Genomic DNA, 56,931 nt, shown 5'->3' on the forward strand with positions numbered 1-56,931 from the left:
CCAGCGCCACGGTCATGCGCGAAATCCCCATGAGCCAGATCGTGCCCGGCGATATTGTGCGCCTGTCGGCGGGGGACATGATCCCGGCAGACCTGCGCTTGATAGAGTCCCGCGACTTGTTCGTCAGCCAGGCCGCCCTGACAGGTGAAGCCCTGCCTGTTGAAAAGTACGATGTCTTTAGCGCCGTCAGCAGCAAGAGTGCCTCTGCTTCCAGTTCCCAGGCTGGTGTGCTGGAACAGAACAATATGTGCTTTATGGGCACCAACGTGGTCAGCGGTACGGCCACGGCAGTGGTTGTGGCCACCGGTGCCAAGACCTATTTCGGCTCGCTGGCCAAAGCCATTGTCGGCTCGCGCGCCGAAACTTCTTTTGACCGGGGCGTAAACAGCGTCAGCTGGCTGCTGATTCGCTTCATGCTGGTCATGGTGCCCATCGTGCTGCTGATCAACGGTTTCTCCAAAGGCGACTGGACCGAAGCCTTCCTGTTCGCACTGGCCGTTGCCGTGGGCCTAACCCCTGAAATGCTGCCCATGATTGTGTCCTCCAACCTGGCCAAGGGCGCGGTGGCCATGGCCAAGAACAAGGTGGTGGTCAAACGTCTGAACGCGATCCAGAACTTTGGTGCCATGGACGTGCTGTGTACAGACAAGACCGGCACCCTGACACAAGATCGCATCATTCTGGAACACCATCTGGGTCTGGATGATCGCAACAGCCCCCGCATTCTGGAACTGGCTCTGCTCAACAGCCTGCACCAAAGCGGCGTGAAGAACCTGATGGATCAGGCGGTACTGCGCTTTGCAGAAAAGACACCCTCTGCCCTGCAAGCCATCGGCTCCTACCGCAAGATCGACGAACTGCCTTTTGATTTCGTGCGTCGTCGCCTATCAGTTGTCGTGCAAAATCCGCAAGGCGAGCAGCTCATGGTCTGCAAGGGGGCGGTGGAGGAAATGCTCAGCATTGCCACCCACGTACAAGACGGTGACCAGCGCTTGCCACTGGATACCGAGCAACGTGCCCGTTTGCTGAAAATGGCCTACCGCTATAACTCGGACGGCTTCCGTGTCTTGCTGATTGCCACTCGCAGTATTTCCATCGAGCAGGCCAAGAGCCGTTACGAAGCCCAGGATGAACGCGAGATGACGGTACAAGGCTTGCTGACCTTCCTGGACCCACCCAAGGAAAGTGCTGCCCAAGCCATTGCCGCCCTGACCGAACACGGTGTAGCCGTGAAAGTGCTGACCGGCGATAACGAAATCATTACCGCGAAAATCTGCCGTGAAGTGGGCCTGGAGCCCGGCAAGCCTTTGCTCGGACCTGAAATCGAGCTGATGCAAGACCCCGATCTGCGTTGCGCTGTCGAGCGCCACTCGGTTTTTGCCAAGCTCACGCCCCTGCAAAAATCACGTGTGCTCAAAGCGCTGCAAGCCAATGGTCACACCGTCGGTTTTCTGGGGGATGGCATCAACGACGCCCCCGCCCTGCGCGATGCCGACGTGGGGATTTCGGTGGATAGCGGCACGGATATTGCCAAGGAATCGGCAGACATCATCCTGCTGGAAAAGAACCTGCTGGTTCTGGAAGAAGGTGTGATCAAAGGCCGCGAGACCTTTGGCAACATCATCAAGTACCTGAACATGACAGCCAGCTCCAACTTTGGCAATGTTTTCTCGGTGCTGGTGGCCAGTGCGTTCATCCCCTTCCTGCCCATGTTGGCCATCCACTTGCTGATTCAGAACCTGCTCTACGATATCTCCCAGCTGGCTTTGCCCTGGGACCGCATGGACAAGGACTTTCTACGCAAACCGCGTAAATGGGATGCCAAGAATATTGGCCGCTTCATGATCTGGATAGGCCCGACCTCATCCATCTTCGACATCACCACCTTTGTCCTGATGTGGTACGTGTTTGGCGCCAATACGCCCGAACTGCAATCGCTGTTCCAGTCCGGCTGGTTTATTGAAGGCTTGCTCTCGCAGACACTGGTTGTTCACATGCTGCGTACGCAAAAGATCCCCTTCATCCAAAGCACCGCAGCCCTGCCTGTGATGCTGATGACCTTCCTGATTGCCGCTATTGGTATTTATCTGCCCTTCTCGGGCGTCGGTGCACTGGTTGGCCTGCAGCCTTTGCCTTGGGAATACTTCCCGTGGCTGGTCGGCACCTTGCTGGCTTACTGCCTGGTCGCACAGGGTATGAAAATGCTGTACATCCGCCGCTTTGGCCAGTGGTTCTAAGTCGGACAGGTCTGGGCCCCCGGAAATCCTTTCGGGGGCTCAGGCCTTAACGCACATTCTGAAAGAACCTCGGGTATATGATGGCCACACGACAGACACCATCCTGCGGCCTGGCCCATACACGAAAGATATGACACCGCCCCTTCGCTTCCTATCGAGCAAAACCTACCGAGCCTTGGCCCTGACCGGCATCTGTATTTTGATGGCGCTGGTCTTCATTGCCGATACCGTCACCAACTACGCTATCGCCGCTGCGGTCTTTCACACCCCGCTGCTGCTGATAGCGATTCGTTTTCTGTCGGCACGGCAAGTTGTTGCCCTGACTACCATCAGCATGGTGCTGACCGTGGTCAGTTTTCTGCTGACCCGCTCGGGCGACTACGACGTGGGCCTGGTCAATACCGGCATCAGTATTATTGCCATCGCGATCACCTCGTATCTGGGGCTGAAGCTCAAATCCGTGCAGGCGGCGGCTCATGAGACGCGCGAGCATTTGCTGCGACTGTCCCGTTTGACTACCCTGGGCCAGCTCAGCACCTCGATTGCCCATGAAGTCAGCCAGCCTTTGGCCGCCATCAACAGCAGCGCGGGCGCCTGTCAGCGCTGGCTGGAAGCCTCGCCCCCTAATGTCAAGAAGGCACAGGCTGCCGCGCAGCGTATTGTGTACGACGCCCAGCGCGCCAAGGATGTGCTGGATCGGGTACGCAGCATTACCCGTAACGAAGCCCCCACCAGCAGCGCGTTTGATTTGAATCTGGCTCTGACCGAGCTGCTTAGCCTGTCCGGTGGCGAGATGCGACGTCAGCATATTGATCTGCGTCTGGCCTTGCAGTCCGATCTGCCCCAGGTCTTTGCCGACCGGGTTCAGATTCAGCAGGTGATGGCCAATTTGCTGCTCAATGCCATCGAAGCCCTGTCCCCTCCCTCGGACTACCATGCAGCTCATATCACCATAGAAACCAGCGTTTTGCCCGGCGACAAGCCGCAAGCCAACAAGGTGCTGTTTTCCATCAAGGACAATGGTCCCGGCTTGTCGGGCACGCAGCTATCCCAATTGTTTGATACCTTCTGGACCACCAAGGCAAGCGGCCTGGGCCTGGGCCTGACCATCAGCCGCACCATTATTGATGCCAATAACGGCCATATCTGGGCCACTGACCAAGCCGATGGCGGTGCTGCCTTTCATTTCACCTTACCTTTGGCGCCATGACAGAAAATCTGGATTCCTCTCTGAACACGCCCACCGTCTACATCATTGATGATGACCCGTCCGTTCGCGCGGCCCTGGACGATTTGCTGGCCAGCGTAGGCTTGAACGCGCTGAGCTTTGCCTCTACACGAGACTTTCTGGCGCATCCTTTATCTGATGCCCCTGCCTGTCTGGTGCTGGATGTGCGCATGCCCGAGCAAAGCGGCACGGATTTTCATTTGCAGATGGAATCGCGCGGGCTGCATATGCCGGTCATTTTTATTACTGGCCACGGCGATATTCATATGGCGGTCAAGGCCATCAAGCATGGTGCCTGGGATTTTCTGACCAAGCCTTTTGTAGATCAGGCCCTGATTGATGCCGTGCAGTCGGCTCTGGCTGCTGATGCGCAGCGCAAGGAAGAAGCCAGAACCCGGCTGACTTTGCAGCAACGCTGGGACAGCCTGAACGCGGGCGAGCGCGATGTCTTTGAGCGGGTGGTGCAAGGCCTGCTGAACAAGCAGATCGCGGCCGAGCTGGATGTGAAGGAAGTCACGGTCAAAGTACGGCGTGCTCGCGTGATGCAAAAAATGCAGGCCGGTTCGCTGGCGGAACTGGTGCGCCAGTTCGATCAACTCAATACAGAAAGCGGCCATTAGGACAGTTCTGCGCGGCGGTTCTTTCCTAGTTGGCGTGCTGGGTTAAAATACGCAGATTCGGTCCCGTATGCGGGCTTCCCAAGGTCAAGGCCACACACAAGTTATGAGCACGTCTACTTCCAACGTCATCCGCACCCGTTTTGCCCCCTCGCCCACTGGTTATCTGCACCTGGGCGGCGCACGCACTGCACTGTTCTCCTGGGCCTTTGCCCGTCATCATCAAGGCACTTTTGTGCTGCGTATTGAGGATACGGATCTGGAGCGTTCCACCCCCGAGGCGGTGCAAGGCATTCTGGATGGTATGCAATGGTTGGGCCTGGATGCCGACGAAGGTCCGTTCTACCAGATGCAGCGCATGGATCGTTACCACGAGGTCATCGCCCAGCTGCTGAAAGACGGCCATGCCTATTACTGCTACAGCAGCCCCGAGGAAGTGGAAGCCATGCGCGAAAAAGCGCGTGTTCAGGGTTTGAAGCCTCGTTATGACGGTACCTGGCGTCCTGAGGCTGGCAAGGAGTTGCCTGCCATCCCGGCTGACCGCAAGCCTGTGGTTCGTTTCAAGAGCCCGCAGTCCGGCGCAACCAGTTGGGACGATATGGTGAAGGGCCGCATCAGCTTTGATAACAGCGAGCTGGACGATCTGGTCATTGCCCGCCCGGATGGCACGCCTACATACAACTTCTGCGTGGTGGTGGACGATTGGGACATGGCGATCACTCATGTGATTCGCGGTGACGATCACGTGAACAACACGCCACGTCAAATTGTGATTTTGCAGGCTTTGGGCGCGACTTTGCCTGAGTACGGTCACGTGCCCATGATTCTGGGCCCTGATGGCGAGAAGCTGTCCAAGCGTCATGGTGCGGTCAGCATCATGGATTACGACAAGGACGGTTATCTGCCTGAGGCCATGATCAATTACCTGGCTCGTTTGGGCTGGAGTCACGGAGATGACGAGCTGTTCACTCGCGAGCAGTTGGTAGAGTGGTTTGATACGCGCAGTCTGAGCAAGTCGGCTTCGCAGTGGGACCCCAAGAAGTTGAACTGGGTAAATGCCCATTACATCAAGGCCAGTGACAATGCGGATCTGGCCGAGCGTGTGGCTCCCCGTATTGAGGCCTTGGGTGGCAAGACGGATGGTCAGGACTTGCCCGGCATCATGGGTTTGTTGAAAGACCGTGCCGAGACTTTGAATCAGCTGGCTGAAGGTGCTTTGCTGTTCTGTCGTCCTTTCGAGCCCGCCAGCGATGAGCTGATGGCCGAGGTATTGACGCCGGAAGCGCGTGTTTTGCTGCGTGATTTTGCCAGCAAAGCGATTAGCTTGCCGCAGTGGAATACGGAGAGTCTGGCTGCTTTGATCAAGCAGGTTCTGGCGGATCATGAGGTCAAGATGCCCAAGCTGGCTATTCCTTTGCGTGTGGCTGTGACGGGGCAGAAGCAGACGCCTGCGGTGGATGCTGTGCTGGCTTTGGTTGGGCGCGACAAAGTGTTGGGGCGTTTGGCTGGGCTGTAAGCGTTATAGCTAAGGCTTACATAAAGGGCATCTCATTCGAGATGCCCTTCTTTTTGCTTGGTACCCTGACATCGGCTCGATGGCTCGTCTATCGACGTTAAACCTGCATACCACCTAAGGCCGACTCCAACGCCACTTGCCCGATGCTCTTTGGCTCGCTCCGGCGAGCCAGGTTACTTCGTTGCAAGCAGTTGGCTCATATCAAACAGCCGCATTCAGGTGGCTAATTTCAATTGTCGCTTCGCCTTTGTCGCTACTGGCCCAGACCGTGCCATCCTGGACATTCAGATTGATGGTCATGCCACGCTCGGCCAGGGCGGCTAAGGCGTCAGTCCCGGCGGTATCCAGCGCATAGACCTGTATATTGCGGGCGCGGCTGATCTTGTCCTTGATGCCACTCCACCAGACGGAGACATTGCGGCCATAGGCCAGCACCGTCACTTTGTCAGCACGGCCACTGGCTTTGATCAGACGTCTATCGTCCGGCAGGCCTACCTCCAGCCAATGCAGCAAATTGCCGCCCAGATCATGTTCCCACAAGGCGGGCTCGTCCGAGTCGCTTAGCCCGCGCGAAAAGCTCAAGGCTTCGTCCGCTTGCGCATACAAACCGTAAGCCAACAAACGCACCATCAGACGCTCTTCGGTCTCGGAGGGGTGACGGGCCAGCGTCAGGGTATGACTGCCGTAGTAGGCCCGATCGTTATCGGCCACATTAAGTTCAGCTTTATAAATCGTCGCGCGCAGAGCCATGGAGCGTCCAGCAAAAGAAACAGACAAAAAACTGGCCGCCCCCAGGACGGCCAGGAATCATTCAAACAAGCAGAGATCAGAATGGCAGGCGGTAGCCAGGCGACATTCTGGTCAAGCGATAGGTGGTACCACTTTGGTCACGCAGCACCAGATTGCGGGCTGTCAGGCTGACGATGTTGTAGTGGTTTTCATAAATCGGGTCGCCCGGTTCGGTTGTGACCCCATTGGATTCTTGCGTGCTGATTTGCAAGTCGTTGCCCTTGCGCACCCAGCAACCACTTTCGTTCAAGCCTTGCGAAGGCTTGTTGGGCCGCTTGACCTGTTCGGTGTATGCCATGGAGCCGTCAGTTTGCAAGGTGAACAAGGTACGCAACTCGCCAACCACGCCTTTCTGGCGGTGCTTGCTTAGCCAATTACCAGCCAGTTGGTCCCCCGCCGCAGCAGGCTGACATGCGGGATGGACAGGCTTGGTAGCCGCTTGTGCAGCAGGCTCGGGAGCCGGCGCTTTGACCGCGCAGGCGCTTAAAAACACGGTAGCCAGCACAGCAACCCAGGAAGTGCGTCGCAAGATATTCGCCTTCGTCATAAAACCCCGTCCTTCATGCGTACATACCGACCCACCACAGGCCAGCGAATCCTGATTATTCTACCCGAAGGCGCTTGTATTACCCCATAACAAGATGCTTCAAAGTGGCAAAGGCAAGCGGGTCACGTTCTTGATTTCACGCATGGCCACAATCGTGCGGGTTTGACGCACGCCCGGCATATTGAACAGGAAGCGGTGCAGGAAATCGTCATAGGACTCGGCGCTTGGCACCATGATCTTGAGCAGAAAATCCGCATCGCCAGTCACGGCGTGGCATTCCAGAATCTCGGGCGCATCGCGCACGGCACGGATGAAGTTATCGACTATTTCACCCGAGTGACGGTCCAGACTGATCTGGGTAAACATGCAACTTTGCAGTCCCACCTGACGGCGATCCACGCGCGCATAATAGCCTTGGATAACCTTGTTTTTTTCCAGGTTTTTGATGCGCCGCCAGACGGGCGCGGTGGACAAACCCACCTGCTCGGAGACCTGCTGAGCCGAGGCTCGGCCATCCAGTTGCAAGGCGTCCAATATTTTTAAGTCAGTTTTATCCATATTTGAATATTTACGAAATGAACATTTCAAAGAATAGGGAATACACGCAACTATAACGCAAAAAAAAGCGAGGGCAGACTCTCTATCATGATCTCTATCTGGAGGTTTCATCATGACGCAGTCCGTCGACACTCAATACAAGCTAAGCGACAACCTGACCGCACAATCAGGACGCATCTTTTTAACTGGCACACAGGCCCTGGTGCGCATGTTGCTGACCCAGGCTCGCCTGGATAAAGAACACGGTTTGAACACCGCTGGTTTTGTCTCCGGCTACCGTGGTTCGCCGCTGGGTGGCGTGGACATGATCATGTGGAAGGCCCAGAAGTATCTGGACCAGGCCAAGGTCCGTTTCCAACCCGCTATTAACGAAGACCTGGCCGCCTCCATGATTATGGGCACCCAGCAAGCTGGCGAGCGTGCCGACCGTACCGTCGATGGCGTGTTCTCCATGTGGTATGGCAAGGGCCCCGGTGTAGACCGCGCGGGCGATGCCTTGCACCACGGCCATGCTGCCGGTGCCTCCCAACACGGTGGCGTCCTGATGATTGTGGGTGATGACCACGTGGCCTCGTCTTCGTCCATTCCCCACGCCAGCGAACAATCCCTGATCGCCTGGGGCATCCCGGTGGTCAACCCCAGCTCGGTTGAAGAATACGAACGCTTTGGTATCTGGGCCTGGGCCTTGTCGCGTTACTCCGGCTCCTGGGTAGCCTTCAAAGCCATTACCGAAACCGTGGAAAGCGGCCGCTCTTTCGAGATTGCCCCTCTGGATGATCTGGCCCCGGCCTTGGCCGACAAGCAAGGCGGCAAACACCCCTACGACCCCAGCAAATTCCTGACCCCTTCCATGGAAGGTACGCTGGACGCCCGCCTAGATAGCGTGCGTGAATTTGCTCACAAGTACAGCCTGGACCGCGTGCTGGAAGCGGCACCTGATGCGCGTATCGGTATTGTGTCCACCGGCAAAGCCACACTGGATACGCTGGATGCGCTGCAACAGCTCAGCAGCCTGAAAGATCTGCCCGCCATTCGCCATCTGAAAATTGGTTTGAGCTGGCCTGTTAACCCGCAATCGCTGAACGATTTTATTGAAGGCCTGGACCACGTTCTGGTCATTGAAGAAAAGGGCCCAATCATTGAAGACCAGTTAAAGAATCTGCTCTTTAACCGTGCCCAGCGCCCTACGGTGTCTGGCAAGCGCGATATCGAAAATGAAGTGCTGATCCCTGCCGATGGCCAGCTCAGCCCTGCCCGTGTGGCCGTGGGTCTGCGTCGCTGGCTGGGCCATCACGCCAATGTACAGTTGCCTGCCTGTACGGTGCAAAACCTGGCACCGATTGATACCAATGGTCTGACTCGTCGCCCCTACTTCTGTTCGGGCTGTCCGCACAATACTTCCACCAAAGTACCCGAAGGCAGCCAGGCTATGGCGGGTGTGGGTTGCCACTACATGGCGACCTGGATGGACCGCAAAACCCGTGGACTGACTCAAATGGGTGGCGAAGGCACGGACTGGGTGGGCCTGTCGCCCTTCATCCAGACCGGCCACATGTTCCAGAACATGGGTGAAGGCACGTATTTCCACTCCGGCTATCTGGCAATTCGTCAGGCCATTGCCGCGGGTGCCAACATTACCTACAAGATTCTGTTCAACGATGCGGTTGCCATGACAGGCGGTCAGCCGGTTGACGGCCCGATATCTGTGCCTCGCATTTGTCAGCAGACCATTGGTGAAGGTGCGCGTCGTGTGGTCATCACCACCGATGAGCCAGAACGCTATCGCGGTGTCAGCCTGCCTGCCGGTGTGGACGTTCATCACCGTCGCGAGCTGGATCGTTTGCAGCGCGAACTTCGCGAGATCCCCGGCGTCACCATTTTGATTCACGACCAGACCTGTGCGGCTGAAAAGCGCCGTCGTCGTAAAAAGAACGAGTACCCCGATCCTGCCCGTCGCCTCTTTATCAATAAGGCGGTCTGCGAAGGCTGTGGGGATTGCGGCGTGCAATCGAACTGCTTGTCTTTGGTGCCTGCTGAAACTCCCGAAGGCCGCAAGCGCCAGATCGACCAGTCCAGCTGTAATAAGGACTACTCCTGCGTGGACGGTTTCTGTCCCAGCTTTGTGTCGGTGATGGGCGGTGCCCTGCGCCGTGGCGATCAAAACGGTCAGGCCGATATGAAAGCCCAGTTGCTGGCCAAGCTGGACACGCTGCCACAACCCAATATTCAAGCCAAGGACTGCAATGTAATTGTGGCCGGTGTGGGTGGTACTGGTGTGATCACTATTGGTGCGGTGCTCTCCATGGCGGTACACCTGGAAGGCCGCTCCAGCTCCGTGCTGGACATGACGGGCCTGGCACAAAAAGGCGGCACCGTCATCAGCCACATCCGTCTATCTGCCAATAAAGAGAACACGGGTGCGGTGCGTGTCGATCCCGGCCAAGCCGACCTGGCGATCTTGTGCGACGTGGTGGCCGCCGCTCACCCCAACGCCCTTTCCTGCCTGCGTCCTGGTCATACCCACGCCATCATCAACGAATACCTGGCCCCCACGGCCGAGTTCACCCGCAACCCGGATGCCCCTTTGGATGCCCAGCACTTGCTGAGCCAACTCAAGACCACCGCTGGCGAAAACCAGGTGCGCTCTTTCAATGCTCACCAGGCTGCCACCCTGCTGTTTGGCGATAGCCTGTTGTCCAATATGCTCTTGATGGGCATGGCTTGGCAGCAAGGTTCCATGCCCGTTAGCAGTGCGGCTGTTGAACAGGCTATCCGCCTGAACGGTGTGGCGATTCAAGCCAACCTGGATGCCTTCCATTTGGGTCGCGTGCTGGCTCACGATGAGAAAGCACTGGCCAGCCTCCTGGCTCCAGCCGCTCAGGTCGTAACCTTGCAGCGTCGCGAAACACTGGAACAAATCATGCAGCGCTGCACCAGCAGCCTGGAGCAATACCAGAACGCCGCTTATGCCCAGCGCTTTAGCAGCACCATCAATGCTCTGCGTGAAGCCGAACAGAAACTGCGTCCGGGTCAGCGTCCTACTTTGACGGAAAAAGCCGCACGCAGCTTGTACAAACTGATGGCCTACAAGGATGAGTACGAAGTTGCTCGCCTGTTCAGCTCGCCCGCTTTCCGCCAGGATCTGGAGCAGCAATTTGAAGGTGACTTCTCCTTGCGCTTTCACTTCGCACCACCTTTGCTGGCACGCCGTGATCCATCTACCGGCCGCCCGCGCAAGATCACATTGGGCCCACGCACCGCCACCTTGCTACGTTGGATGGCGAAAGGCAAAGGTCTGCGCAACACGGTACTGGATCCATTTGGCTACACCCATGAGCGTCGTATGGAACGTCGCTTCTGGCGCGAATATCAGAGCCTGCTCAACAGCTTGAGCAAGAACCTGAATCAAGCCAACTACGCCACAGCGTTGGAACTGGCCGAGCTGCCCCAACAATTGCGCGGCTTCGGTCCCGTGAAAATGGAATCGGCCAAGAAGTATGAAGCCCGCTTTGCCGAGCTGTCGCAGCAGTTGAAAAACACTGGCCCGGAAATTCAGGCTGTTCCCGCCTAAGCCTTGCCCACTGCGGCTTTCGAAACGATTAACCTGCCCTTTCAGCCCTGCTTATGCAGGGTTTTTTTTTGGTTTGAGCAGACATTGAAAACAGCAGATCAGTCGTGAATTGAAGTCCGTTTTCAAACCGCTTTTCCATACTTAACACAGGCCTTTAAAAGCATGAAAAGGCCATGCAATCGATCCAGCAATGCGTCAAAAATCAGAGACTTGGATGCGGCTATGGGCCGATTGCACGTGTCCAGAACGCAACTTATTTGAGACAGCAGACACCGATTCCTAATTCCATAAGCCCCAAGCCATGATTAATGCTTGACTGTGTAGGGGCTTGCGTTAGACTTCTAAGCGTATAAGGTATCGACCTTAAACGCCTGCGTCATTTGAAAAAGGCCATTGCAGTTTTCCAGGCCAGGTCAAATGGGTGTGGACAAACTAAAGACTTGTTCTCAAGGAGCATGATCATGGCAACAGCCAAGAAAGGCGCAGCAAAAGCAGAAAGCACAAAAGCCGTTAGCCCCAAAAAAGCAACGCCAGCAAAAGCAGCCGCAGCACCCGTAAAAGCTACTGCTACCAAGACCAGTCCCAGCAGCAAAACCGCTGCCCCCAAGTCCCCCGCTAAAACCACCGCTACCAAGACCAGCAAGGCTGCTGTAAAAGCCCCTGCCAAGTCTGCAAGCAGCGCACCCGCCAAGAAAACGGCTGCGAAAAAAACAGCGGTAAAGAAAGCCACTCCAGCAAAAACCACGGCTGTTAAAGCCGCTGCGACCAAGACAAGCACCGCTAAAACCGTAGCCGAAAAAGCAGCTGTTAAAAAGACAGTCGCTAAAAAGGCGGTAGCCAAGAAAGCCGTTGTCAAAAAGGCCGTCGCTAAAAAAGCGGTAGCCAAGAAGACGGTGGCAAAGAAAGTGGTTGCCAAAAAATCGGTAGCTAAAAAATCAGCTGCGCCCAAAACGGCCAGCGCCAAACCCGCTACCACCACACCTGCTGCCACCGCTGCCGCAAAAAAACCGGCCAGCACCAAGGCAAGCAAACCCGTGGCCAAAAAAGCCACCCCCAGCAAAGCGGCAGCGAAACCTGCCACCAAAACCGGCACCAAAGCAGTTGTAAAGACCGCGGCTAAAAAAGCCAGTCCTGCTACCAGTGCCAAGAAACCCGTAGCTCCAAAGAAGAAAGAAGTTAAATCCGTGACCGCAGAAACCAAGACTCCAAAGACCAGCACAACGACTAACGCCACCGCTAAAGCAGGCAATAAAACAGCGGCTCGCAAAGCGACCAAAACAGCAGCAGCGCCTGCCGAACCTCGCCGCGAAGATGTCAATCCTGCTGGCTCCTGGCCCTTCCCAACAGGCAAGCGTCCTTAAGCACACGCTACTTTTATGTTTCTCCTCAAAGAGCCACCCTGATCAGGGTGGCTCTTTGGTTTGTAGCACTTGCATGCGACAATTCCCTCTCCCATCAATTCATACCAAGCAACTATGTTCAGTGAAGTCGCCCTCTTCCTAATCCATATTGTTCTGTCGCTGCTGGGCACGATTTTGCTACTGCGTGCCTGGGTGTATGCGCTCAGAATCCATCCCTTCAACCCTTATTCGCAAGCTATGTTCAAGGTCACGGACTGGCTGGTCATGCCTTTGCGCCGTGTCATTAAAAGCGGCAACCATTGGGACTGGACCTCTTTGTTCGCCGCCTGGCTTAGCGCCCTGGTATACCTGGTTTTGAGCGCCATGGTACTGACCGGATCGGTGTCCATGCTCTCGAACTTCCCCATGTTCTTGCTGGCAGCCGTCTTCACCGTTCTGCGCTGGACCTTGAGCCTGATCTTCTGGGTGGTCCTGCTGCAAGCGCTGCTATCCTGGATTCAGCCACAATCGCCCAGCATGCCCTTGCTGCGTTCCATTACAGCCCCCTTGCTGGACCCGATCCGTCGCGTCTTGCCTGACCTGGGTGGTCTGGATTTGTCGCCGCTGGTCGTCCTGCTGCTGACTCAAGTGCTCAATATGGTCATCACGCGCACCGCTTTCAGTCTGGTGCCAATCTAAGCACAGCGGACTGTACGCATGAAAAACCTGGGTATAGCCCAGGTTTTTTTTATCCTGAATTCAAGAGCAAGAATCAGGATGTCTTGTGCGAAAGTGGACCTTATACTGGCCTCACCACCAATCAGCAGGCCACTTCCATGACTCGCCTTCCATCAAAACCAGACACATCCAGCCGCTACCGCGAGGCCGAACAATTCCTGGCCGCACTGGACCCCGACTGGCAAGCGCTGGTCGCCCACGTGGGCCCTTGCATCCATCAGCCACGCCCCGAGCGCGACCCTTACGAAGCCCTGATCCGCTCTGTTGTGTATCAGCAGTTGCATACCCGGGCGGCTGAGCGCATCCTGCAACGCCTGATTGATATCTATCCGCACGGCCATTGCCCAACGCCCGAGGAAGTGCTGGCGACGCCGTATGACACCCTGCGCGCTTGTGGCTTGTCCGGTGCCAAAGCCAATAGCATTCTGGGCCTGGCCCAGGCTCGCCTGGATGGCATCATTCCCGACCAGGCCACCGCTTTGCAAATGCCGGATGAAGAGCTGATCAAGCGGCTGACCACGCTGCGCGGCATAGGTCGCTGGACGGTGGAAATGATGATGATGTACACGCTGGAGCATGAAGACATTCTGCCCGCGGACGACTTTGGGGTGCGCGAGGGCTATCGCAATTTGAAGCAGCTGGACAAGGCTCCCTCAGCCCGTGTCTTGCGTGAAATTGGCCAAGCTTGGGCACCCTACCGCAGCGTGGCTTCCTGGTACTTGTGGCGCATGCCCAAACAGGCGCCAGCATTGGCACCTTCTTCGAACAAGGTAAATCGCGCCCCGCGCTCGCAGGACAAGCCCGTTCGCCAACAAACTCCAAGTAGCCCTCTTTATTTTGCGATTGCCCAATGCAGCTTGGGTACATTGCTCGTTGCCGAAAGCGAGCGCGGGATTTGTGCGATTTCCCTGGCCGATGATGCCAAAGTCTTGCTGGAACAGTTGCAAGAGCAATTCAAGGCCGCTGAGCTGATCGAAGCCGATCCGCAATTCAATCAACGAGTGGCCCAGGTCGTTGCCATGGTAGAAGAGCCGACCCTGGGCTTAGATCTGCCCCTGGACATCCAGGGCACCCCTTTTCAACAACGTGTCTGGGAGTTTCTACGTCATATCCCAGTAGGCCAGACCTTGAGCTATACCGAGATTGCCGAACGTCTGGGCATGCCCAAAGGCGCCCGTGCCGTGGCACGAGCCTGCGCCACCAACACCTTGGCCATTGCCATCCCCTGCCATCGGGTCGTGCGGCAAAGCGGGGATCTGGCAGGCTATCGTTGGGGCCTGGAGCGCAAGAAAACCTTGCTGGAGCGCGAACGCCCCCAAAAGGCTCAGCGCTGACAGGCGTAAAAAAACCCGGCCATTGGCCGGGTTTTTTATGCACCAAGCACTAAAGCTCTGATTACATGGGCACCACGCGAGTTGGGCCATTACCACTAAGCATACGTACACGCTGACCAACGGACAGAGGTACATCGGCTTCCTGGGCCACCACACGGGTTTCGCCATTATCCAGTTGAACCGTGATTTCCAGACCCTGGGTCTTGCCCATGCGGTTTTCAACCGCATTACCAACCAGACCACCCAGAATCGCACCACCGATACTGGCCAGGATGCTACCGCGGCCACCACCAATGCTGCTGGCAGCGACACCACCCAAGGCTGCGCCACCCACGGTGCCCACGCCCGAATTCTGGTCTTCCTGAATAGTGACGGCGCGTACCGAAACCACGGTACCCAAACGCACGATCTGTTCGCGCTGAGCCTGACCGTAGCTGTATACCGAGCTGGATGCCGATTTATTGGCACAACCTGCCAGCAAAAACACGGGGGCTGCCAGACTCGCCACTACCAGCAGACGCACTTTGGGTCGATCGAAAAAAGAAACGTACATACGGTTTACTCCAAAAAACGTAGCTGGCCGAATCATAAAAAACTATCGAGCGCTCTTTTACAGACTGCGCTCAATACCATAGTGCTGTTTTAGCATGGCCGAGATATCTGACCGTTTAAATTCATGATTTTGCGGGCCATCCGCCTGAATTTTAATACTGCCCATCAAGTTACCCAAGCTGCAAGCCTCCTGCCAGCTCCAGCCTTTTGTAAGACCATATAACAAGCCTGCGCGATGAGCATCGCCACAGCCGGTGGGATCCACCACATTTTCCACGGGCACAGGGGCAATCTCGTAAGTCTGACCATTGTGATAAAGCGTGCTGCCATGCTCTCCATGCGTCACGACAGCGGCTTGCAAGCCCTGGGCGATCTCGGCCATGCTCTTGGAGGTGCGCTGCTCGATAACTTCAGCTTCGTATTCGTTAGCCGTAAGAACTTGACACAGTTCCAGCATCTCCAGCAGGTCCTCACCCGCGAACAAAGGCATGGCCTGACCCAGGTCGAAAATAAAGGGCGTACCCTGCGCATGCAGGTGGCGGGCATGAGCAAACATGCCGTCTTTGGAATCCGGAGCCACAATGCCCCATGCCGCTTCCTGACCAGACAAATCGATCTGGGCAGAATTGATCATGGCGCCCGGGTGGAAAGAGGTGATCTGGCTGGCGGCCAGATCTGTGGTGATAAAGCATTGAGGGGTGAACATCTCGGGCATCACACACACCATGCTGGTATCAATACCCAGGTTCTGCAGACGCTGTACATAATCCACACCGTCGCTGCCAACAGCCCCCACAGGAACAGGCTGGCCACCCAGCATGTTCAAGGTGTAGGAAATATTACCCGCACAACCGCCCCACTCTTTACGCAAGCTGGGCACAAAGAAGGACACGCTCAGGGTTTTGATGCTGTCGGGCAAGATGTGATCTTTGAAGTACCCCTCGAAAACCGCGATCGTATCAAACGCGATCGAACCACATACCAGCACTCGCTCGGTCATAAATTACCTTAAGGAAAAAAAGGGCTAATCTGGTAGCCATTAACTTGGAGCTGCCCGGTATTCAAAGGCAGGCGCACCATGATTTCACTGCGCGCTGCAAAAGCAGGCTCACGTCGCTCGGAAGCCAGGTACTGATCGGGCGTAATATTGCGCCGGGCGATCAGGGCTCCGGAAAAATCTTTCAAATCCAGTACCAGCGTAGGCCACTCCTGGGGCCGTTCAAACTCGTTGCGCAGCGTAAAGCCCAAGGTGGACTGTCCGGGCTGATTCGGCGCTTTATGCAAAGCCGAAGCCTGCACGCGAATCTGGTCCAGACGACGTTCGTAGGGAACCTTGCACGACAAGGTCTGACACGCGCTCTCGAACACGGGGCGCAGCATGGGTATCTGGCTGACAATCTGTACGCGATACACGTACATCAGCTGCACGACGAACAGGACAACGCCCAGAACGCACAAGCTGGTCCAGATCAGTGAACCCACACGCTGACCAAAGCTGGCTTCGCCCTCATAACGTGTCTCGCGTTGCAAGGCTGGGTTGGGGTCAATGACCCAGCCCTGCTGAAAATCCTCGCCATCCCTATCATGCGTACCATCAGCCTGACGCGAGGGGAAAGAGGCGCGCAAGGCACTGGCACGGTCGCCCACACTGAACTCAGGCTCGGCAGCCGACCACGATGCCTGACCAATATGATGGTCCCCATCTGGCTCAGAAACAGAGCCGGTCGATACGAAAAACGAGGTGTCCTGATCATCCTGCGGCAAAGGCTCGTGTCTGGAGCGGGCGCGAATGACTGACGGCTCTACCGACTCAACCGCAGGCTCTGCCGGGCGGACAAAAGGCTCGGTAGTTACAGCAGCAGGCGCGGCCGGAGGGACAGGTGCTTGTGTCAGGATGGAGTCGGGGAATTTGCGTACCTGCAAGGACTCGTGGGCCGTGCCTTCATCACGCGGCGGGGCGTGACGGGAGTGCTCCACAAATCGCGGCCCTGGAATGGGCGCTTGCAGGTCCACCGACTGCACCTGTTCCTGCCGTGGCGAAACAGGTGGCTCGGGCGCCAGGCGCGGCTCGATCTGAACCGGCGTGGCGGGGGAATGATAGGAAGGCTCAGGGGCTTGCTCATCAATGACTTCTTCAAAGCCATCGAAGATATGCGCACATTGAATGCAGCGTATATAGCCCCGGCGGCGTTGCAGCGTTTCTACACTGGCTGCAAACGATGTCCCGCAACGGGGGCAGCGAGTCTTTAGCTCCATGAACTCACCTTAAGTTCTGCCGTCTTATAACGGGCGTTGACCAGCCAAACACACCCAGCCATCGCGCTCCTGCCAAACCGACATGGGCAAGTAGGAGGAATAGACCTCGATCATCTCCTCGGCCTGCCAATCGTAAATACCGGACAGGATCAAATGCCCGCCCGGTTTGACACGGTTGGCCAGCATGGGAGCCAGCATACGCAGGGGATTGGCCAGAATGTTGGCGACAACCAGATCCGTTTGCCCGGCGGGCATGGCATCGGGCAGCAAGCCTTCAACCTCGACCTGATTGACTTGCGCATTGTAGCGCGTGGCAATCACGGCCTGCTCGTCAATGTCCACACCAACCGTATGGCCAGCACCCAGCTTGCGGGCGGCAATCGCCAAGATACCGGAGCCACAACCGTAGTCCAGCACGGTCTGACCCGCTTGCACATGATGGGCCAGCCAATCCAGACACAAATGCGTCGTGGGGTGACTGCCGGTACCAAAGGCCAGGCCGGGGTCCAATTCAATACGCACCAGGCCGTCATCGCCTTCCTGGGCGACTGGCAGGTCCTCGTCGTCCTTGTGCCAGCTGGGCACAATCAAGATACGATCGCCCACCGGGATGGGACCAAACTGCGATTGCGTCAAACGAACCCAATCCTCGTCGGGTACTTCGCGCACGCTCCACTGGGCCTTTGCAGGATCCAGCACACCGGCTTCAAAAAGCGGTTGCAGCAACTCTTCTGGCTCCAGCTCCTCGGGCAGCAAGGCCACCACCCGATTTCGATCCCAGGCCAGCACATCCGGTTCGATACCAGGTTCGCCAAACAGGGGCTTTTCCTGGTCGGTATCACCATCGGCATCTTCCACCGACACCGACAAGGCGCCCGCCTCAAGCAAGGCATCGGACAAGCGCTCGGCCTCGTGTTCCTGGCAGCTCAGTAAGAGTTCACGCATACATAGTTTCCATAAAGCAAAACAGGGGGCTCGCCCCTGTTTTACATAGTCATCATTCTTGTCAGGTCAGGGCTGTGGCCTGACCTGTTGCTGCCCTTACTTGCTACGTTGGGCCAGCTTTTGTTCCAGGTAGTGAATGCTGGTGCCGCCTGCCTTGAAGCTGGCGTCCTGCATCAATTCCCGGTGCAGATCCACGTTCGTCTTGATCCCTTCCACCACCATTTCGGACAAGGCAATGTCCATACGGGCAATGGCTTGCTCGCGCGTCTTACCGTAGGTAATCAGCTTGGCAATCATGGAATCGTAGTACGGCGGCACGGTGTAGCCGGTGAACACGTGCGAGTCGATACGCACGCCAGGGCCACCGGGAGTGTGCCACTTGGTAATCAAGCCCGGGCTTGGTACGAAGTTGAATGGATCTTCCGCGTTGATACGGCATTCGATCGAGTGACCTTCAAACTCGATGTCACGCTGGCGCAGCACGAACTTCTCGCCTGCGGCCACTTTGATCTGCTCCTGGACCAGATCAATGCCGGTGATCATTTCAGTGATGGTGTGTTCGACCTGAATACGGGTGTTCATCTCGATAAAGAAGAACTCGCCGTTTTCGTACAGGAATTCAAACGTACCAGCACCGCGGTAACGCATACGACGGCAGGCATCAGCACAACGCTCGCCGATGCGTTCGATCAGGCGACGTGGAATACCTGGAGCCGGTGCTTCTTCAATCACTTTCTGGTGACGACGCTGCATGGAGCAGTCGCGCTCCCCCAGCCAAACTGCATTGCGATCCCCATCAGCCAATACCTGAATTTCGATATGGCGTGGATTCTCGAGGTACTTTTCCATGTAGACCTCGGGATTATTGAACGCAGCAGCGGCTTCGGTTTTGGTCGTGGCAACGGCCGTCAGCAAAGCGGCTTCGGTGTAGACCACGCGCATGCCGCGACCACCACCACCGCCAGAGGCCTTGATGATGACCGGGTAGCCCACTTCACGGGCAATACGCACGATTTCAGCAGGATCGTCGGGCAAGGCGCCATCCGAACCGGGAACCACAGGCACACCGGCCTCGATCATGGCTTTTTTGGCCATGACCTTATCGCCCATCGTGCGGATGTTCTCGGGACGTGGGCCGATAAAGACAAAACCGCTCTTTTCGACACGATCAGCGAAGTCCGCGTTTTCAGCCATAAAGCCATAGCCAGGGTGAATGGCTTCCGCATCGGTGACTTCTGCTGCCGAGATAATGGCAGGCATGCTCAGGTAGCTGTCACGGGCTTGGGCGGGGCCAATACACACGGCCTCGTCGGCCAGACGCACGTACTTGGCACCACGATCAGCTTCAGAATAAACGACGACTGTCTTGATACCCATCTCGCGGCAAGCGCGCTGGATACGCAAGGCAATTTCGCCCCGATTGGCGATTAGGATTTTTTCAAACATATCATCAACCGATGACGAACAGAGTCTGACCGTATTCCACCGGCCCGCCGTTTTCAACCAGAATTTCCTTGATCACGCCGGACTTGTCGGCTTCGATCTCGTTGAGCAGCTTCATGGCTTCGATAATGCACAAAGGCTCGCCTTCCTTGACCGTCTGGCCCACTTCCACAAAAGGAGCAGCGCCTGGGCTAGGAGCACGGTAGAACGTGCCGACCATAGGAGCCTTGACGGCGTGGCCTTCGGGAACGGCGGGTGCAGCGGGAGCTGCGGCAGGAGCGCCAGCGGCGGGGGCTACCACCTGGGCTACAGGAGCCTCGGGAGCATAGACCACGGGAGCTGCCGAGCTTTGCGAAAATTTCACAATGCGAACCTTGTCATCACCTTCAGTGATTTCCAGTTCGGCAATGCCAGACTCGGCTACCAGATCGATCAGGGTTTTGAGTTTTCTAAGATCCATGCGTACTTCCCGCAACGCCGCACTAGCCACTGACTGGGTCAGGACGGCATTAAAAAAATATTGGTCAAAAAAACGAAACGAACCGCCTAACTATTCAAAGCAAACCGCAGCGCGGCTTCATAACCGTAGGCCCCCAAACCAACAATGACACCGCTAGCGATGTCAGAGAGATAGGAGTGGTGACGGAACGGCTCACGACGGTGAACATTGGACAGATGAACTTCAATAAACGGAATACCGACACCGGCAAGCGCATCCCGTATCGCCACGCTGGTATGGGTGTAGGCCCCAGCATTGATCAGGATGAAATCCACGCCCTCGGTACGGGCTTGATGAATTCGATCGACGAGCCCGCCTTCGTGATTACTTTGAAAAAAATGACACTGCGCGCCATGCTGGTCGGCCAGCACCTGTAAACCACTGTTGATATCGTCGAGAGTCTGATGTCCGTAGACATCGGGTTCTCGGGTACCCAGCAGGTTGAGGTTGGGCCCGTTAAGGACCAGGACATGTTTCGCCATAGCGGATTTTTCGTCAAGACAGACCGCCTTTTTACGCTAAATAACGTCATTTGTCCATAAACCTGCTTGGCTTACAAACAGTTAGCATTGGTCCCATCCCGTTTGAAACAGGGGTGGACCAGACCGGCAATTTGACGAAATTAAGCGAAAAAGTCGGCCAGTTAGCGTTGAGCTTTAATAACTTCGTCCAACTTTTCGGGATCTATCTGGCCCAAAATGCGTTCGCTGACCCGGCCATTGCTGCCAAACACGACAGTAAAGGGCAATCCGCCCTTTTTATTGCCCACGCTACGCATTTGCTTCAGGCCGCCCGAGCCAGCCAGCAAAATGTCGTAACTGACCGGCACGCGTTCCAGAAACTCTTTCACGTTATCCAGCGAGTCCACTGCAATACCCACAAAGTTCACCTCGGGGTAGCGTTTGTGCAGTTCCTGCAGATCCGGCATTTCCTTGACGCAAGGTGCACACCAGGTCGCCCAGAAATTGACCACCAGGGGCTTGCCTATATAAGTAGAGAGCGCGCGATCTTCGCCCTGAAGATCCTTGAAGCTTTGCGCCAGGAAGGGGTCTGAAGGCAGCAAACTGGCCCAAGGGGCGGGATGCAGGGCCAAAAGACTTGCACACACTAGCGATTTCTGCAGAAAAAGACGCCTACGCATACCGGCTCACACCTGAAAAAATATCATCTGGGGATGATAGCACCGGCCCTCACCAAAGCTCACGCATCAGATCAAACAGTCGTCTAGAATACAGGCCGGAGGATTGTCATGCACATACATATACTAGGAATTTGCGGCACATTCATGGGTGGTCTGGCCCTGATTGCCCGCTCGGCTGGCCATACGGTTACCGGTTGCGATGCCGGGGTCTACCCGCCCATGAGCACGCAGCTGGAAGAACAAGGCATTGAGCTTATTGAAGGCTTTGGCGCAGAGCAAACCAGGCTGTCCCCTGATCTCTATATAGTGGGCAATGTAGTTACGCGCGGTAATCCTCTGATGGAAGCCATTCTGGATCAGGGTCTGCCTTATACATCCGGCCCGCAATGGCTGGGCGAGAACATTCTGCACAAGCAGCACGTTCTGGCCGTGGCCGGCACGCACGGCAAGACCTCCACCAGCTCCATGCTGGGCTGGATCCTGGAACAGGCCCAGCTGTCCCCCAACTTCCTGATCGGTGGCGTGGCCCCCGGCCTGGGTGTGTCGGCCCGCTTCAATCCAGAACAATCCTTGTTTGTGATCGAGGCCGACGAATACGACACCGCCTTTTTCGACAAGCGCTCCAAATTTGTTCACTACCGCCCCCGCACGGCCATCCTGAACAATCTGGAATACGATCACGCTGATATCTTCCCTGATCTGCACGCCATCCAGACCCAATTTCACCATCTGGTGCGTACCATCCCCTCCACCGGGCTGATTCTGCGTCCCACCCACACCCCCAGCCTGGACGAAACCCTGGCCCGTGGATGCTGGACGCCGGTTGAACAGTTTGGCCCCGACGGAGATTGGGACAGCAAGGCAATCAGCGCCACCTCTTTCGACGTGATGTTCAAAGGCCAGTCCCAAGGCATCGTCCAATGGACACTGACCGGCGAACACAATCGCCTGAACGCTCTGGCCGCCATCGCCGCTGCCCACCATGTGGGCGTCAAACCTGAACAGGCTTGCGCGGCACTGAGCCAATTCGCCGGCATCAAGCGCCGCATGGAAGTGCGTGGCGTGGTCAATGACATTACCGTCTACGACGATTTTGCCCATCACCCTACCGCCATTGCTACTACGCTAGCCGGTTTGCGCAGCCAGACAGGTAAAGCCACCCGAATTCTGGCCGTGTTGGAGCCACGCTCCAACACCATGAAGCTGGGTGCCATGGCTGCCCGCCTGCCCGGTTCGCTGGAAGATGCCGACCTGGTTTTTTGCTACGGCGAGACCCAGGGCAAGCACGCGCTGGGTTGGGATGCGGCCAAGGTCCTGGCTCCTTTAGGGGATCGCGCCACAGCGTGGAATGATTTGGATAAAATGGTTCAGGCCATTGTTCAGGCCAGCCAGCCCGGCGATGCCATTGTCGTGATGAGTAACGGCAGCTTTGGCGGCATTCATCAGCGCCTGCTGGATCAACTGTCACGCTGACCCTCTTATCTATATAGCAGGTGCCTCCATGATCCTCTATCTACACGGCTTTCGTTCCTCGCCTTCGTCCTACAAAGCGCAGCGCCTGAAACAAACCATGCAGGACAGGGGCTTGCTGCACCTGTGGCGCTGCCCGCAATTGCCCGCCAGCCCGGCCCAGGCCATTGCCATGTGCAAGCGCATTGTGGACACGGCAATGCAGGCGGGCATGAGCGCCGATCAATTGTGTGTGATCGGCTCCTCGCTGGGCGGTTACTATGCCAGCCACCTGGCGCAGCACTATCACAGCCGCGCCGTGCTGCTTAACCCGGTGGTCTACGCAGGGCGCGATCTGGCTACGCAGGTGGGCGAGCATGTCTGTTATCACTCGCCCGACCCGTTTCACTTCCTGCCCGACTATGTGGATGAGCTCAACGACATTCACGTACCACGCCCCAGCGATCCCCAGCGCTTTTACCTGCTGGCCGCCAAAGGTGATGAAGTCCTGAACTGGCGCGAGATGGCGGACTGGTACAAAGGCAGCCAAGGTCACATTCTGGAAGGCGGAGATCACGGCCTGACCGACTTTGATCCCTGGATCGACGAAATTTTGCGCTTTGCCCTGCAACAACCTTAACTATCTTTACCGGATGGCCAGCACCATCCAGATGGAAAATCATGTACGTCCTTTTTGAAGACAGCGGTAATTTCAAAGCAGAAAAAATATTTTCTGACAGCGATACCACCATGCAGGTGGAATCCGCGTCTGGCAAACGCAGCAAAATAAAGAAAAACAGCGTTCTATTTACCTTCGAGCAGCCCGCCCCGGCAGAACTGCTGGAAAAAGCCCAAGCGCTGGCCGAATCCCTGGATATCAATTTTTTATGGGAATGCGCCCCCCAGGAGGAGTTTGAAGCGTCCACGCTGGCACAGGATTATTTCGGTCACGCGCCCAGCGCTGTCGAAAAAACCGGCACCATCTTTGCCCTGCACAGCGCACCCGCCTACTTTCACCGTCGTGGCAAAGGGCTGTACCGCCCTGCTCCGCCAGAAATTTTGCAAGCCGCTCTGGCCGCCATTGAAAAGAAACGCCTGCAGCAAGAGCAAATCCAGACCTGGGCCGAACAGATGATCAAGGGCGAACTGCCGCCCGAAGTTGCCGAGAAAGCCAGCACCTTCCTGACTCAGCCAGACAAGAACACGCTGGAGTGGAAAGCGTTTGATCAGGCCCAGAAAGAACTGGGTGTCAGCACGGAAAAGCTGCTGCTGTCGCTGGGTGCCTGGTCCAATCCACTGACTTTGCATCAACATCGCTTTTTGGCCGCGCACTTCCCCAAAGGGACAGGCTTTCCGGAGATTGCCCTGCAAAATTGGGGGCAGGACCTGCCCGAGGCCGATGTCACCGCCTACTCGGTGGACGACGCCAATACGATTGAAATTGACGACGCCCTGTCCGTCCAGCATCCGGAACCGGGCCGCCTGCGTATCGGGGTTCACATTGCCGTGCCTTCGCTGGCCTTGGCTCGTGGCAACGAGATCGACCAGATTGCCCGCAATCGCATGGCAACGGTATACACACCGGGCTACAAGATCCCTATGCTGCCGCCCGAGCTGATCGCGCATTTCTCCCTGGATCAAGGGCAGACTCGTCCTACCCTGTCGCTGTATGTAGACGCCGACATCAGCACTGGTGAAATCCTGTCGCATCAGACTCGTCTGGAACGCATTACCGTGGCGGGCAACCTGCGCCAACACGAGCTGGACCCGCTCATCAGCGAAGAAGCTCTGGCCGACGAAAACGCCGAACTGCCCTATGCACAATGGCTGCGTCCGCTATGGAACTTCTCGCGCCAACTGTCAGCCCAGCGTGAAGCCGTGCGAGGCAAACCGGAAAACAATAACCGTGTGGAATACAGCTTCGAGCTGGATGGCCCGCACGACGATCCAAACTCCATCATTCGTCTGGTGCCACGCGTGCGCAATGCGCCGCTAAGCCTGCTGGTGGCTGAATACATGATTCTGGCCAATCAGCTGTGGGGCGGTTTGCTGGCCGAGCACAATGTGCCCGGTATTTACCGCTCCCAGCAGTTCATGCGTACGCGTATGTCCACCACGCCCGGCCCGCACGAATCCATTGGTGTGCCGCAATACATCTGGTCGACCTCGCCCCTGCGCCGTTATGTGGACCTGATCAATCAGGGCCAGATTCTGGCGGCGGCCGAGCACGGCATCTCCGCACGCCTGGCCGCCCCCTTCCAGCCCAAGGATGCGGATCTGTACGCCATTATTGGCGCCTTTGAATCGCAATACACCCAGTGGTCGGACTACCAGTCGTCTCTGGAGCGCTTCTGGTGCCTGCGCTGGCTGCAACAAAACGACATCAAGCAAGTCCAGGCCAACTTCATCAAGGAAGATCTGGTGCGCCTGAGCAATGCGCCGCTGGTTCTTCATGTCCCCGGCCTGCCAGCACTTGAACGTGGTCAGGAAGTCACGCTGGATCTGTTGTCCTTCGACGAACTGGCTTTGACGGTGGAAGCCCGTTTGCGCTCGGTCGCCACGGCTGACTGACGATCATGACCAAGCTCGACCGCCGCCACGCGCCCAAAGACTATTTGTGGCTGGCGGTCGCCCTTTCGGCACTGATTCATCTTTTGCTGATCTTCTGGCCGGCTCGCGCGCCCTCGCCCGCACCAGCCAACAGTCTGGATGTAGCACTGGTCAATTTCAGTACCGACTCGGCACCGTTAAGTCCCCAACTGTTAGCGCAGTTGAATCTGGATGGCGGCGGAGAGCATCAGCAAGGGCAAGCCAGCAATCCTTTGCCGCTGACCGATCCCAATCTGCCGAATCAGTTAGTGCTGGAAGCCTTGCGTGCACGCCAGCAAAGCCTGGAAGCTGAACAGCAGCGCCTGCTGGGCGAGCTGGAAAGTCAGGACAAGGCACCTTTGTCGACACCCAGCTTTGAATATATTGGCGCGTCCATTGAGCCCGGCCCGGACGACCATGATCTGGACCCACAAGTGCAAAATAGCCAACTGGCGATTTTGCGTGAGCAGATTCGTGAACAACAACGCCAACCCCGCTACCACTATGTAGGCCCCAGCGCCAAAGCCAGCGAACAAGCCCAGTACCTGGATCAGTGGCGTCAAAAAATTGAGCAGACCGGCACCCGCCACTATCCGAAGCAAAATGGCGAGCAACTGTACGGTCAACTGCAAATGACAGTCTATATCCGGCGCGATGGCAGCCTGCTGCGTGCCCAGATTACTGAGCCTTCAGATCAGGCCGCCTTGAATCTGGCGGCCCGCCGCATTGTGGAACTGGCCGCCCCCTTCGCCCCCCTGCCCGAACAAGTGGCTCCTGACGCGGATGTACTCGTCATTACCCGCAGCTGGAGTTTTACGCATGACAGGCTCAGTATGCACGGCACGGATGTGCAATAAGATCGTATTGTCCACAGCAAGCTCTGGCAAAAGCAGACCCTAGGGTAAAATATGCGCTTTCAGCCTTGGGGCTGACACCTCACAACAAGACAAGCATCGCTTAACCATGCCCGACACGACTCCCGCCAAGCGCTACGGCGTTATTGGTCACCCTATCGAGCACAGCCGCTCTCCACAAATCCATACGCAGTTTGCCAGCCAGTTCAATCTGGCCCTGAGCTACGAGCGCATTCTGGCACCACTGGATGGCTTTAACGCCACCGTGGAGGAGTTTTTCAAGGACGGCAGCGGCCTGAATGTCACCTTGCCCTTCAAAGAGCAGGCTTATGATCTGGTGGGCCCACGCTTGAGCCGTCGCGCTCGCATGGCCGGAGCCGTCAATACGCTATGGCTGGAAGATGGACAGTTGCATGGCTGCAATACCGATGGCGTGGGCTTGTGCTCGGACCTGCTGCGTGTCGGCCACAACCCGGAAGGCAAGCGTATCTTGCTGATCGGTGCAGGTGGTGCCTCGCGTGGAGTGGTGTTCCCCTTATTGGAAGCCGGTTGCGAAATGCTGCACATCATCAACCGCACCAGCGCCAAAGCCTACGACATTCGTGAGCAGGTCGTTGCTCTGGACCCGGATGCCTCCCGCCGCCTGAGCGCGGGCGGTCTGGACGATCATTGTGGCGACTGGGACATTGTGATCAATGCCACCTCGGCCAGCCTGAACCAGAATCTGCCCGAACTGCCAGATGCCCGTTATCGCAGCAACTCTCTGGCCTACGATATGTTTTATGCCAGCGAACCCACTGCCTTCATGCGTGCCGCCGAGCAAGCCGGTGCCACACATAGCAAAGATGGCCTTGGCATGCTGGTAGGCCAAGCGGCCGCCAGCTTTCAGATCTGGCACGGCGTAGAGGCCGATGTCGAACCCGTACTGGCCCAGCTGCGCCAGGACATCGGACAAATCTGACGTGCGTCGCCTTCTGGCCCATCCCTGGAAACTGGCTGGCCTGGCCGTTCTGGCCGTGGCCGCTGGTGTTCTGCTTTATCAGATCGCCCTGTTTCTGATGGTGCTCTGGTACAGCGTGGTGCCGCCCCGCATGACCACCTTCATGGCGGCCGAGCAGGGCCAGTTGCGCAGCGCCAATGCGGATGCCGAACTGCGCTATCAATGGGTGCCGTACGACAAGATCAGCGCCAATTTGAAACGCGCAGTGATTGCCTCCGAAGATTCGAACTTCCTGAACCATTCGGGGGTCGAATGGGATGCCATTCGCAAAGCCTGGGAATACAACCGTCGCCAGTCGGAAAAGGGCTCTACCCGCCGTCGTGGTGGTTCTACCATTTCCCAGCAACTGGCCAAGAATCTGTTTCTATCGGAATCACGCAGTTATCTGCGCAAAGGTCAGGAATTGATTCTGACCTATATGATTGAAACCGTCATGAGCAAGGAGCGCATCCTGGAGCTGTACCTGAACGTAGCTCAATGGGGAGAAGGCGTTTTTGGTGCCCAGGCGGCGGCACGCCACTACTTCAAGGTTGATGCGGCCAAGCTCAGTGCCATGCAGGCCGCCCGTCTGGCGGGCATGTTGCCCAACCCGGCCTACTATGACAAAAACCGTAACAGCCCCTATTTGCAATCGCGCACGCGCACTATCAGTCAACGTATGCGACAAGTCGCTATTCCCTGACTGCAATCCGCATTTTTGTTAAGCTAGCCACGTCTTTCCTGGGCCCTATTTTCATGCGCACCGCACGCCGCTATCTCGCTTCCGAAATCTATCGCTCCAGCGCCGTGGTGCTGATTGCCCTGCTTGGCCTGTTCACCTTTTTCGCCCTGATTGAAGAGCTGGACAAGGTCGGTTCCAAGTTCACCCTGATGAATCTGTTTTACATCCAGGCCCTGGAGCTGCCCACCCGTCTGTACGACCTGCTGCCCATTGGCCTGTTGATTGGTGCCACCCTGGCCCTGGCCAGTCTGGCTCAGCGCAATGAGCTGGTAATTTTGCGTGCGTCAGGCGTTAGCGGCCTGCACATGATGCTGATGCTCTGGACCATTACCCTGCCCCTGGTAGGGGGGGCCTTTGTTTTGTCCGAGTATGTCACCCCCATGGCCGAGATCAAATCCAGTGAGCAAGGCATGGCCTTGCTGGGACGTTCCGGTGGCGGCCGTCTGGACAGTGGCTACTGGTTCAAGGAGAGCAATGACAGTGGCGGGGTGCGCATCATCAATATTGCCAACCTGCAGGGCGATGGCAAAGTAAGCGATGTCAGCGTGTTCGACTTCTCGGATGGGCAGCGCCTGAGTGCAATGACTCAAGCTCCCAGCGGACAGTTCCACAAGAACCAGCTGGACTTGCAGGACGTTACCGAAACCCACGTCAATGAGCAGGCCCACACGGCTCTGTCACAGGATAAGGCGCCTGATCAAGCGCTGGTCAAAATTGAAAAACGCCCCACCTTGACGCTGACCACCACGCTAACGCCGGATCGACTGATTGCACGCGTCGTGACACCCGAGCGCATGTCCATTCTGGACCTGAAGGATTACATCGGCTACTTGGACGCGAACAAGCTGCAGACCAAACGTCAGGTTGTGGCCCTGTGGCGCAAAGTCGCTTACCCCTTTACCTTGCTGGTCATGATTACCATTGCTGCGCCTATCGGCTTCATGCAGACCCGCCACGGCGGTGTGGGCACCAAGGTCTTTACCGGTATCTTGCTGGGCGTGGGCTTTTTCATGATCAATCAGTTGGCCTTGAACGTGGCCATGCTCAGCAATCTGGCGCCGTGGGTCACCGCTCTGGTTCCGAACCTGATCGCCATGGCCATGGCCTTGAGTGCTCTTATCATGATGGAAAACCGGCACAACCGGCGTCGTCGCAACTCCAGCACAACCAACTAAATCATGTCCTTAGCTACTTCCCCCGCCATCTGGGCGATTGGTGATATTCAAGGCTGCTGCCGCCCCCTGGACAGCTTGCTCAGCCATCCTGATATTGCAGCCGACAGCCAGGCCAAATTCTGGTTTGCAGGCGATCTGGTCAACCGTGGCCCGGACTCTCTGGGAGCGTTGCGCCTGATTCGTTCTCTGGGCGATCGCGCCGTCTGTGTACTGGGCAACCACGACATTCACTGTCTGGCAGTCGCTGCCGGGGTGCGCAAGCCCGGCAAACAGGATACCTTGCAGGAACTGCTGGCCGCGCCGGACGCACAAGAGCTGCTGGACTGGCTGCGACACCAACCGCTGGCTCATTATGAGCATGGCCATCTGATGGTACATGCCGGAGTGCACCCCGACTGGAGCCCGGAGCAAACGCTGGAATACGCCCACGAGCTGGAAGCACTCTTACGTGCGGATGACTGGCAAGAAAAGATTATTGAGTTGTTCGGCAACAACCCGGATCGCTGGGATGCTGGGCTACAAGGCTACGATCGCCTGCGCGCCATTGTCAGCACCTTGACCCGCATGCGCATGTGCGATGTGAATGGCCGCATGGACTTCAAGCACAAGGGTGCACCGGATGCCGAGTCCGGCTTGCTAGCGTGGTATGAAATGCCGAATCGCGCCTGTGCCCAGGTTCCTATTATTTTTGGACATTGGTCTACGCTGGGCTTGCTGAACACGCCTACCGTGATCAGTCTGGATACCGGCTGCGTCTGGGGTCGCCAGCTTAGTGCTGTACGCCTGCAAGACCGGCATCTGGTTCAGATTCACTGCCCGGAAAGCAAGAAACCGGGCTAAAGCCATCAGGCCTCGACAGTGACGGCCTCGGGGCACACGACCGCACGGATCTGTTCACGAGCTGTTTGTGCCGTTTGCGAACGTCCCCACTCCGTACAGGATTGAGCCGGCATCAGGTCCAGAAAATGGCAGTGCACAGAGACATTACGCGCACTGAGCAGAACCCAGATATTGCCAACCAGAGACTGCTCGCCCACAAAGGCAAAGCGCTCACTGCGCTGGCCTTTCTGCTCAAATACCAGAGCCACCGGCTGAATATCCACATTCAGGCTGATAGCCGTCTCAAACAAACTGGCGTGGAAAGGCTGTACATCCAGACCGGTTGAAGTGGTGCCTTCAGGGAACAGACCTACGGCATCACCACGCTCAAAGCACACAGCCATTTGCTGGCTGACAATCTGAATGGCACGACGCTGCCCGCGCTCAATGAAAACCGTCCCTGCACCCGCCACCAGCCAGCCAATCACTGGCCAACGGCGAATATCGCTTTTTGCAATGAAAGAGGTACTACGCACGCTGTTGAGTACAAAAATGTCCAACCAGGAGATATGGTTGGACACATAGAGCACGGATCGATCCTGAACGGCCTGGCCGTGCTGCAGCACACGCACGCCGCAGATCAGCATCAAGAGGCGCGACATGCGCAACACCATGACGCGGCGCCCGCCTGGACGCAATACCGGAAAAAGCAGACCGACGCTTAACAAGCCGACCACGATCCACACAATCAGAGCGACAGCGCGCCAACTAAAACGAAATAAACTAATCAAAAGGCTGCAACCTTGTAGAGAGCTCAGGCCGGTGGCAGGCTGTCCAGATATCGCTGCAGGATCACGCAAGCTGCCATGGCATCATCATCGTCATTATTGCCCAGCAATTCTTGAGCCTCCATGCTGGAGCCCCGCTCATCGACCAGGTCTACTGCAACGCCATAGCGACCGTGCAGTTGGTTGGCAAAACGCCGACACCGCAGCGAAGCATACTGCTCGCCACCATCCAGGGTCAAAGGCAAACCTACCACGACGCGATCGGGCTGCCATTCCTTGAGCAAAGCCTCGATAGCCGCAAAGCGCTGTTCCCGTGTAACGGGCCGCAAAATCGTATAAGGGCGGGCCTGGCGCGTCAAGGTGTTGCCCAGCGCCACACCAATTTTTTTCAGGCCATAGTCAAAGGCCAGCAAGGTTTGCGCCGAGCTGACCATTGACGGTGTTTCGTGTTCAGGCATGGCCCGCAGCACCTGTCAGGGTAAAAGGACTGATTCCCAGCAAGGCCAGGGCGCGATCATAGCGCTCCCCAACCGGGGTAGAAAACAGGATTTCATGGGTAGCCTTGATGCTCAGCCAGGCATTGTCGGCCATCTCGCTTTCCAGCTGGCCCGCAGCCCAACCGGCATAACCCAGCGTGACCAGCATATGCACTGGCCCCTGGCCTTGGGCTACGTCCTGCAGTACGTCCCGCGAAGTAGTCAGAGTCAGATCACCTACCCCCAGACTGGAGGTATAGGTTTTATCGGAATCATGGAGAACAAAGCCGCGATCCGTTTGCACCGGTCCACCGAAGTAGACAGAAGTCGCGGCCAGATCAGCCCGGTTTTCCACATCCACCTCGATACGAGACAGGAGCTCAACCAGGCTCAGATCCGTTGGTCGATTGATAACAAGGCCCAAGGCACCTTGTTCATTATGTTCACAGACATAAATCACCGTGTCGGCCAAGCTGCCCGAAACCACACCGGGCATGGCAAGTAACAGGTGGTGCGTTAGATCTGCGCTTTCTTGGATTAGCGGGGACTGGCTAGTGGCACTCATACACACCTCCCGTCAAAACAAACCACCTTGGAACTTGAGATGATCACACTTGGATCATTTCGAAGTCTTCCTTACGAGCGCCGCATTCGGGACAGACCCAGTTCGGAGGGACGTCTTCCCAGAGTGTGCCCGGCGCAATGCCTTCCTCAGGCAAACCTGCTTCTTCATCATAAATCCAGCCGCAAATCAGGCACATCCACGTACGCATAGTATTCCTACTGTATTTGTAAACATAGTCCGATCCGCGTGCAAATCGGGGCAATCCATTAAAATGGGGTTCATATTACTAAATTACTCAACCCGTGACATCCAGAGCCTTGCCGGCCCTGCATGGGTAACCAAGACAAGATGGCTGCTGAAATCAAAAATTCAAGTCCTGCTCTGGCGCTCGTGCTGGCTCCTTATGATCCCAGCGGCGGTGCCCACCTGCCCGCCGATGCCATCACTGGCGCTCATCTGGGCTGCCATATCGTCAGCGTGCCCACCGCCTTGCTGGTGCGCGATAGCGCGCAGCAAGAAAACATTCAGACCCTGGCAGAGGACATTGCCGACGACCAGGCGCGCTGCTTGCTGGAGGACATGAACATTCAGGCCATCAAGTGCGGTCCTGTCTACAGTCCTGAAATCGCCAGCATGGTGGCCGAGCTTTGCTCCGACTACCCTGAACTGCCCTTGGTCCTGCACCTGAGCGCCATGCCCACCGGCCTGGACGAACTGGATGCGGACGATGCTCTTGATGCCAGTTTACGCCTGCTCCTGCCCCTGAGCTCCTTATTATTGATCGACCACCCCAGCCTGGAGCGCTGGCAGGCCGACGAGCTGCTGGGCGACACCCCCGATGCCGTGGAAACCTTGTTGAATAACGGAGCCAATGCCGTACTGGTCACCGGCGTCCCCGGTGCTGCCGGACAATGGCATACGCGCTTTCAGGGACATCACGGTCGTCTGGACTACAGCATGCCGCTGGATGGCGGCCTGCGTCAGCAGGACATAGACAGTTTGCTGGCTACCGCCTGCCTGAGCTTTCTGGCTCAAGGCCACGAGCTGGATAACGCGGTAGAATCAGCCTTGTTGCACCTGCAGGCACGTGCCAGTGACACCTTCCAGCCCGGTATGGGCCACCGCCTGCTCAACCCTGTTTCTCCCCAAAATGACTGACGCCACCACCCTGCGCTTTCCTGCCGGTCTATACGGCATTACTCCCGAATGGGACGACACCGCCCGCTTGTTGAACGCCGTGCGTGCCGCTCACGAAGGGGGTTTGCAGGTCTTGCAGTTCCGTCGCAAGAACGGCCCGGAACCAATCCGCCAGCAACAACTCAAAGAGTTGATCAAGCTGTGCCTGTCTTTGGATCTGCCGCTATTGGTGAACGATCACTGGAGCTGGGCGCAAGAGTTTGACGTGCAAGGCGCGCACCTGGGTAAAAGCGATGGCGAGTTGACCCAGGCCCGTCAGGCACTGGGGCCGCAAGCCCTGCTGGGACGCTCCTGCTATAACAGTCTGGATCTGGCTCGCCAGGCCCTGGCAGACGATGCAGACTACATTGCCTTTGGTGCCATGTACCCTTCCAGCGTCAAACCCGAAGCCCCCCCGGCTGAACTGAACACCTTGCGACAAGCTCGACTACTTTGCCAAGAACAAGAACACGAGGGACGGCGTGCTGCCATTGTTGCGATTGGCGGCATCACACCCGAGAAAATGCCCGAACTGCTGGAAGCAGGGGTCGATAGCGTTGCCGTTATCAGCAGCCTGTTTGAAACCAGCGATATACGCGCCACGGCGCAACGCTTTACCGACTACTTTCACGCCCAGGACTCATCGCGCTTTGTGCGCTGATCCCTTGCCTGGCCTTGACCTTTTCACATCTGGATTCTTGCCTCATGTCCCGTAACTCCGAACTTTTTGAACGTGCCTGCAAAGTCATCCCCGGCGGCGTCAACTCGCCCGTCCGTGCCTTCGGTTCCGTGGGCGGCACCCCGTGCTTTATCGAACGCGCTCAGGGCCCTTACATCTGGGATGCAGACGGCCAGCAATACACGGACTACGTGGGTTCCTGGGGACCGGCCATTCTGGGCCACTCCGATCCGGAAGTTATCAAGGCCGTACAGGAAGCCGCCGTACACGGCCTGTCCTACGGCGCGCCTACCGAAGGCGAAGTCGTGCTGGCTGAAACCCTGACCAAGATGCTGCCGTCCATCGAGCAAGTGCGTCTGGTCAGCTCCGGCACCGAAGCCACCATGAGCGCCATTCGTCTGGCCCGTGGCTTTACCGGCCGCAACACCATCATCAAGTTTGAAGGCTGTTACCACGGCCACGCTGACAGTCTGCTGGTCAAAGCCGGTTCCGGCTTGCTGACCTTTGGCAACCCCACCTCTGCAGGCGTGCCAGCCGAATTTGTCGGCCACACCCTGGTGCTGGACTACAACGATCTGGACGCCGTGCGCGATGCTTTCAAACAGAAAGGCAGCGAAATCGCCTGCATTATCGTTGAGCCTTTTGCCGGCAACATGAACCTGGTGCGCCCAGCCCCCGGCTTCCTGGAAGGCTTGCGCGAACTGTGCACCGAATACGGTGCCGTACTGATTTTTGACGAAGTCATGACCGGCTTCCGTGTTGGCCCTCAAGGCGTGCAAGGCCTGACCGGCATTCGTCCTGACCTGACCACCCTGGCCAAGGTGATTGGTGGCGGCATGCCCGTCGGTGCTTTCGGTGGCCGTCGCGACATCATGCAATGCGTCGCTCCCGTCGGTGGTGTTTACCAGGCAGGCACCCTGTCCGGTAACCCTGTTGCTGTGGCCGCGGGTCTGGCAACCTTGAAGAAACTGGCTCAACCCGGTTTCTACGACACCCTGACAGCCAACACCGCCAAGCTGATCCAGGGCTTGAAGGCCGCTGCAAAAGAAGCAGACGTACCTTTTACGGCAGACCACCAGGGCGGCTTGTTCGGTATCTACTTCAGCGAAACCGTGCCCACCTCCCTGGCCCAAGTGTCGGCTGGCGACATCGAGCGCTTCAAGCAGTTCTTCCACGCCATGCTGGACAAGGGTGTGTACTTCGCACCCTCGGCCTTTGAAGCAGGTTTTGTTTCCGTGCAGCACACCCCGGACATTACCGACGCCACTGTGCAAGCGGCACGCGAAGTTTTTGCCACCTTCAAAAACTAAAAGCGCCGGACAAAAAAAGCGGGCTATATGCCCGCTTTTTTTATGCTCTGAACAATCAGTCTTGCGCCATCTGCCGCAAGACAAAGCGCTGCAACTTCCCTGTCTCGGTACGAGGCAGGGAAGTCACGAACTCAATGGCGCGTGGATACTTGTACGGCGCTGCGTTCTCTTTCACAAAATCCTGCAGCTTCTTTTTCAGCTCATCGTTTCCGGTAAAGCCAGGCTTGAGCACAATGAAGGCCTGCACAATCTGGCCCCGTTCTTCATCGGCGGCACCTACAACGCCACACTCGGCCACAGCCTCGTGCTTGAGCAAGGTGCCTTCCACCTCAGGACCGGCAATGTTATAGCCCGAGGAAACAATCATGTCGTCGTTACGAGCCTGGTAATACAGGTAGCCGTCCTCGTCCATCTTGAAGGTGTCGCCAGGGAAGTTCCAACCGCCCTGAACAAACTGCTTCTGACGCTCGTCGTTCAGGTACTTGCAGCCTGTTGGCCCCTTTACGGCCAAACGGCCTACCGTGCCGACTGGCACCGGATTCAGATCATCGTCCAGAATCGTGGCGACATAACCGGGCACCACTTGGCCAATGGCACCAGCACGCACTTTTTCAGGTGGGCTGGACACGTACACGTGAATCATTTCCGTACCGCCAATGCCGTCCGTCATCTCGATGCCGCTGGCCTGCTTCCAAAGCTGACGCGTTGCATCTGGCAAGGCTTCGCCTGCCGACACGGTGGCACGCAAGCTGGCCAAGGAGTAACGATCCACCAAACCAGCCATCTGACGATAGAAGGTGGGTGCGGTAAAGCTCATGGTCACTTTGAAGCGATCAATCATGCCCAGCAGATCGGAAGGCGTCAGACGCTCCAGCAGGACAGTGGATGCGCCCACACGCAGCGGGAAGCACAGCAGACCGCCCAGGCCGAAGGTAAAGGCCAAAGGAGGCGTACCGCAGACCACATCATCCGGGGTCAAACGCAGTACGTGACGCGAGAAGGTATCGCACATTGCCAGCACATCACGATGGAAGTGCATGCAACCTTTGGGCTGGCCGGTCGTGCCGCTGGTGAAAGCGATCAGACAAACATCGTCAGCCGCCGTATCGCAAGCGGTGAACTCTTCGGGCTTGTCAGCCAACAAGGCTTCCAGACCCTTGGCGCTTTCATCGTTAAAGCACAGCAGTTGCTTCAGAGCAGGCGTGTAGGAATCATGCGTGGAGTCCATGCAGTGTTCCAGCTCTTCACGCAGGCGCTCGTCACACAAGGCAGCATGAATCTCGGCCTTGTCCAGAATCGTCTTCAGTTCCACCGCCCGCAACAAAGGCATGGTGGGAACCGTAACCAGACCGGCCTTGATGCTGGCCAACCAGCAGGCGGCCATCATGGGGTTATTGGGACCACGCAGCAAAACCCGGTTGCCGGGCACCAGCTTCATGTCCTCAACCAGAACATGAGCAATACGGTTGGTCAGCACGTCCAGCTGCTTGTAGGTCAGGCTGCGATTCTCATCGCCCTTTGCCCACTGCAAAGCCACGCGATCACCATGCCCCGCTGCTACCTGCTCTCCCAACAGCGCCACGGCACAATTGAGACGAGCGGGATAGTCCACATCCGGATTGCCTTCCAGCAACATCTCTGGCCACCACTCCATGGGTGGCAGATTGTCGCGTGCAAAGGTATCAAGGTGCGCTGAACGTTCCATCCTTATCTCCTGCGTAGATTACGCCCCACTCAGGCGTAGACCTTGGTCCATCAAAGGCGCCAGCCAAATTGGCAAGGTCTATATTGTTTAGTTCTAAAGGATATTAGCAAAAAAAACGCTCCAGTATCAGCAATCCCGACTACGGGTTATCCGCAGTAGCGCATCATCCTCCGCTGTTTCAAGGGGTATCCTAGACTAATCCGTCCCCCCCCTGAAGCCCTTGCCTGCGCAACGCAAAATTCAATAATGAATTTCAGGATATAAGAAATAAATCGATCTTCAGCATGCATTTTTTTCAATTAAGAAAAATTACGGCAGGCATTATTTTTGAAACAAAAAAAAGTATCAAAAAAAGCAGAAAAGTGATTAAGCGAACAGGCGATACAGAGGCAAATGCCTTATACTTCAAATAAATAATCACTTGAATTTAGCCAGCTTATCGTGTCGGATCAAAGTTAGAGTGCCGTCCGAAGATTATTCAAAGCCGTGGCCCTAAAAGTAAATAGCAGACAAGAGTTTGCATTTCCTTACCCAATGCTTTGCCTGCTTTGCCGGTGCTTTCTATCAAGTTGATTAATTTAAGCTTAAAAACGAATTTACTTTGATCTGTCGCAATGTCAAACTTCGAACCAGCCCCTAAGATACCCACCAAGCTAACCCAGCTTGCTCATGGCTGCGGTCTGCGTCCTTCAAAGCTAAACATTTTGGACATGCACCATTAAGGCAAGCTATCTATGATCATGAACGATATCCCCGCTTCCGCCGTCGCCGATGCCGCTCCCGACTTGGAAAGCCGTGCCCATAGCGACGACCACTTCGACACCCGCCTGTGGCTGCGCTTGATGGCCTGCACCAATCTGGTTGAAGGCGAAATTCGCAGTCGCCTGCGTACCGAGCACACGACCACACTGCCTCGTTTTGACCTGATGGCTCAATTGCAGCGTCAGCCCGCTGGCATGAAAATGAGCGAGCTGTCCCGTCACCTGATGGTCACCAACGGCAATATCACGGGCATTACCGATCAGCTGGAAAAAGAAGGTTTGGTCGAACGCATCAAGGTGCTCACCGATCGTCGCAGCTCCCTGATCCGCCTGACACCCAAGGGCAAGCGCCAATTCAAGAAAATGGCTGCCTCCCACGAACAGTGGCTACAGGAGATGTTTGCCAACCTGTCGGAAAAAGCACGCGTCAACCTGTTTGAAGCCCTGGGCGAACTCAAGCTGATCACTCGCAACAACGTGGCCATGGCTGCTCGCGAAAGCTAAGCGCTCCGGCGCGACCAAAGATATGCTCAGGCGGCTCAAAGCAAGTATCATTACTGCTTTGAGCCGCCTTTAACATTGTTTTTCGGATCGCGTCATGGCCGTCAATCTGTTCATCCCCTCTGAATCTGATATTCACCCTGTTGCCGGTGTCAAAATCGGTATTGCCGAAGCCGGTATTCGCAAGGCCAACCGACGCGACCTGACCGTGTTTGAATTGGCCCCCGGTACCAGCGTGGCCGGTGTATTCACCACCAACCGTTTCCGTGCTGCTCCAGTACAAGTGTGCGAAGCGCACTTGGCTACGCACGATGGCATCCGCGCCCTGGTCATCAATACCGGCAATGCCAACGCTGGCACAGGTCAGGCTGGTTTGGAAAAAGCACAGCAAACCTGCACGGAAACCGCGCGCCTGCTGAACATCCTGCCTCAGCAAGTGCTGCCCTTTTCCACCGGCGTCATTCTGGAGCCTCTGCCCATGGATCGCCTGCTGGGCGCTCTGCCTGCGGCGGTGAACGATCTGGCCGACAACAACTGGTTCAATGCTGCTCACAGCATCATGACCACCGATACGCAACCCAAAATCGTGTCTCGCCAGATCCAGTTGTCGGGTAAAACCATCACACTGACCGGCATCAGCAAGGGCGCGGGCATGATTCGCCCCAATATGGCCACCATGCTGGGTTACCTGGCTACGGACGCCGGTATTGCTCCCGAACTGCTGCGCGATATGTGTCGTCAGGCGGCAGACCGCTCTTTCAACCGCATTACGGTTGATGGCGACACCTCCACCAACGACTCCTTCATCATCATGGCAACCGGCCAAAGCGGTGTCACGGTAGAGTCGATTGCAGACCCGAACTACAACACCTTGCTGGATGCCCTGGTCGACGCCTCGCGCGAACTGGCCCAGAAAATCGTGCGTGACGCCGAAGGCGCCACCAAGTTCATGACCATTCAGGTTGATGACGCCGGCTCCAGCGAAGAAGCTCTGAAAGTGGCTTACGCCATCGCTCACTCACCTCTGGTGAAAACAGCCTTCTTTGCCTCCGACCCGAACCTGGGCCGTATTCTGTGCGCCATTGGCTACGCCGGCATTAGCGATCTGGACGTGAGCAAATTGCGTCTGTGGCTAGGTGATGTGCTGGTAGCCGTGGACGGTGGCCGCAACCCCGACTACCAGGAAGAAGATGGCCAGCGCGTCATGCAGGAAGCCGAAATTCTGGTACGTGTTTCTCTGGGCCGTGGCCAACACAGCGAAACGGTTTACACCTGCGACTTCTCGCACGAGTACGTCACTATCAACGCGGACTACCGCTCCTGATAAAAAAACCGTCTCTACCCAATCGGTGGAGACGGTTTTGACATACAGACAAGCCCGCCACTGGCGGGCTTGTTCTATTTCTTGCCCATGCCCTTGACCAGCGAGAGCACCGCCAGAATCAGGAACACGACAAACAGGATCTTGGCAATCGAAGCAGCACCAGCGGCAATGCCACCAAAACCCAGCACAGCAGCCACGATAGCTACAATAAAAAAGATTACGGCGTAGTAAAGCATACGATTCTCCTCATCATCAGTACGTACAGGGACAGCACCTTGTCTGACGGACCATCTCAACGACAGCTCATGAAATACCTACAGACAAAAAAAGGTTCCCACCCGCTAACGGTCGTACTTGTCGTAGAAGTCTTTAACCTCGCGCTCCGCCTCTTCGCGGGTACGGCCATAGCGCTCTTGCACCAGACCGGCCAATTGCGTGGCATCCCCTTTCACCTTGGCCCACTCATCATCCGTAATTTCGCCCCAGACGCTGCGGGCTTTACCAGCCAGTTGTTTCCATTTGCCTTCGATCGTGTCCTTATTCATACGCTTCCCCTTAGTAGGTCCGAAAAATAAATGACTTACGCTTCTGTGAACGCAACAGCTCTACCGTAGCGGAAGGCGAGCCACTCAAAGGCCACAGATTGAGGAGAAATGTAACAAATTAGCGATATGCCCTGTTCTGGACGAGGCAGGTCCCCTCACACGTCCTTTACGCCCCCAAGACAAGGGGCCTACCCTGCCTACCCAGTGAAAAACGAAAGGATTGGATGCAAAATACAGACAGGAGAAGGCCCAAGCCATTGACAGCAAAGCCTTTTTGTCCTATTATTTTTTGCTTGGCATTTTGCGTGTCAAGATTTTTTTATGTTAGATGGCATTACAGCGGGCTGTTATTGGCCTTTTACGCGATGCCTGTTTGACTCTTTAAGGGATTCCCTATGTACGCGGTTATAAAAACCGGCGGTAAGCAATATCGCATTACTGCTGGCCAAAAACTCAAAATAGAACAGATACCGGCAGACATTGGGCAAGAAATTTCGCTTGACCAGGTTCTGTCCGTCGGCGAAGGTGAAGCACTGCAAATCGGTGCTCCTTTCGTTGCTGGCGCTGTGGTCAAGGCTACTGTTCTTGCGCAAGGCCGTCACGACAAAATCAAGATTTTCAAAATGCGCCGTCGCAAGCACTACCGCAAAACGCAAGGCCATCGTCAAAACTACACCGAAATCCGCATCGAAGCGATCAACGCCTAAGTTGTTGCTAAAAGCGAATTTGGTATTTTCTTCATCTAGGAGCTAAAGAAATGGCACAGAAGAAAGGCGGCGGCTCTACGCGGAACGGCCGTGACTCACAGGCCAAACGTCTGGGCGTTAAAGTCTACGGCGGTCAGGTAATTTCGGCTGGCGGCATCATTGTTCGTCAGCGCGGCACTCAGTTTCACCCCGGCGTGAACGTGGGCATTGGTAAAGACCACACACTGTTCTCCCTGGTCGATGGCAAAGTTAAATTTTCCATCACTGGTGCTCTGAACAAGCGTACCGTTTCGGTCGTTGCTGGCGAATAAGCCACCCGATCAAAGCGTACTCGCTGCGAAAAAGCCCTGCCGCCCTAGGCAGGGCTTTTTTTATGCATGGCCAACCTGCCATCGCCCAAACCCGCCCACCCGGCTTAGCCAGTCTCCCTACGGCCACAGCAAGAGATTAAAAATCGGCCACTATCACGGCACATACCGGCAGATAAGCCAATCTCCTATACACTAAGCAATTGGGGTTTTTGTTTAAAATGGTCTGCTCCCAGACCAGCAGCCCATACGGTTCTGCGGCCCCTGGACCTATACAGCACTCATCACCATGAAATTCGTAGACGAAGCGACCATTGAAGTGGTCGCAGGCAAAGGTGGAAACGGCGCTGCCAGTTTCCGCCGAGAAAAATTTATTGAAAAAGGTGGCCCCAATGGCGGCGACGGTGGACGCGGTGGCAGCATTTATGCCGAGGCCGACCGTAACGTCAACACCTTGATCGACTACCGCTACGCCCGCCTGCACCGCGCTCGCAACGGCGAAAACGGCCGTGGGTCCGACCAATATGGCGCGGGTGGCGAGGACATCACCCTGCGTGTGCCCGTTGGCACCATGATTTTTGACGCAGAAACCGGCGAGCAGCTGTTTGACATGAAGCGTCATGGCGAAAAAATAACCCTGGCCCAAGGCGGCGCCGGTGGTTTGGGTAACCTGCACTTCAAATCCAGTGTGAACCGTGCCCCGCGTCAATTTACCTACGGCAAGGAAGGCGAGCATCGCAAGCTGCGTCTGGAACTGAAGGTGCTGGCTGATGTCGGTCTGCTGGGTATGCCCAACGCCGGTAAATCCACGCTGATCACCCGCATTTCCAACGCCAAGCCGCGCATTGCGGATTACCCCTTCACCACCTTGCACCCCAACCTGGGTGTGGTGCGTTCGTCCGAAGCCCACAGCTTTGTAGTGGCCGATATTCCTGGCCTGATCGAGGGCGCTTCCGAAGGTGCCGGCCTGGGACACTTGTTCCTGCGCCACCTGACCCGCACCCGTATCTTGCTGCATCTGCTGGACGTATCCAGCCTGGACCCGGACGAGGATGTTGTAGCCAAAGTGGCTGCAGAGGCCCGTGCCATTGTTGAAGAACTGCGTCTGTACAGCGAAGAGCTGTACGCCAAGCCACGCTGGCTGGTTCTGAACAAGCTGGACATGGTCTCGGACCCGGAAGACCTGAAAGCCCGCCTGCTCAAAGAGCTGAACTGGGAAGGCCCGGTCTTTGGTATCTCCGCCCTGACCGGTGTCGGTACACAGGATCTGGTCTATCAGCTGCAATCCTGGCTGGATGAAGAAAGCCGCAAAGAGCATATCGAGCAAGATATTGCCGACGGCACCCATATTTACGACGAGAGGTTTGCCCCAGACTGATCGTGCTACACAGGTCCAGGATCTAGACTCCAGGACTGAACCCCAAAATGCCCGGAAGACGCGGTTAAGCCAACCGCCCTACTCCTGGCATTTTCTCTATTTACACGCCAAGCGATGGATTTCTGAACTCGTCATGCAGCACTCTTCTCATTCTGAATCGGCCGTTGCGCAATCGCGCCGATTGGTTATTAAAGTAGGTTCCTCCCTGGTCACCAACGAGGGCAAAGGGATTGACCTGGATGCCGTAGAGCAATGGGCTACCCAGATTGCTCAACTGCATGCCCAAGGCAAGCAATTGGTGCTGGTTTCCAGCGGTGCCATTGCCGAAGGCATGGCTCGCCTGGGCTGGCCGCGCCGACCGAAGGCCATGAATGAGTTGCAAGCGGCGGCGGCCGTCGGCCAGATGGGCTTGATTCAAGCCTATGAAGTGGCTTTTGCCCGCCATGGTGTGCGCACCGCTCAGATTCTGCTGACCCATGAAGATCTGGCCGACCGCCATCGCTACCTGAATGCACGAGGCACCATCAACACCTTGCTGGACCTGGGTGTAGTCCCCATCGTGAACGAGAACGACACGGTGGTCACGGATGAAATCCGCGTGGGCGACAACGATACATTGGGCGCACTGGTCACCAATCTGATCGAAGCCGAAACCCTGATTATCCTGACCGACCAGGCTGGCCTTTACAGTGCCGACCCGCGCAGCAATCCTGATGCGCAGTTCATCTCGCTGGGACAGGCGGGCGATCCGACGCTGGAAGCCATGGCAGGCGGCTCGGGCAGCAATATCGGCACCGGCGGCATGATCACCAAAATCCTGGCCGCCAAACGCGCTGCGCAAAGCGGTGGCCACACCATTATTGCCTCTGGCCGCGAACAGCAAGTCCTGTCCCGCCTGGCGCAAGGTGAGCGCATCGGCACCGAGCTGCGCGCCACCTTGCCCGTACGCTCGGCCCGCCAACGCTGGCTGGTCGACCAGTTGCGTGTGCGTGGTCGCGTATCGCTGGACGAAGGCGCTGTACGTGCGCTGGTAGACGGTCACAAGAGCCTGCTGCCCGTCGGTGTCACCCATGTAGAAGGCGAATTTGACCGTGGCGATGTCGTTGCCTGCGTGGATAAGCACGGCGTGGAATACGCCCGTGGTCTGATCAACTACTCCTCGGACGACACCCGCCGCATCATGGGCCAACCCAGCCACCTGATCAATGAATTGCTGGGCAGCGAACACGATACAGAGCTGATACACCGTAACAATATGGTGTTCCCACGCAGTGCACCGGATCAGGACTAATCCTTGACCCCTACCCTGCCCGCCTGTTGAAATAGACGGATAAAACGTATCGAATTGCGACAGTGCGCGCGGTTTTTGCGCGCCTGATTGCAACACTTTCCCTTTCGGGCGATGCGCCCAAGGAACCGTATGAAGATCCTCGTGCTAGGTGCTGGCGTAGAAGGCGTAACCAGCGCTTATTATCTTGCCCGCCAAGGACACAGCGTAACGGTCATCGACCGCATGGCTGGGCCCGCTCTGGAAACCAGTTTTGCCAATGCCGGTCAGTTGTCCTTTGGCTATGCCTGCCCTTGGGCTGCGCCGGGTATCCCGCGCAAAGCCATCAAGTGGATGTTCGACGAGCATCCGGCCCTGACGATTCGCCCGGATGGCACGCTGACACAAATCAAGTGGCTACTGGCCATGTGGCGCAACTGCACAGCAGACCGCTACGCCATCAATAAAGAACGCATGGTGCGTCTGGCTGAATACAGCCGCCACTGCATGGCCGAGCTGCGCGCCCAGACCGACATTCAATTCGAGCACCGTGCCCAAGGCACCTTGCAGCTTTTCCGTACGCAAAAGCAGCTGGACGGCATTGCTGCCGACATCGAGGTCCTGAAAGAAGCTGGCGTGCCTTACGAGCTGCTGTCCGCCTCCGAATTGCACACGATTGAGCCGGCTCTGCGCCACGTAGAGCACAAACTAAGCGGTGGCCTGCGCTTCCCGGAAGATGAAACCGGCGACTGCCAGATGTTCACCCGCCGCCTTAGCGAATTGGCCGAGAAGGAAGGCGTGGAATTCCGCTGGAACCAGAACATTCAGCGCATTCACAGCAACGGCACGCAGATCAGCGGCGTCCAAAGCTCCGATGGCCTGTTGACTGCCGATGCCTACGTGGTGGCCTTGGGCTCCTGGTCTACGGGTTTGATGAAAGACCTGCAGGCCATCCCGGTCTACCCGTTGAAGGGCTACTCCATTACCGCCACAATTGCGGATGCCTCGCGTGCGCCTCAGTCCACTTTGCTGGATGAAAGCTACAAGACCGCCCTGACCCGCTTTGATAATCGCATTCGCGTGGGCGGCATGGCCGAGGTCGTCGGCTTTAACAAGCGCCTGAATCCCCGCCGTGAACAGACCTTGCTGATGGTCCTGAATGATCTGTTCCCCGGCAGCTACCAAAGCGATGCAGATCTGCATTTCTGGACCGGCCTGCGTCCCAAGACGCCGGACAGCACCCCAATTGTGGGGCGTAGCCGCTACTCCAATCTGTTCCTGAACACCGGCCACGGTACGCTGGGATGGACCTTGGCTACCGGCAGTGCACAATTGCTGGCTGATCTGATCAGCAACAAGGAGCCTGCCATCCGTGCAGACGACTTGTCGGTGCAGCGCTACTACTAAGCCCTGCCCCCCACAGCATGAACAAAGGCTCTGCCGGTATAACCGACAGGGCCTTTTTCAACTGCCCTGCCCTGATGACATCCTGACTAGGCCAGCAACTGGCAATTAGCAGCGAACATATAGCCCCAGTTATGAATCGAGCGGATAGGCAGAACCGTGCCTCCCTGGTTGAATTTGCGTCTCATACGGCTGACCAGAACGCCCAGGCGGTTGATATGCGAAGCACCGGGTGGATTGCTGATTACATCCGTTTTACTAGCCACAGCCCGCATCAACTCGTAATGACTGGCCCGGCGATCCTCTTCGCGCAGCAAGCGGACGATGAAGGCGCGCTCCGTGCTGGTCAGGCTAAACGAGATCCCGACAGGCGATATCAAGGCCCAGCCCTCCTGATCCAGCACCCACTCCTGGGGCTGAGACGGTTCAGGAATGATGGGCATCTGCATCATGCGCCGCTGCAAGCTGTGCAAACTGGCTGCCAGCAACTCCAAAGACGCATCCCTGGGGCAAAACTGATCTCCGCCGCTATGCAAGGCTTGCAGCATGGCCGAGTCCGTCGCATCAGACTGCATCAGGATTCCAATTTGCGGACACAGCATACGTAAGCGCACGGCCGCCGAGCAGATTTCCGCCAAGGCCCCGCCCAACCAGGCAATACATATCGAACCGGCGTAACGGCCCCGCGTTTGGGCCAACTGCAGCAAAGCCGTCGCATCCGGACAAAAAATAAGACGATAACCACGTTCTGCCAGAGCCTGAATTTGTTGTTCTAGTAAGTTTCGATCAGGGATAGACGTGGCCAGGTACAGAACAACAGGACCGCCAGCAATTTCATTTGCAACCGACATAGTTGATACCTTAACTATAATGACATCTGATGACTATGCCGGACAGTATAAATCACGACTGTGATTTTTAATTAAAACCATCGTGTTTGGCTTTACATCAACAATCTGTTGTGTGAAACATTTCTCCGAACGCCTTCGCCACGCACGTCAACATCGCGGTCTTTCTCAGGCAGATTTGGCACGTCTATGCGGATTGACCCAGAGCGCCATCTCCAATTATGAAAATGGCACTCGTCGGGATGCACGTGAAATTCTGGAGTTGAGCAGAGCCTTGAATGTCAGCGCTTTGTGGTTGCGCAAGGGTATCGGCACGATGGAGTTCACGCAGGACAGCTACACATTGTCCGAACCCCTGGATGGTCCTCCCATTGTTACCTGGCCTTTCCGTCTGTTTTCCGTCGATGAAGTGGTTGCTTTGGCAGATGGCGAACGTGATTTGCTCGATCGCACTTTGCGTCATTTACTGGACGGCATGAAAAAACGCTAGGCACCGTACGTTCTACCCGCCTATACCGCCTGCCTTGTTAAACACCCCTGACATTCAAGCTTTAAGCACAGGCTTGAACCCGACAAATCTGGTGCTGCTCCCATCTTAAGCTTCTCTTCGTTTCATTCAGCCGGTTAAGCCAGACATTTTTATCACATACGACATCTTTACTCAAAACCATCGTGCAGGGCGTTCCATGAACAATCTGTACTGTGAAACACTTCTCTGATCGCCTCCGCCACGCCCGCCTGCAACGCGGCTTTTCTCAAGCCGAGCTGGCTCGTCTGTGCAACCTCAGTCAAAGCGCCATCTCCAATTACGAGAGTGGTACGCGGCGTGACGCGCGCGAAATTCTGGATCTGGCCAAAGCCCTGAATATCAGTGCTCAATGGCTGAAAAACGGGCTGGGCAATATGGAGCTGAGTGCAGCCCATGCTACCACCTTGCAAGACTCCGGCGAAGGCCCACCGATTGTGACCTGGCCCTTCAACCGCTTTTCCGTGGACGAGATTGTGGCTTTGCCACCCAAAGAGCGTGACCACCTGGATCAAACCATCCGTCATCTGCTCAACGGTATGAAAAGAAAATAAGCCTTATACGTCCACAAGCAGCTCCAAGATACCTATACTTGTCAGCACGCAGGGGTACTCGCCATTTGGCGGGTTGAGATAAACCCTCGTACCAGTACGGATAATGCCGATGCTGGGAGCGTGTGCCACAGGTGCAATGCCTGCACGGCACTTCTTCCTATATCGGCTCCACCATTTCTTTGGAGCTGCAATGACAAGCAAAACCCCTTCTTTTACGGCCACAGCGGCCAGCGTAGACCCGGCTGCGATCCAGCCCTTACCCAACTCCCGAAAAATCTACCAAACCGGCTCACGGCCTGATCTGCGTGTGCCTTTTCGGGAAATCTCCCTGGCTGATACGCCCAGCCACTTCGGCGCCGAGCCGAATCCTCCCTTAAGCGTTTATGACACCAGTGGTCCTTACACGGACCCCTCGGTACAGATCGATATTCGCAAAGGCCTGCCACCGCTACGCCAAGCCTGGATCAGCGAGCGCAAGGACACCGAGTTGATGGCGGGGCTCAATAGCCAGTACGGTCAGGCCCGCCAGGCCGATCCGGAGCTGGATACTTTACGCTTCGAGTTGAAGCGCCAGCCACGACGCAGTATTTCGGGCGCTAATGTCACGCAAATGCATTACGCAAGGCGCGGCATCATCACTCCCGAAATGGAGTTTGTGGCGATTCGGGAAAATCTGCGACGTGAGCAATACATTGAAAGCTTGCGCGCCAGCGGTCCGCAAGGTGAAGAGATGGCTCGTCGCCTGACCAAGGTACACCCTGGTCAAGGTTTCGGTGCCAGCTTGCCCACCACGGTCACCCCCGAGTTTGTTCGTGATGAGATTGCGCGTGGCCGAGCCATTTTGCCCGCCAATATCAACCACCCGGAAACCGAGCCCATGATTATTGGCCGCAACTTCCTGGTGAAGATCAACGCCAATATCGGTAACTCCGCCCTGGGCTCCACCATTGGCGAAGAGGTCGAAAAAATGACCTGGGCGATTCGCTGGGGTGCGGACACCATCATGGATTTGTCCACGGGCAAGAATATCCATGAGACGCGCGAATGGATTATTCGCAACTCGCCGGTTCCTGTCGGTACGGTGCCTATTTACCAGGCCCTGGAAAAGGTCGGCGGCATTGCCGAAGATCTGACCTGGGATATTTTCCGCGACACCTTGATTGAGCAGGCCGAGCAAGGCGTGGACTATTTCACCATTCATGCCGGTGTGCGTTTGCCCTTTATTCCCATGACGGCCAGCCGCATGACAGGCATTGTTTCGCGCGGTGGTTCCATCATGGCAAAGTGGTGTCTGGCGCATCACCGCGAAAGCTTCCTGTACGAGCATTTCGAGGACATCTGCGAGATCATGAAGCAGTACGACGTGGCTTTCTCGCTAGGCGATGGCTTGCGTCCCGGCTCGGGCTATGACGCTAATGATCAGGCACAATTCGCGGAACTGCGTACCCTGGGCGAGTTGACCCAGGTAGCGTGGAAGCATGATGTTCAAGTCATGATTGAAGGTCCTGGTCATGTGCCTTTGCATTTGATTCCAGAGAACATGCAGTTGCAGCTGGAGCACTGTCATGAGGCCCCCTTCTACACCTTGGGGCCTTTGGCAACGGACATTGCGCCGGGCTACGATCACATCACTTCCGGTTTGGGTGCAGCGATGATTGCCTGGCAAGGTACGGCGATGCTGTGCTATGTGACGCCCAAGGAGCATCTGGGCTTGCCGAACAAGAAGGACGTGAAGGACGGCATCATCACGTACAAGATCGCAGCACATGCCGCGGACTTGGCCAAGGGACATCCTTCGGCGGCATTCCGGGATAATGCCTTGTCCAAGGCGCGCTTTGAATTCCGCTGGGATGATCAATTCAATCTGGGTCTGGACCCGGATACAGCGCGTGAGTTCCACGACGAGACTTTGCCGAAAGACTCGATGAAAGTGGCGCACTTCTGCTCCATGTGTGGCCCCAAGTTCTGCAGCATGAAGATTTCGCAGGATGTACGGGACTATGCCAAGGCTAACGGTCTGGATGAGCAGTCCGCTGTGGATCAGGGGATGAAGGAGATGTCAGTGCAATTTGTTCAGCAAGGCAGCAAGCTGTATCAGGAGGCTTGATGCTGTGTTGAATACGGGCCGGGTGTGAACATGATCTTTGTTTGATCAGGCCTTGATGGGTTAAAGCCCTGGGTGGATTCTTTCTGCCTGGGGCTTTTTCTTTTTGGGGGCTTCGTCATTTCATTTATTGGAAAGCGAGGTTTAACAGTCAGAAGAGATCGTTGCTGAAGACGCCAGTTAAGCCTAGCTTCAGGGTGTCCGGGCTGAGGGTTTGCCGGTGCTGCGCACCGGTGCCCTTGTCAGGAGATAGCTACGGGCGCATCCTGAACTCGCCGGGTACTTGGTCCCCCGGACCAAGTACAAGCGTCCGGCTCAAACAGCAGGATGCTTGCACCCCTACGCTATCTCCCGACCGCGGCAAACCCTCTGAACCGCCCGGACACCCTGAAGCTAGGCTCAACTGGCTCACAATCGTTTTTTCTGGACGGTTCAAACTGCATCCTTGAATGGCGTGTGGCACTTTCTGGTCTGCGTCGAATCTCTGACCTCTGACCTCTGACCGACCTATCACCCATCACCTATCACCTATCACCTGAGACCTTTCACCTCCGACCCCTCTCCTCAGACGTCAAACCTCAGACCCAAGATCCGAAATCCCAAATCTCAGACCCAGACCCAGACCCAGACCCAGACCCTCAATACATGATTGCTTGAATAGCCACGGTATGAGCCCTTGGGGGCGGTGGGGACCCGGAGGGGCGATTCAGAGTACTTGCCGCAGGCGGGGGCATCATCCGGGGTGCAAGCACTCTGCTGTTTGAGCGGGGCGCTTGTGGTTCGTCCGGGGGACGAACCACCCCGCGAGTTCAGAGTGCGCCCGGATGATGTCCTCGACAAGGGGACCGGTGCGCAGCACCGGCAAGTGCTCAAGCCCCTCCGGGTCCCCACCGCCCCCAAGGGCGTGCTCACTACCTGGTTCTACTCAATAATCAGCGCTGACTCCCAAGCAACGGTAACGCCCTCAACGACAACTGATAACCGTCAATTGCCAGCTCACGGCTAACAACAGACAACAGACAACAGACAACAGACAACAGACAACAGACAACAAGCAAAGAATACCGCCCTCAAACCGCGTCACTCCTCCCCGATCGAACACAAAAAAGCCCGGTTAAAAAACCGGGCCTTTTGTCAGCACGCCCTAAGGCGGCAAGCAGAGACTTACTTCTGCGGAGCGTACAAATACAACTCCACGCGGCGGTTCATGGCACGGCCTTCAGCCGTCGCATTATCGCCAATAGGAGCATTCGGGCCACGACCTTCAACCATCAAACGACCTTGTCCCACACCTTGCTGCGTCAGGTAATTCGTGACAGCGCTTGCGCGGTTAACCGACAAAGTTTGATTGGTCTGTGCCGACCCGGTGCTATCGGTATGACCGACAGCCTTGGCACGCAACTCTGGATGCTGATTCATGGCGCGAGCCACACTATCCAGAACAGGCAGCAAAGCAGGCTTTAACTGATAATGGCCGGTATCAAACGACACACTGCTAGGAATATTGACCCGCAAGCTGCCATCGGGCATTTCGGTCACATCCACACCCAGGCCAGTTGCGCCAGACTGCTGAACATCCTTTTTAATGCCAGACCAGTTGTACGCTGCAATACCACCAGCCAGTGCACCGATACCTGCACCAATCATGGCGGCCTTGCTGCTATCACCAATCAAAGCCCCAAGACCAGCCCCCACAGCAGCGCCGCCACCCGCACCCACTGCGGTACGACCACCTGTGCTCATATTGTCCATCGTGCCGCAAGCGGCCAAAAGGGAAAGAGCACCAGCACATGCTGCTAATTTTGCAGAACGAATGGAAATTGTCATTATTGGCTCCGTAATCTCAAATTAAGTACCAGGACCACTTGAATGCCTCCAATACTAGCAAGAGGCACCGCAAGCAGGTACTTCAAAACAGACTTCACTGCCTTCTTTAACAATTCTTGATCTTGCCAGCGACCACACAAACTGCAGTCACTGATTGCCTGGGGGCTAAGTACTTGAAAGCTTAGAACAACTCGGCACCCGAGTCGGCAACGACTTCTTTGTACTTCTTCAGATCATTGCTGACAAGCTCGCTGAATTCAGCCATGGTACCAGGCTCCACATCCGAGCCCATGGTAGCCAGTGCTTCACGCACGGCCGGATCCATCAAAGCCTTGGAATAAGCGGCATGCAGCTTGTCCAGCACAGGCTGTGGTGTACCGCCAGTAGCAAACACACCGAACCAGGTGCCCAAATCAAACGGTTTCACACCAGCCTGCTCCATGGTGGGAACGTCAGGCAGGAAGCTGGAACGCTCCAGAGTCGTCACAGCCAGGGCCTTGACGGTATCTGCCTTGATCAGCGGCGCTGCCGAAGCCAGGTTGTCGAACATGAAATGCACTTGGCCTGCCAGCAAAGCCGTCTTGGCGGGGTTGGCACCGGCGTAAGGCACATGCACGGAATTGATCTGGGCACGGGTGTTCAGGACTTCACCGGCCAGATGACCCGCACTGCCATTACCGCCCGAAGCAAAGTTCATTTGACCGGGATGCTCTTTGGCGTAGCTGATCAGATCCTGCACCGAAGCAATCTTGTTTTGTTCGGCAAACTCTTTGTTCACGATCAGGATGTTAGGCACCGAGGCAACCAGGGCGATAGGCGCAAAGCTCTTGACCGGGTCAAAAGGCACCGTCTTGTACAGCCAGGGGTTGATGGAGTTGATCGCCACCGCACCCATCATCAGGGTATAGCCGTCCGGAGCAGCCTTGGCCACAATGCTGGCACCGATATTGCCACCCGCACCCGACTTGTTCTCCACCACAACCGTGCCCAGGTCGCCTTTGACGCGTTCAGCCAGCAAGCGAGCCATGCTGTCCAAAGGGCCACCCGGTGGATAAGGCACCACGAACTGGATAGGTTTGGAAGGATAAGCATCCTCCGCCATTACAGCCGGGGCAGCCATGACAGCCGCAACACCAGAGACAGCCAGCAGCCACTTACAGACTCGAAACATCACTTTTTTTCCTTGAAATAAAAATGCATATGGGCTGCACAAGGCAGCCCATGCAGAGCAGCCACTGATCCTTAATGAATGATCTGGCTTAAGAACTCACGCGTTCTTTCACTGCGTGGCGAGTCAAAGAACTCATCAGGCGTATTTTGCTCGATGATTTCGCCCTGATCCATAAAAATGACCCGATCAGCCACTTTACGCGCAAAACCCATTTCGTGGGTCACGCACAACATCGTCATGCCGGTATGGGCCAGCTCGACCATCACTTCCAGCACTTCCTTGACCATTTCCGGGTCCAGCGCCGAGGTAGGCTCGTCAAACAGCATGATTTTAGGCTCCATGCACAGGGAACGTGCAATGGCCACGCGCTGTTGCTGTCCGCCAGAGAGCTGTCCGGGATACTTGTTGGCCTGCTCTGGAATACGTACACGCTCCAGATACTTCATGGCCAGCTCCTGAGCCTGGGCCTTGGTCTTGCGACGAACCCACATCGGCCCCAAAGTCAGGTTTTCCATCACGGTCAGGTGAGGAAACAGATTGAAGTGCTGAAACACCATGCCAACGTCACGCCGAATGGCCTCGACCTGGCGCACATCGTTGGTAAGCTCCTCACCAGCCACAATGATCTGCCCTTTCTGATGCTCTTCCAGGCGGTTGATGCAGCGGATAAGGGTGGACTTGCCCGAACCCGAAGGCCCGCAAATAACGATGCGCTCGCCGGGGGCCACATCCAGATTGATATCGCGCAGCACATGGAACTGCCCGTACCATTTATTGACGTTCTTTAGCTGAATAATGGCGTCTGCCATGCAAAACTCCTTGTCTGGCCAGCAAAGCAATAGGTCTTACCCAAGGCTTTGCTACCTGTGTCAGCGTTCATAACCCGTTTGCAAACGTCGCTCCAGCGAACGACTGTAGCGAGAGATGGAGTAGCAGAACACAAAATAAATCAGTGCGATGAACAGATAGGCTTCCCGGCTAAAGCCGCGCCAGGCCGCATCGGCCAGGGCCACTTTGGCCGCCTGGGTCAAATCGAAAATACCGATAATCACGACCAGGGAGGTGTCCTTGAACAGGGAAATGAAAATGCCTACCAGTGGCGGGATCACGATCTTGAGCGCCTGCGGCAAGATGATCTGACGCATGGTGCGCCAGTAGCTCAAGCCCAGCGAAGCCGCGCCTTCATACTGTCCCTTGGGAATAGCTTGCAAGCCGCCCCGCACGGTTTCCGCGATGTACGCCGCCGCAAACAAAATGATGGCGATCTGAGCACGCAGCAGCTTGTCAATGTTAAAGCCCTCGGGCATGAACAAAGGCAGCATTACCGAGGACATGAACAGCAAGCTGATCAGCGGCACGCCACGAATCAGTTCGATGTAAACCACGCACACTGCCTTGACGGCCGGCAAGCGCGAGGTACGTCCCAAGGCCAGCAACAAGCCCAAAGGAAAGGCGAACGCGATGCCGAAGGTAGCCAGAATCAAGGTCAGCGGCAAACCGCCCCACAGGCTGTTTTCCACATAGCTCAGGCCCAGCACACCGCCCCACATCAAAATACCCACGACGGTCAGGCCGACCAGCCACATCACAGGCAGCCAGGGTTTCCAGAACCAACGCACGCAGCTGCACACGATCAGCAAGGTCAGCAGGATGGAGGCCAACAAGGGGCGCCATTGCTCGTCATAGGGATAGATGCCAAACAGGATCAGACGGTGCTTTTCACGAATGAAAGCCCAGCATGCACCCGCACTGGCCCGACAATCCTGCGCGGTTTGCGCATCGAAATTGGCCTTGATGAACAGCCAATCGATCATGGCTGGCACAGTCATCAAAAGCAGCCAGGCCGACAACACCGTCAAAATGGCGTTCAAGGGAGAGGAAAACAGGTTCTGGCGCAGCCAGCCCAGGGTGCCCCGCTGCAGTGGCGGTGGCCCGCTTACGGTGGATGTAGGCGTATGACTCATTTAGCGCTCCACCAAAGCAATTCGGTTGTTGTACCAGTTCATGAAGATCGAGATCGACAAGCTGACCGTCAGGTAAGCCGCCATGATGATCAAAATGCCTTCAATCGCCTGCCCTGTCTGGTTCAAGGTGGTATTCACCACAGACACAATATCGGGATAGCCAATGGCCACGGCCAAGGAACTGTTTTTAGTCAGGTTCAGGTACTGGCTGGTCATGGGAGGCACAATCACACGCAGAGCCTGGGGCAGAACCACCAGACGCATCATGCGGCCACGGGACAGACCCAGTGCCTGCGCCGCTTCCCATTGTCCTTTGCCCACGGCCTGAATACCGGAACGCACCACTTCCGCCACAAAGGCCGAGGTATAGGTAATCAAACCGGCCAACAAGGCGGCAAACTCAGGCGATAAAGTTACGCCCCCTACAAAGTTGAAACCTTGCAGACGGGGCACATCCAGCGCCAAGGGTTCGGGGCTGATCAGCAAGGCCAGAACCGGCATCAGAACCAGCAGCAATATGCCAAAGCGAATGGTGGGGAAAGGACGGCCCGTTTTTTCCAGACGACGACGCGCCCAGTGCGCCATCAAGACCCACAGCACCACCGCCAGGCCCAGACCCATGAAGATCCAGTCCATGCCATCGCCCTGCAGGGTGGGCAGCTTCAAACCACGATTCGATAAAAATACGCCGCCCAGCGGATTCAAAGCCTGCCGCGGTCCGGGCAAGGTCTCGGTAATCAGGGCGTACCAGAAGAACAGTTGCAGCAGCAAAGGCACGTTACGCATCACTTCCACGTACAAGCCCGCCAGCCGGGAGACCAGCCAGTTCTTGGACAAGCGTGCAATGCCCAGCAAGGTGCCAAACACGGTGGCAGCAATAATGCCGATCACCGCCACTTTCAGCGTATTGACCAGACCGACCAGAATGGCCCGCCCATAAGTATCCGAGGGCTTATAAGCCAGCGCCGACTCGCCAATGGCAAAGCCAGCCTCTCGATTCAGGAAATCAAAGCCTGTAGAAATATTGCGAACAGCCAGGTTGTGCAAGGTATTGGAGACCAGATACCACACACAAAAGCCAAGCACACCCAAAATCAGCACCTGGTAAATAATGCCGCGTGTGAACGGATCATTCCAGGACAGGCGCCGTTTAGGGGGGGCTGGCGCGGCAGGTGTATTTTGTGCCATAGCGTAAAACCCATGGATGCAGCACTACGCGTAGCCCTGCGAGGTGGCGCGCGTCTGGCCGAAGCCAGACGCAAGAACAAACAGCGAAGACCGAAATCTTAACGCACTGGCCAGCCGTACATCACACCACCGTCACGCCATTGCGCATTCAAACCGCGCTCCAGCTTCAAGGCGGTCGATTTACCCAGATTGCGCTCGAAGCTTTCGCCGTAGTTGCCGACCTGTTTAATTATGTTGTAGGCCCACTTGTTATCCAGCTTCAGACCTTTGCCCAGCTCGCCGGACACGCCCAGAATGCGCTGAATGTTCGGGTTATCGCTCTTGGTCTTTTCATCCACGTTCGCGCTGGTAATGCCATATTCTTCGGCTTCCAGCATGGCGTTCAGAGTCCAGCGCACCAGGGTGAACCAGTCCTCGTCGCCCTGACGCACGAATGGGCCCAGCGGCTCTTTGGAGAAATCCTCGGGCAGGATGTCGAACTCATCCGGCGTAGCCTGGGCGGCACGCATGGCTGCCAGCTGGGATTTATCGCTGGTAAAGCCGTCGCAACGACCGGAAGTAAAGGAGCGCATGGCTTCTTCAGGGTTGTTGATCACCACAGGGTTGAACTTGATCCCCTGACCACGGAACCAGTCCGCCAGGTTCAGCTCGGTCGTGGTGCCGGGCTGTACGCACACAGCGGCCCCATCCAGCTCTTTAGCGCTTTTCACGCCCAGGGATTTTTTCACCATCACGCCCTGGCTGTCATAGTAGTTAATGCCAGTGCTGACCAAACCCAAGGTCGTATCGCGAGAGATCGTCGCGGTGGTATTACGGGTCAGCACATCAACTTCACCCGATTGCAGGGCGGTAAAGCGCTGCTGAGTGGTCAAAGGCGTAACCTTGTATTTTTTGGCATCCCCAAAAACAGCAGCGGCGATCGCACTGCACATGTCCACGTCAATGCCGGACCAGACACCCTTACTGTCTGCCAGCGAGAATCCTGCAATACCCGTTGAGACACCGCACTGAACAAAGCCTTTCTTCTTCACCGAGTCCAGGGTTTCACCTGCCTGTGCATTAGCGGCCAAGGCCATCAACGCAACACTACATGCAATGGTTTTCACTAAGGTCATGGAATATCACCTCCTGTTTACTTTTGGTAAATGGATGCAGATTACAATTGCAGCTAAGCTGTGGTGTCCAATCGTAGAGCCAGACTGTCCAAACACAAATCGGGGGTTTCCCTCTAACAATCTGACTAATACTTTTACCTACGCCGACATTTTCATGCGAGCCCCGGCGGTCATTCCCCAGGGGCTTTCCAAGCAGATTCCTCTTTAATTGTGCGTCGCGATGATCGAGTTCCAACACGTTTTTAAATCGTATGGCCGCAGTAAAAATATTCTAGCCGACATTAATTTTCGCATTGATGACGGCGAATTCATTTTTGTTTCCGGCCCCTCTGGAGCAGGTAAATCCACTTTATTGCGTCTGATCGGAGGCCTGGAGCTGCCTAGCCGTGGCTCTGTCCAGGTCAATGGACACAGGCTGGATAAGCTGCCGGCCCGCGCACGGCCGTATTTGCGACGCGCCGTAGGCGTGGTTTTACAAGATACGCACTTGCTGCAAGATCGCAGCGCCCTGGCCAATGTACTCCTGCCCCTGGCCGTCATGGGTCTGGAGCCCAGCACGGCGCAGGCACGTGCCCGCGCCGCCATGGAAAAAGTGGGCCTGCGTGGCAAAGAAGATTTAAAGCCGGTGGAAATGTCGGGGGGTGAACAACAACGGCTGGCGATTGCCCGCGCTATTGTGAATCGCCCGGCTATTTTGATTGCCGACGAACCCACTGCCAATTTGGACGCTGATAACGCCAAACGCATCATGGATGTATTGATGGACTTTAACCGGGTGGGTGTCACCACCTTGATTGCTTCGCACGATCTGAATTTGATGGC

The 56,931-nt window shown here is 56.4% G+C and carries 55 protein-coding genes (2 of these 55 cut by a window edge); 30 read left to right on the forward strand and 25 right to left on the reverse strand.

Annotation, left to right across the window (positions count from 1 at the left end):
- From mgtA to gltX, 4 genes are all read left to right on the forward strand, one after another.
- Positions 1 to 2,237: the 3' portion of a magnesium-translocating P-type ATPase gene (gene mgtA / locus NBV64_RS15865; protein WP_250756128.1), read on the forward strand. The gene continues 466 nt to the left of window position 1, outside the view; only the last 2,237 of its 2,703 coding nucleotides appear in the window; its start codon lies beyond the left edge, outside the window; it ends in the stop codon at positions 2,235 to 2,237.
- A 130-nt stretch (positions 2,238 to 2,367) separates the two neighbouring features.
- Positions 2,368 to 3,447 carry a sensor histidine kinase gene (locus NBV64_RS15870; RefSeq protein WP_022983594.1) on the forward strand — a complete coding sequence of 360 codons (1,080 nt, stop codon included), beginning with the start codon at positions 2,368 to 2,370 and terminating at the stop codon, positions 3,445 to 3,447.
- Positions 3,444 to 4,085, forward strand: coding sequence for a response regulator transcription factor (locus NBV64_RS15875; RefSeq protein WP_009460643.1), 642 nt, complete (start codon positions 3,444 to 3,446; stop codon positions 4,083 to 4,085). Before NBV64_RS15870 ends, NBV64_RS15875 begins: the two co-directional genes overlap by 4 nt.
- Before the next feature lie 103 nt (positions 4,086 to 4,188).
- Positions 4,189 to 5,598: a glutamate--tRNA ligase gene (gene gltX / locus NBV64_RS15880; RefSeq protein ID WP_250756129.1), complete on the forward strand. Its 1,410-nt coding sequence runs from the start codon at positions 4,189 to 4,191 to the stop codon at positions 5,596 to 5,598.
- Between the two features lie 201 nt (positions 5,599 to 5,799).
- Here gltX and NBV64_RS15885 read toward each other — a convergent pair whose 3' ends face one another.
- The 3 genes from NBV64_RS15885 to NBV64_RS15895 all read right to left on the reverse strand — a co-directional run bounded on the left by NBV64_RS15885 (position 5,800) and on the right by NBV64_RS15895 (position 7,492).
- A complete protein-coding gene (locus NBV64_RS15885) occupies positions 5,800 to 6,348 on the reverse strand; it encodes a YaeQ family protein (protein ID WP_009460639.1) in 549 nt (182 codons plus the stop codon).
- Positions 6,349 to 6,424: 76 nt separating this feature from the next.
- On the reverse strand, positions 6,425 to 6,934 hold the full coding sequence (locus NBV64_RS15890; RefSeq protein WP_009460637.1) for a hypothetical protein: 510 nt from the start codon (positions 6,932 to 6,934) through the stop codon (positions 6,425 to 6,427).
- Between the two features lie 99 nt (positions 6,935 to 7,033).
- Positions 7,034 to 7,492: an Lrp/AsnC family transcriptional regulator gene (locus NBV64_RS15895; RefSeq protein ID WP_009460635.1), complete on the reverse strand. Its 459-nt coding sequence runs from the start codon at positions 7,490 to 7,492 to the stop codon at positions 7,034 to 7,036.
- 112 nt (positions 7,493 to 7,604) lie between these two features.
- Between NBV64_RS15895 and NBV64_RS15900 the strand changes: the two genes are divergently transcribed.
- From NBV64_RS15900 to NBV64_RS15915, 4 genes are all read left to right on the forward strand, one after another.
- The gene (locus NBV64_RS15900) at positions 7,605 to 11,063 is read left to right on the forward strand and encodes an indolepyruvate ferredoxin oxidoreductase family protein (protein WP_250756130.1); all 3,459 of its coding nucleotides are present in this window, start codon (positions 7,605 to 7,607) and stop codon (positions 11,061 to 11,063) included.
- A gap of 461 nt (positions 11,064 to 11,524) precedes the next feature.
- Positions 11,525 to 12,424, forward strand: a complete 900-nt coding sequence (locus NBV64_RS15905; protein ID WP_250757257.1) for a histone H1-like repetitive region-containing protein — start codon at positions 11,525 to 11,527, stop codon at positions 12,422 to 12,424.
- A 114-nt stretch (positions 12,425 to 12,538) separates the two neighbouring features.
- Positions 12,539 to 13,102, forward strand: a complete 564-nt coding sequence (locus NBV64_RS15910; protein WP_009460629.1) for a YggT family protein — start codon at positions 12,539 to 12,541, stop codon at positions 13,100 to 13,102.
- A gap of 137 nt (positions 13,103 to 13,239) precedes the next feature.
- Entirely contained in the window at positions 13,240 to 14,475 is a 1,236-nt protein-coding gene (locus NBV64_RS15915; protein ID WP_250756131.1) for a methylated-DNA--[protein]-cysteine S-methyltransferase, read from the forward strand.
- A gap of 61 nt (positions 14,476 to 14,536) precedes the next feature.
- Here NBV64_RS15915 and NBV64_RS15920 read toward each other — a convergent pair whose 3' ends face one another.
- The 8 genes from NBV64_RS15920 to NBV64_RS15955 all read right to left on the reverse strand — a co-directional run bounded on the left by NBV64_RS15920 (position 14,537) and on the right by NBV64_RS15955 (position 21,278).
- On the reverse strand, positions 14,537 to 15,028 hold the full coding sequence (locus tag NBV64_RS15920; protein WP_003801873.1) for an outer membrane lipoprotein: 492 nt from the start codon (positions 15,026 to 15,028) through the stop codon (positions 14,537 to 14,539).
- A 57-nt stretch (positions 15,029 to 15,085) separates the two neighbouring features.
- Complete coding sequence (locus NBV64_RS15925; RefSeq protein WP_009460622.1) at positions 15,086 to 16,027, reverse strand: carbohydrate kinase family protein; 942 nt, start codon at positions 16,025 to 16,027, stop codon at positions 15,086 to 15,088.
- 8 nt (positions 16,028 to 16,035) lie between these two features.
- Positions 16,036 to 17,283: a zinc-ribbon and DUF3426 domain-containing protein gene (locus NBV64_RS15930; protein ID WP_022983596.1), complete on the reverse strand. Its 1,248-nt coding sequence runs from the start codon at positions 17,281 to 17,283 to the stop codon at positions 16,036 to 16,038.
- A 24-nt stretch (positions 17,284 to 17,307) separates the two neighbouring features.
- Positions 17,308 to 18,228, reverse strand: a complete 921-nt coding sequence (prmA, locus tag NBV64_RS15935) for a 50S ribosomal protein L11 methyltransferase (RefSeq protein ID WP_009460614.1) — start codon at positions 18,226 to 18,228, stop codon at positions 17,308 to 17,310.
- A 96-nt stretch (positions 18,229 to 18,324) separates the two neighbouring features.
- A complete protein-coding gene (gene accC / locus NBV64_RS15940; RefSeq protein WP_009460612.1) occupies positions 18,325 to 19,674 on the reverse strand; it encodes an acetyl-CoA carboxylase biotin carboxylase subunit in 1,350 nt (449 codons plus the stop codon).
- Between the two features lie 4 nt (positions 19,675 to 19,678).
- On the reverse strand, positions 19,679 to 20,131 hold the full coding sequence (gene accB / locus NBV64_RS15945) for an acetyl-CoA carboxylase biotin carboxyl carrier protein (RefSeq protein ID WP_009460610.1): 453 nt from the start codon (positions 20,129 to 20,131) through the stop codon (positions 19,679 to 19,681).
- Positions 20,132 to 20,217: 86 nt separating this feature from the next.
- Positions 20,218 to 20,652 carry a type II 3-dehydroquinate dehydratase gene (gene aroQ, locus NBV64_RS15950; RefSeq protein WP_009460608.1) on the reverse strand — a complete coding sequence of 145 codons (435 nt, stop codon included), beginning with the start codon at positions 20,650 to 20,652 and terminating at the stop codon, positions 20,218 to 20,220.
- A 161-nt stretch (positions 20,653 to 20,813) separates the two neighbouring features.
- The gene (locus NBV64_RS15955; RefSeq protein WP_232466626.1) at positions 20,814 to 21,278 is read right to left on the reverse strand and encodes a TlpA family protein disulfide reductase; all 465 of its coding nucleotides are present in this window, start codon (positions 21,276 to 21,278) and stop codon (positions 20,814 to 20,816) included.
- A 141-nt stretch (positions 21,279 to 21,419) separates the two neighbouring features.
- On the opposite strand from NBV64_RS15955, the gene mpl reads away from it, so the two are divergent.
- The 8 genes from mpl to NBV64_RS15995 all read left to right on the forward strand — a co-directional run bounded on the left by mpl (position 21,420) and on the right by NBV64_RS15995 (position 29,939).
- Positions 21,420 to 22,784 carry a UDP-N-acetylmuramate:L-alanyl-gamma-D-glutamyl-meso-diaminopimelate ligase gene (gene mpl / locus NBV64_RS15960; RefSeq protein ID WP_060186662.1) on the forward strand — a complete coding sequence of 455 codons (1,365 nt, stop codon included), beginning with the start codon at positions 21,420 to 21,422 and terminating at the stop codon, positions 22,782 to 22,784.
- A gap of 28 nt (positions 22,785 to 22,812) precedes the next feature.
- Positions 22,813 to 23,400 (forward strand): YqiA/YcfP family alpha/beta fold hydrolase, encoded by a 588-nt coding sequence (locus NBV64_RS15965; RefSeq protein WP_009460602.1) that lies wholly within the window; start codon positions 22,813 to 22,815, stop codon positions 23,398 to 23,400.
- 41 nt (positions 23,401 to 23,441) lie between these two features.
- A complete protein-coding gene (locus NBV64_RS15970; protein ID WP_022983598.1) occupies positions 23,442 to 25,331 on the forward strand; it encodes a ribonuclease catalytic domain-containing protein in 1,890 nt (629 codons plus the stop codon).
- 5 nt (positions 25,332 to 25,336) lie between these two features.
- Positions 25,337 to 26,206, forward strand: a complete 870-nt coding sequence (locus NBV64_RS15975; RefSeq protein ID WP_250756132.1) for an energy transducer TonB — start codon at positions 25,337 to 25,339, stop codon at positions 26,204 to 26,206.
- 106 nt (positions 26,207 to 26,312) lie between these two features.
- Positions 26,313 to 27,164 carry a shikimate dehydrogenase gene (gene aroE / locus NBV64_RS15980; RefSeq protein WP_035270447.1) on the forward strand — a complete coding sequence of 284 codons (852 nt, stop codon included), beginning with the start codon at positions 26,313 to 26,315 and terminating at the stop codon, positions 27,162 to 27,164.
- Position 27,165: 1 nt separating this feature from the next.
- Positions 27,166 to 27,885: a monofunctional biosynthetic peptidoglycan transglycosylase gene (mtgA, locus tag NBV64_RS15985; RefSeq protein WP_035275164.1), complete on the forward strand. Its 720-nt coding sequence runs from the start codon at positions 27,166 to 27,168 to the stop codon at positions 27,883 to 27,885.
- Between the two features lie 53 nt (positions 27,886 to 27,938).
- Positions 27,939 to 29,099, forward strand: coding sequence for an LPS export ABC transporter permease LptG (gene lptG / locus NBV64_RS15990; protein WP_086061563.1), 1,161 nt, complete (start codon positions 27,939 to 27,941; stop codon positions 29,097 to 29,099).
- 3 nt (positions 29,100 to 29,102) lie between these two features.
- Positions 29,103 to 29,939, forward strand: a complete 837-nt coding sequence (locus NBV64_RS15995) for a symmetrical bis(5'-nucleosyl)-tetraphosphatase (RefSeq protein WP_250756133.1) — start codon at positions 29,103 to 29,105, stop codon at positions 29,937 to 29,939.
- Positions 29,940 to 29,944: 5 nt separating this feature from the next.
- Here NBV64_RS15995 and NBV64_RS16000 read toward each other — a convergent pair whose 3' ends face one another.
- The 4 genes from NBV64_RS16000 to NBV64_RS16015 form a co-directional block, all read right to left on the reverse strand.
- On the reverse strand, positions 29,945 to 30,709 hold the full coding sequence (locus NBV64_RS16000) for a lysophospholipid acyltransferase family protein (protein WP_009460588.1): 765 nt from the start codon (positions 30,707 to 30,709) through the stop codon (positions 29,945 to 29,947).
- Between the two features lie 23 nt (positions 30,710 to 30,732).
- On the reverse strand, positions 30,733 to 31,140 hold the full coding sequence (gene ruvX, locus NBV64_RS16005) for a Holliday junction resolvase RuvX (RefSeq protein ID WP_009460586.1): 408 nt from the start codon (positions 31,138 to 31,140) through the stop codon (positions 30,733 to 30,735).
- Positions 31,141 to 31,156: 16 nt separating this feature from the next.
- Positions 31,157 to 31,678, reverse strand: coding sequence for a YqgE/AlgH family protein (locus NBV64_RS16010; RefSeq protein ID WP_009460584.1), 522 nt, complete (start codon positions 31,676 to 31,678; stop codon positions 31,157 to 31,159).
- A 112-nt stretch (positions 31,679 to 31,790) separates the two neighbouring features.
- A complete protein-coding gene (locus NBV64_RS16015; protein WP_009460582.1) occupies positions 31,791 to 31,955 on the reverse strand; it encodes a rubredoxin in 165 nt (54 codons plus the stop codon).
- Positions 31,956 to 32,077: 122 nt separating this feature from the next.
- On the opposite strand from NBV64_RS16015, the gene thiD reads away from it, so the two are divergent.
- Genes thiD through hemL form a run of 3 tightly spaced genes read left to right on the forward strand, consistent with a single transcriptional unit; the run spans position 32,078 to position 34,912 of the window.
- Positions 32,078 to 32,905: a bifunctional hydroxymethylpyrimidine kinase/phosphomethylpyrimidine kinase gene (thiD, locus tag NBV64_RS16020; protein ID WP_250756134.1), complete on the forward strand. Its 828-nt coding sequence runs from the start codon at positions 32,078 to 32,080 to the stop codon at positions 32,903 to 32,905.
- Positions 32,898 to 33,584 (forward strand): thiamine phosphate synthase, encoded by a 687-nt coding sequence (gene thiE, locus NBV64_RS16025; protein WP_207872215.1) that lies wholly within the window; start codon positions 32,898 to 32,900, stop codon positions 33,582 to 33,584. Before thiD ends, thiE begins: the two co-directional genes overlap by 8 nt.
- A gap of 44 nt (positions 33,585 to 33,628) precedes the next feature.
- Positions 33,629 to 34,912 carry a glutamate-1-semialdehyde 2,1-aminomutase gene (gene hemL, locus NBV64_RS16030; protein WP_250756135.1) on the forward strand — a complete coding sequence of 428 codons (1,284 nt, stop codon included), beginning with the start codon at positions 33,629 to 33,631 and terminating at the stop codon, positions 34,910 to 34,912.
- 55 nt (positions 34,913 to 34,967) lie between these two features.
- Here hemL and NBV64_RS16035 read toward each other — a convergent pair whose 3' ends face one another.
- Positions 34,968 to 36,617 (reverse strand): AMP-binding protein, encoded by a 1,650-nt coding sequence (locus NBV64_RS16035; RefSeq protein ID WP_250756136.1) that lies wholly within the window; start codon positions 36,615 to 36,617, stop codon positions 34,968 to 34,970.
- Positions 36,618 to 37,351: 734 nt separating this feature from the next.
- Here NBV64_RS16035 and NBV64_RS16040 point away from each other — a divergent pair.
- Both NBV64_RS16040 and argJ read left to right on the forward strand, forming a co-directional pair.
- Positions 37,352 to 37,882 carry a MarR family winged helix-turn-helix transcriptional regulator gene (locus tag NBV64_RS16040; protein WP_009460574.1) on the forward strand — a complete coding sequence of 177 codons (531 nt, stop codon included), beginning with the start codon at positions 37,352 to 37,354 and terminating at the stop codon, positions 37,880 to 37,882.
- Between the two features lie 94 nt (positions 37,883 to 37,976).
- Complete coding sequence (argJ, locus tag NBV64_RS16045) at positions 37,977 to 39,203, forward strand: bifunctional glutamate N-acetyltransferase/amino-acid acetyltransferase ArgJ (protein ID WP_009460572.1); 1,227 nt, start codon at positions 37,977 to 37,979, stop codon at positions 39,201 to 39,203.
- Positions 39,204 to 39,277: 74 nt separating this feature from the next.
- On the opposite strand, the gene NBV64_RS16050 is transcribed toward argJ, so the two are convergent.
- Positions 39,278 to 39,439 carry a DUF1328 domain-containing protein gene (locus NBV64_RS16050; RefSeq protein WP_009460570.1) on the reverse strand — a complete coding sequence of 54 codons (162 nt, stop codon included), beginning with the start codon at positions 39,437 to 39,439 and terminating at the stop codon, positions 39,278 to 39,280.
- Between the two features lie 105 nt (positions 39,440 to 39,544).
- Positions 39,545 to 39,748: a CsbD family protein gene (locus NBV64_RS16055; protein ID WP_009460568.1), complete on the reverse strand. Its 204-nt coding sequence runs from the start codon at positions 39,746 to 39,748 to the stop codon at positions 39,545 to 39,547.
- Positions 39,749 to 40,143: 395 nt separating this feature from the next.
- On the opposite strand from NBV64_RS16055, the gene rplU reads away from it, so the two are divergent.
- The 5 genes from rplU (at position 40,144) to NBV64_RS16080 (ending at position 44,815) form a co-directional block, all read left to right on the forward strand.
- Complete coding sequence (gene rplU, locus NBV64_RS16060) at positions 40,144 to 40,455, forward strand: 50S ribosomal protein L21 (protein WP_003801901.1); 312 nt, start codon at positions 40,144 to 40,146, stop codon at positions 40,453 to 40,455.
- 50 nt (positions 40,456 to 40,505) lie between these two features.
- Positions 40,506 to 40,766 carry a 50S ribosomal protein L27 gene (gene rpmA / locus NBV64_RS16065; RefSeq protein ID WP_009460566.1) on the forward strand — a complete coding sequence of 87 codons (261 nt, stop codon included), beginning with the start codon at positions 40,506 to 40,508 and terminating at the stop codon, positions 40,764 to 40,766.
- Positions 40,767 to 41,052: 286 nt separating this feature from the next.
- Entirely contained in the window at positions 41,053 to 42,141 is a 1,089-nt protein-coding gene (obgE, locus tag NBV64_RS16070; protein WP_009460564.1) for a GTPase ObgE, read from the forward strand.
- A gap of 133 nt (positions 42,142 to 42,274) precedes the next feature.
- Positions 42,275 to 43,432: a glutamate 5-kinase gene (proB, locus tag NBV64_RS16075; RefSeq protein WP_026484420.1), complete on the forward strand. Its 1,158-nt coding sequence runs from the start codon at positions 42,275 to 42,277 to the stop codon at positions 43,430 to 43,432.
- A gap of 129 nt (positions 43,433 to 43,561) precedes the next feature.
- On the forward strand, positions 43,562 to 44,815 hold the full coding sequence (locus tag NBV64_RS16080; RefSeq protein ID WP_250756137.1) for a D-amino acid dehydrogenase: 1,254 nt from the start codon (positions 43,562 to 43,564) through the stop codon (positions 44,813 to 44,815).
- A gap of 86 nt (positions 44,816 to 44,901) precedes the next feature.
- Here NBV64_RS16080 and NBV64_RS16085 read toward each other — a convergent pair whose 3' ends face one another.
- Positions 44,902 to 45,663, reverse strand: coding sequence for a helix-turn-helix domain-containing protein (locus NBV64_RS16085; protein ID WP_009460558.1), 762 nt, complete (start codon positions 45,661 to 45,663; stop codon positions 44,902 to 44,904).
- Between the two features lie 112 nt (positions 45,664 to 45,775).
- Here NBV64_RS16085 and NBV64_RS16090 point away from each other — a divergent pair, with 112 nt between their 5' ends.
- The 3 genes from NBV64_RS16090 (at position 45,776) to thiC (ending at position 48,847) form a co-directional block, all read left to right on the forward strand.
- On the forward strand, positions 45,776 to 46,150 hold the full coding sequence (locus NBV64_RS16090; protein ID WP_022983603.1) for a helix-turn-helix domain-containing protein: 375 nt from the start codon (positions 45,776 to 45,778) through the stop codon (positions 46,148 to 46,150).
- A 212-nt stretch (positions 46,151 to 46,362) separates the two neighbouring features.
- Positions 46,363 to 46,740, forward strand: coding sequence for a helix-turn-helix domain-containing protein (locus tag NBV64_RS16095; RefSeq protein ID WP_022983604.1), 378 nt, complete (start codon positions 46,363 to 46,365; stop codon positions 46,738 to 46,740).
- Between the two features lie 190 nt (positions 46,741 to 46,930).
- Entirely contained in the window at positions 46,931 to 48,847 is a 1,917-nt protein-coding gene (gene thiC, locus NBV64_RS16100) for a phosphomethylpyrimidine synthase ThiC (RefSeq protein WP_009460552.1), read from the forward strand.
- Positions 48,848 to 50,008: 1,161 nt separating this feature from the next.
- Here thiC and NBV64_RS16105 read toward each other — a convergent pair.
- The 6 genes from NBV64_RS16105 to NBV64_RS16130 all read right to left on the reverse strand — a co-directional run bounded on the left by NBV64_RS16105 (position 50,009) and on the right by NBV64_RS16130 (position 56,109).
- On the reverse strand, positions 50,009 to 50,671 hold the full coding sequence (locus NBV64_RS16105) for a YiaD family glycine zipper/OmpA-like lipoprotein (protein ID WP_026484424.1): 663 nt from the start codon (positions 50,669 to 50,671) through the stop codon (positions 50,009 to 50,011).
- Between the two features lie 181 nt (positions 50,672 to 50,852).
- Positions 50,853 to 51,842: a Bug family tripartite tricarboxylate transporter substrate binding protein gene (locus NBV64_RS16110; protein ID WP_250756138.1), complete on the reverse strand. Its 990-nt coding sequence runs from the start codon at positions 51,840 to 51,842 to the stop codon at positions 50,853 to 50,855.
- A gap of 71 nt (positions 51,843 to 51,913) precedes the next feature.
- Positions 51,914 to 52,651, reverse strand: a complete 738-nt coding sequence (locus NBV64_RS16115) for an amino acid ABC transporter ATP-binding protein (RefSeq protein ID WP_009460548.1) — start codon at positions 52,649 to 52,651, stop codon at positions 51,914 to 51,916.
- Positions 52,652 to 52,711: 60 nt separating this feature from the next.
- Positions 52,712 to 53,806: an amino acid ABC transporter permease gene (locus tag NBV64_RS16120; protein WP_009460546.1), complete on the reverse strand. Its 1,095-nt coding sequence runs from the start codon at positions 53,804 to 53,806 to the stop codon at positions 52,712 to 52,714.
- Positions 53,807 to 54,994: an amino acid ABC transporter permease gene (locus tag NBV64_RS16125; protein WP_022983606.1), complete on the reverse strand. Its 1,188-nt coding sequence runs from the start codon at positions 54,992 to 54,994 to the stop codon at positions 53,807 to 53,809. It lies immediately after the preceding gene.
- Positions 54,995 to 55,092: 98 nt separating this feature from the next.
- Positions 55,093 to 56,109, reverse strand: a complete 1,017-nt coding sequence (locus NBV64_RS16130; RefSeq protein WP_035270417.1) for an amino acid ABC transporter substrate-binding protein — start codon at positions 56,107 to 56,109, stop codon at positions 55,093 to 55,095.
- 220 nt (positions 56,110 to 56,329) lie between these two features.
- Here NBV64_RS16130 and NBV64_RS16135 point away from each other — a divergent pair, with 220 nt between their 5' ends.
- On the forward strand, positions 56,330 to 56,931 hold the 5' portion of the coding sequence (locus NBV64_RS16135; protein ID WP_009460544.1) for a cell division ATP-binding protein FtsE. Its footprint extends 70 nt past the window's final position; only the first 602 of its 672 coding nucleotides appear in the window; the start codon lies at positions 56,330 to 56,332; the stop codon falls past the right edge of the window.

It is taken from the genome of Alcaligenes sp. DN25 (genome assembly GCF_023674485.1).
Lineage (GTDB): Bacteria > Pseudomonadota > Gammaproteobacteria > Burkholderiales > Burkholderiaceae_B > Alcaligenes > Alcaligenes phenolicus.

Coding starts and splice junctions, on each gene's coding strand:
- NBV64_RS15870 (WP_022983594.1), top strand. CDS start 2,368: ATGACACCGCCCCTTCGCTTCCTATCGAGCAAAACCTACCGAGCCTTG.
- NBV64_RS15875 (WP_009460643.1), top strand. CDS start 3,444: ATGACAGAAAATCTGGATTCCTCTCTGAACACGCCCACCGTCTACATC.
- gltX (WP_250756129.1), top strand. CDS start 4,189: ATGAGCACGTCTACTTCCAACGTCATCCGCACCCGTTTTGCCCCCTCG.
- NBV64_RS15885 (WP_009460639.1), bottom strand. CDS start 6,348: ATGGCTCTGCGCGCGACGATTTATAAAGCTGAACTTAATGTGGCCGAT.
- NBV64_RS15890 (WP_009460637.1), bottom strand. CDS start 6,934: ATGACGAAGGCGAATATCTTGCGACGCACTTCCTGGGTTGCTGTGCTG.
- NBV64_RS15895 (WP_009460635.1), bottom strand. CDS start 7,492: ATGGATAAAACTGACTTAAAAATATTGGACGCCTTGCAACTGGATGGC.
- NBV64_RS15900 (WP_250756130.1), top strand. CDS start 7,605: ATGACGCAGTCCGTCGACACTCAATACAAGCTAAGCGACAACCTGACC.
- NBV64_RS15905 (WP_250757257.1), top strand. CDS start 11,525: ATGGCAACAGCCAAGAAAGGCGCAGCAAAAGCAGAAAGCACAAAAGCC.
- NBV64_RS15910 (WP_009460629.1), top strand. CDS start 12,539: ATGTTCAGTGAAGTCGCCCTCTTCCTAATCCATATTGTTCTGTCGCTG.
- NBV64_RS15915 (WP_250756131.1), top strand. CDS start 13,240: ATGACTCGCCTTCCATCAAAACCAGACACATCCAGCCGCTACCGCGAG.
- NBV64_RS15920 (WP_003801873.1), bottom strand. CDS start 15,028: ATGTACGTTTCTTTTTTCGATCGACCCAAAGTGCGTCTGCTGGTAGTG.
- NBV64_RS15925 (WP_009460622.1), bottom strand. CDS start 16,027: ATGACCGAGCGAGTGCTGGTATGTGGTTCGATCGCGTTTGATACGATC.
- NBV64_RS15930 (WP_022983596.1), bottom strand. CDS start 17,283: ATGGAGCTAAAGACTCGCTGCCCCCGTTGCGGGACATCGTTTGCAGCC.
- prmA (WP_009460614.1), bottom strand. CDS start 18,228: ATGCGTGAACTCTTACTGAGCTGCCAGGAACACGAGGCCGAGCGCTTG.
- accC (WP_009460612.1), bottom strand. CDS start 19,674: ATGTTTGAAAAAATCCTAATCGCCAATCGGGGCGAAATTGCCTTGCGT.
- accB (WP_009460610.1), bottom strand. CDS start 20,131: ATGGATCTTAGAAAACTCAAAACCCTGATCGATCTGGTAGCCGAGTCT.
- aroQ (WP_009460608.1), bottom strand. CDS start 20,652: ATGGCGAAACATGTCCTGGTCCTTAACGGGCCCAACCTCAACCTGCTG.
- mpl (WP_060186662.1), top strand. CDS start 21,420: ATGCACATACATATACTAGGAATTTGCGGCACATTCATGGGTGGTCTG.
- NBV64_RS15965 (WP_009460602.1), top strand. CDS start 22,813: ATGATCCTCTATCTACACGGCTTTCGTTCCTCGCCTTCGTCCTACAAA.
- NBV64_RS15970 (WP_022983598.1), top strand. CDS start 23,442: ATGTACGTCCTTTTTGAAGACAGCGGTAATTTCAAAGCAGAAAAAATA.
- NBV64_RS15975 (WP_250756132.1), top strand. CDS start 25,337: ATGACCAAGCTCGACCGCCGCCACGCGCCCAAAGACTATTTGTGGCTG.
- aroE (WP_035270447.1), top strand. CDS start 26,313: ATGCCCGACACGACTCCCGCCAAGCGCTACGGCGTTATTGGTCACCCT.
- lptG (WP_086061563.1), top strand. CDS start 27,939: ATGCGCACCGCACGCCGCTATCTCGCTTCCGAAATCTATCGCTCCAGC.
- NBV64_RS15995 (WP_250756133.1), top strand. CDS start 29,103: ATGTCCTTAGCTACTTCCCCCGCCATCTGGGCGATTGGTGATATTCAA.
- ruvX (WP_009460586.1), bottom strand. CDS start 31,140: ATGGTCAGCTCGGCGCAAACCTTGCTGGCCTTTGACTATGGCCTGAAA.
- NBV64_RS16010 (WP_009460584.1), bottom strand. CDS start 31,678: ATGCCCGGTGTGGTTTCGGGCAGCTTGGCCGACACGGTGATTTATGTC.
- NBV64_RS16015 (WP_009460582.1), bottom strand. CDS start 31,955: ATGCGTACGTGGATGTGCCTGATTTGCGGCTGGATTTATGATGAAGAA.
- thiD (WP_250756134.1), top strand. CDS start 32,078: ATGGGTAACCAAGACAAGATGGCTGCTGAAATCAAAAATTCAAGTCCT.
- thiE (WP_207872215.1), top strand. CDS start 32,898: ATGACTGACGCCACCACCCTGCGCTTTCCTGCCGGTCTATACGGCATT.
- hemL (WP_250756135.1), top strand. CDS start 33,629: ATGTCCCGTAACTCCGAACTTTTTGAACGTGCCTGCAAAGTCATCCCC.
- NBV64_RS16035 (WP_250756136.1), bottom strand. CDS start 36,617: ATGGAACGTTCAGCGCACCTTGATACCTTTGCACGCGACAATCTGCCA.
- NBV64_RS16040 (WP_009460574.1), top strand. CDS start 37,352: ATGATCATGAACGATATCCCCGCTTCCGCCGTCGCCGATGCCGCTCCC.
- argJ (WP_009460572.1), top strand. CDS start 37,977: ATGGCCGTCAATCTGTTCATCCCCTCTGAATCTGATATTCACCCTGTT.
- NBV64_RS16050 (WP_009460570.1), bottom strand. CDS start 39,439: ATGCTTTACTACGCCGTAATCTTTTTTATTGTAGCTATCGTGGCTGCT.
- NBV64_RS16055 (WP_009460568.1), bottom strand. CDS start 39,748: ATGAATAAGGACACGATCGAAGGCAAATGGAAACAACTGGCTGGTAAA.
- rplU (WP_003801901.1), top strand. CDS start 40,144: ATGTACGCGGTTATAAAAACCGGCGGTAAGCAATATCGCATTACTGCT.
- rpmA (WP_009460566.1), top strand. CDS start 40,506: ATGGCACAGAAGAAAGGCGGCGGCTCTACGCGGAACGGCCGTGACTCA.
- obgE (WP_009460564.1), top strand. CDS start 41,053: ATGAAATTCGTAGACGAAGCGACCATTGAAGTGGTCGCAGGCAAAGGT.
- proB (WP_026484420.1), top strand. CDS start 42,275: ATGCAGCACTCTTCTCATTCTGAATCGGCCGTTGCGCAATCGCGCCGA.
- NBV64_RS16080 (WP_250756137.1), top strand. CDS start 43,562: ATGAAGATCCTCGTGCTAGGTGCTGGCGTAGAAGGCGTAACCAGCGCT.
- NBV64_RS16085 (WP_009460558.1), bottom strand. CDS start 45,663: ATGTCGGTTGCAAATGAAATTGCTGGCGGTCCTGTTGTTCTGTACCTG.
- thiC (WP_009460552.1), top strand. CDS start 46,931: ATGACAAGCAAAACCCCTTCTTTTACGGCCACAGCGGCCAGCGTAGAC.
- NBV64_RS16105 (WP_026484424.1), bottom strand. CDS start 50,671: ATGACAATTTCCATTCGTTCTGCAAAATTAGCAGCATGTGCTGGTGCT.
- NBV64_RS16110 (WP_250756138.1), bottom strand. CDS start 51,842: ATGTTTCGAGTCTGTAAGTGGCTGCTGGCTGTCTCTGGTGTTGCGGCT.
- NBV64_RS16115 (WP_009460548.1), bottom strand. CDS start 52,651: ATGGCAGACGCCATTATTCAGCTAAAGAACGTCAATAAATGGTACGGG.
- NBV64_RS16120 (WP_009460546.1), bottom strand. CDS start 53,806: ATGAGTCATACGCCTACATCCACCGTAAGCGGGCCACCGCCACTGCAG.
- NBV64_RS16125 (WP_022983606.1), bottom strand. CDS start 54,994: ATGGCACAAAATACACCTGCCGCGCCAGCCCCCCCTAAACGGCGCCTG.
- NBV64_RS16130 (WP_035270417.1), bottom strand. CDS start 56,109: ATGACCTTAGTGAAAACCATTGCATGTAGTGTTGCGTTGATGGCCTTG.